The sequence below is a fragment of the Hyphomonas oceanitis genome (assembly GCF_036964545.1).
Taxonomy (GTDB): Bacteria; Pseudomonadota; Alphaproteobacteria; order Caulobacterales; family Hyphomonadaceae; genus Hyphomonas; species Hyphomonas oceanitis.
The window spans coordinates 1-54851 of sequence record NZ_JBALTL010000007.1 but is presented as its reverse complement, the minus strand read 5'-3'; the positions used below and the strand labels follow the sequence as shown (position 1 = coordinate 54851).

Here is a 54851-nt window from a genome sequence, read left to right as displayed (position 1 = left end):
GCAGTCTCTTTGCTGGCAGTCGCGGGCAGGGATTGCGTAGGCACTCTGCAATTTCACTCAGAAGACGAAGCCCCGGTGTGGCCGGTTATGTAGCGGGTGGACCGCTGACAGAAGCGGAGATTGCCGAGATAATCCACAAGCTCAAGGTCAACCCGCTCGGGCTGGATCCGGACGACAATGACTTCCGCATCTCCATCGCTGGTGCTCAGGACAAGACGGCGCTCTTGAATATGGATGAGGGCGGAAGGCCCGATTGCCACAACACATATGCTGAAGCCGCCCATTGGTATTCTCCAGAACGAGATCGACATGACCGATGGCGTTGCGAACGAATACGTATGCCTTGAGCTCTGCCAGGCCTTTGGATTGGACGTGGCCGGGGCAGAGATAGAATCATTTGAAGATCAGACTGTGTTGAGTGTTCGTCGCGTCGACCGACTATGGGACCGGGACCGATAGCTGCGCCTGCCGCAGGAAGAATTTGTCGCTGCCCATGTGCGACGACTGGAGGCTTTGCGCCGCGCCGGCCAGCAGGTGCTCACGCAATCGTCAGGACATGTGACGTCTGACTGGCTATTTCTCTGCTATGGATCCCGTGATGTTCAAGCAAGATTGGCGGAGTCCCGCGTGAAACTGACATATCTTTTTGCCGCTGTTGGTTTATCCCTGTTTGGTCTTTGCGCCTGTACGCAGAAATATGAGAGTCAGCTGACCGCCCGGCACGACGTGCTGGAGGGCGATCGCGTCGCGGCAGTCCTGATCTTCGCGGAATGGTGCCCGAGCTGCAAGGTGCTCGATCCCAAGGTTGAATCGGTGCGAGCCTCCGAAGACTGGACTGGCGTCAGCTTTGTCTTGCTCGACTTCACAGACAAGAATGAAGGCGCCCTGCTCAAAGCAGCTGATGAGGCGGGGATTGGTCCTGCAATCCGAAGGGCCACATTGGACGGCATCCGGACAGGCCAGCTGATCCTGATGGATATTGCGGCACAGGAGGAGATGTCCCGGATAGGGAAGGGCACATCGGTAAAGGACATGGCAGAACGGATACGTTTGGCCCGGGACGAAGTCTCTTGAGCCTGTGGAACCGGTTCTCGCGTGGGTCAGTCTGACTTGGGGCCGACAGCCATGGCGCTGAAGACCGACACGCAGAAAGGTACAATATAGCTGAGGCCCATTTTCCACCAGTTCAGGGGTTCAACCGCCACGACCCGTTCGAACTGGTTGATCAGGGTCAGGAGCGAACCGACCAGTATCGCGACAATGAGACCTCTGGTCAGGATGGGGCGCATGATGTCGTCAAACTCTCTTCAAGCGGTGGCAGGCGGTCAATTCGCCCATGTCAGACTGCTGCCTTGCGGAAGGTAGTAAAAGGCGCGCCGTTGATCCATGCCGCTGCTGGCGTTGCTGCGCCCCAGAAATAACCCTGACCATACCGCGCTCCGAGTTCAAGCAGCCTTTTCCGGTCTGCATCTGTTTCAATGCCCTCGGCAATCGTGACGAGCCCAAGTGAGCCGGCAAGGAGCAGGATTCCCTTGATAAAGGCGTCCTCGTCACTCTGGACAAAGGCCCGGTCGATCTTGAGATAGTCGAACTCGAATTGCTGAAGGTGGGCCAGCGACGACATGCCGGTGCCGAAATCGTCCAGTGACAATTCAACCCCGGCGTCTCGCAACTGTGACAGGACCGACCGGGCGCGGACAGGATCCTCGGCCACACCACTCTCGGTGAGCTCCAGTTTCAGCCGGGCAAAGCGCGTACGCGCCTTGTGGACGGCTCCCACAAGTGTAGAGGGCTCGTTGAGCTGAAACGGGGACACGTTGACGCTCATGAAGAGGTCTTTCCGGCCGAGCGCGAGCGACATGCGGCGCGCGTCTTCAGCCGCAACGATCAGGATGCGGCGGCCGACCTGGTTGATCAGGCCAGATTCTTCAAGCAGCGGAATGAAATCGACCGGCGGCACCGGACCCAGCAAAGGGTGCGTCCAGCGCAGCAGCGCCTCCCAACCTGCGAGCAGATTGGTCGACAAGCAAACGATCGGCTGGTAGGCGACCCACAACTGGCGGCTCCGGATGGCTGTGTGCAAGTGGGATTCCAACTGAGCAAGGCGCTCGGCGCGCTGGCGTTGCCCCTTGTCAAAGTCAACCGACCTCTGGCGCCCGAGGCGCTTGGCCTCGTTCAGGGCGAGGCTGGCATTGTGCATCAGCATCGGGATATCCCGAGACTCCCTCGCCCATGCGGCACCGGAATTGGCCCCCCCTGAGAACGTGAAGCTGCCAGCGTCAATCGACCGGCCGAAACTCCCAAGGCTCGGAATATCCTCGCCTTCCAATTCATCCGGGTGCACGGACGCAAGAATCGCGAATTCGTCTGCGGCGATCCGCGCGATGAATGTCGAAGGCCGGGACGCGCCACGCAGGTCCTGAGCCGCGCGCACAAGCAGCGCATCCCCGGCAACCCGGCCCATTGTGTCGTTGAAACGCCTGAAGCTGCAGAGATCAACGAGAACAAGCCGGAGCGGGCGAAAGGGGCGCTGCCTTGCCCGCTGATCGAGTTCATCATTCAGTGCCTGCCGGCTGGGCAGCCCTGTCAGGGCATCTGTGTACAAGGCATCATGCAGCTGACGCGCTGTCTGCTGTCGTTCTTCAGATTCCTGCCTGAGCTTTGCGAGAAGGCGCTTTTCCTTTTTCAGCAGGCGCACGAGCTGGCTGGCATAATCAGTCACACGCCCCATGAAGCGCTGTCCTCGCCGCATCGCAATCGCGAGGCTGAACGAGAACAGGAGAATGGCGAGGACTTTCTCGACTTCGGCGCCGACAAGAATGGACGGTCCGGACATATAGGCCACAAAGTCGTGCGTTATTGCACTCGGCGGACTTTGCCAGACAGCCCACAGGGTCAGGCCGGTCCATCCGGTGGCAGCCATTGCGCCGGCTGCGAGAACCTCCAGGGGATCTAATCTCAGGGCTCGCAGGCCAATCAGAACGAAGAGCCAGATGACCGTCGGTGATTTCAGCACAAAAGCAGGAGGCTGATCATACTTGGCTTCAAAACAGACGATCAGAGTGAACAGGACGGCAAATTCGCCAGCCATTGTTATGTATGAAAGCCAGGACGGAAGCGGTCGCCGACGTGACATGTAGATGCGGAAAAGCGATAGGATTGCGAGCGCAGACATGGCCGGCCAGACAGGATCCAAGCTTTTCGAACTTGCATCACCGGGCGCCGGGGTCATCACGTATACCAGCGCCATCAGGATCAGGAGTATGGCTGTTACAAGCGCGATCGAGCGATCGCCTATCCGGATTTCATTCTCGAGTTGTGTGTCAGGTGCGGCTGGTCTGGTTTGCATATGCACGTTCCCTTCGAGAGCGCGATGAGTGAGGACGCCAGGCACGTCGCGGCTCAATGGCTTGACCCTCCTGAGGCGCGACTTTCAGATGGATGGCTGCTGTAAGTCCGGGCAGGCAGAGCGGATCTGGATCGTCCCGACTCAGCCTGGCCTGGCCTGTAGGTCTGGTCGATCTGCCAGAAATTCAGGTCAATATGTACAAGCCCACGCTCGCGGTCGCCAGGACGGGCGCCGGTACGGAGTGTGACGGCGATGTCTGCGAGGACGCCTGGATGTAGCCGAAAATAATTGTGCCTATCAAACTGATTGGCGTCCTGGACCATGATGAAGTGAACGGATTTGACGCCCTGAAAAACAGCCCGCGATTCAGGCGACAATTGATCGGGCCGGGCTGCGCCAAATCGCGGCGACCCAAATATCCAGCCAGCAAGACCAAGCGCGTTGTCGCCTGGGTTGAGATAGACATCGATCTGGCCAAATCCGATGCCGAAGGCTTCGGCGACAAGACGTTGCTCCATCACGCCAAGATCGATGTCTGGCGCAGCCATGATCAAAGTGTCGATCCGATAAGTGTCGCGCATCGATACTCCAGCACCTCGGGATTCGATCAACAGTTCCCGCAGGGCTGACGTCACAATTGATGCGCCGTGACTGTGCGTAACAACAACTAACTCATCGACCGCTCCTGTTGCAGAGATGAGTCGCAGCGTTTCTTTCAGATGGTAGACTGAAAAGTCACCGCTTTGCGTGTCACTGAAGTAGCCCAATGCCTTGTGCCCGCCCGTCGGCCAGCTGAACAGTATCGGGACGCCGGCCCTGCCGGCAGCTGACCAGAGTTCGAACAGGTTGAACGCACCATCATCGAACGTATTGTTGAAGCCGTGAACATAGAGAATGACTTTGCCGGTGTCGTTGTCTTCCAGCTCCTGCGTGAGTGCGGCTTGAAATTGTGCGCCTGCGCCCTTGTAGGCGGCCATTGCGCTTCTATCACGGATGAGCACGCCCTTCTCGATCGCAAAAGGCAGGGGCGTTCCCGGAAACCGAACGATTTCATCAGTCAGCGTCGCGGCATAACGCGGTCGCTTGTCGCTGATCGCGTGTCCCGACATGTAGGCGTCGAAGTCTCGCTGCCCCATATTGGTGGTGTCAATCCTGACATGGCCAAAAGCCATCGCGGTCGACCGGTCGGTACCAAAGCCTTGTTCGGTCTCGAGCATGTTGCGATCCGTGACATAAAGCATCTGCGAGGTGTTTTGTGGCACGCCGTCTCCCGGCCGCGACGCCGCTGCACCTGAAGTCTCCCAGGGCGTCGGCGAAACGGCTGCAGGGTAGACGCTGACGCAACCGCCCAGCAGAGCACACAGGGCTAGCAAGCAAAGGCGTTTCATCTTCTTGACCTTTCGAAGTATCGGGCTTTGCGGTGACGCAGAATTCCGGTCACCCAGACGGCTCCGATGAGCACAGATAGCAGCAGGGAGAGGAAACACTGTGGCAGAAAGCCAAATGCACGTGGACAGAAGGGCCCGTTGGCGATCTCGAGAACCGTCGCGAGAAACGCAAGAAAAGCGACAGGCAACCATCCGGCCAGGAACGCCAAATGTCTCTTCCATCCCCATGCCATCGCGGAATAGAAAATGAGACCATATCCAGCGAAGACAAGAAGGCAGGCAGGTAGCGGTCCGATCAGAGGACAAGCGGTACCCGTCGAGAAATGTTCTCCCGTCAACAAAGCTGCCGGAATCAGTCCAAACATGGCGACAATGGCCAGAAACAACCGCGATGTCATTGTCCTTCAATCCGGCTCGTCGTGAGGAGGGACAATGTGAAAAGTATGGCGTGTGACGTGTTCATGGCCGTCGGCAATACCAGCCATCCGATCACGGGCGCCGCGGCATATAGGCCAAAAATCAGAGCGAGCAAAAGTGCCGGACTGAACAATGCCATCCAGCGCGGGTAGCGTGTCTTTCCCGAAAGGATGCGCCGTATCCAGATAATCGAAAAGGCCGCCATGACGAAGCGAAGTGCATTCACCAAGGGCTCGTGAAGCAACCTCTGGTGAACCAGAAGATCCAGGCTGGCTCCGTCCGAACTGAGATCTTGCACGGTTTCAGCAATCAACGCGCGTTGACCGATCCAGACCGTTGCGAGAATGAACGCCCAGGCGCAACATACGAAAATTCCAAAACGCCATTTGGGCGCTTGCGGCAGGAGATGACCTGTGAGGTGCCAATAACCGGCAAGATAGAGAGGGGCAGCCGAGACGCTGAGGAAGTGCCCAAACGTCAATCTTGCCCGACTGACATCCAGAAAAAATCCATAGTCCGGGTCTGTGTAATTGCCCCCCGGGACAAGTTGCAAGACCCCTTCGCCGATCCCGGTCAGCAGGGCGCCGACAAGGCCGGCAATTCCGAACCAGACAAGGTTTTGACGAGGATTGGTGTCGACACAAGTCATGGCGCATCGACCCGCCAGTCCAGGACGGTGTTGGCCGCGACTTGCTCTGCTGAGCGTACCTCGCCATCCGGAAACCGGAGGGTAATTCTCCCGGCGGTCGCGGCATCGCCCAGTCCGATGAAAATATCCGCCGTGCTATCGGAACACAGTCCCTGAGCCGGTACCGCCTGGCGGACAAGTGTTCGACCATCGACAAGAACCTCAATACGGGCCGAATAGGCTGAAACCGAGTCGTCGAGCCGAATGCGTATACCATGCCGGTCGGGCGTTGCATTGAGGAAAGCCCTGGCCGGCCCCTTGAGATTGGCCCAGATTAGATCGGGCAGGCCGTCGCCGTTAAAGTCACCGACCAGTGGGGAAATAGCAAATAGCCGATTGGCCACGCCTGCGCGCTTCTCTACCGGGTTGAATTTGCGCCCCCGGGTATTTTGCAGAATCTTTCCGGCATAGCGGTGGATCAGTGCCGGTTGTCCGAACTTGGCGTAATTCTGGGCGACGGCGATGTCTTCCCAGCCATCGAGATTGAAATCAGCCGCAACCACACCCCAGCCGAAACCCAACCGTGCGGCGTTCATTTCAGCGGCATGGTCGCTGAAGCCTCCCTGGTCGTTGCCGACAAACAGCATGTAGTTGGAATTGAATGGCGCTGATTTCGGCAAGTCACCGCGCAGAAGCGAGGACGGCAGAGTGTTCCCGACATTCGAGAAATAGAAATCGAGGGCGCCGTCACCGGTAAAATCGCCTGCTGCGATCCCCATTGGATAGGAATTCACGGATGGGCTTTCGAGCCGCTCGAAAGGCGGCGCGTCGTTGTTTCTCCAGATTTCGACATGTCCTGTGTCCTGGGCAACGACCAGGTCTGGGTCACCATCATCATCGATATCGGCCAGGACGGCCGTGAACGTGTTGTGCTGGCGGCGTAGGCCCCACAATTCCGTTGCGTCGGTGAAGTCGCCTGCCGCATCCCCCAGCAACAGATAACTGTAGCCTCCGTAAGGGCGCGTGAAGATGGTCTGACCCTCGACGCGATCATTGCTGATATAGCCGGAAACGTAGAGATCGACATGCCCATCGGCATTGACGTCTCCAGGTGTCACCGAAAGAGCGGTGGTGCCGGCTTCCGGCTTGAAAATGGTTCTTCCATCACCGAGTCTGCCACTGGAGTTGAGATACAACCAGACGCCGCTCTCGCGGGCAAGAATCAAATCGGTCCATCCATCCCGGTCGACGTCGACGGAGACGCCGCCCATTGTTGCATCGCTTGAAGGTTTTGAGAGATCATGATCTGCGCTCTGATTTACAAACCTCCCGAGCAAGGCGCTGTAGCTGAAAAGTGCATCCGGTTGATCACGGCCTCCTCCCAGGAACACCTCGTCGTAGATATCACGATCAGTATCGATGACCACGCCCGCCATGAAGGGCAGGGATCCCGACTTTGCCTGGATGTCTGACTGGTTCTCGAACGCCAGATCAACGGATACAAATCTGAGGTCTGTGCTGCCTTGCGTTTTCCACTCAAGTTGCACGAGGCGAAAACCGAGCCAGCCTGAGCTGAGGAGGACGACCAGGACTGTACCGATCCCCAGTGCGCCACAGCCAAGCCAGAACCATTTTGGGGTGGATCGAAACATGCTGGCCCCCAAGGCTCTCACGTTCTCGAGGATTCGAGCTTGAATAGTCGGTCAAGAGAGAATCGGCCGGGACCACGGGCGACGATCACAAACAGGATGGCCGCCCACCAGACGTGACTACCCCACCAGCTATCGGCATCCGGGAAGACAAGGCGTTCGATCACCAGGGTCATCGTGAGCAGTCCGGCGGCCGCCAGTCTTGACGTCAGTCCGAGGACAAGAAGGATCGGCAGAAGGATTTCCATGATACCGGCCATGTTGGCGAAGCGCTCGACAATCCATTGTGTTGTCGGTGCGTATGTGCCCGCCGCCTGGTCTGTGCACAGCACGAGGGCGCCAGCGCGCTTATCTTCCGGGCAGAAGAATTCGAACAGGAAGAGGTCGTATTTGTCAGGGTTGAATGACAGGAAGCCATTCCATTTTGTAAGCCCTGACATGAAAAATACCCGGGCCACGGCCAGGCGCGCGATAAGTAGCGCAAACGGTTCCAGCATGTTGGCCTTGCTGGTAAGCCAGCTATAACCAGCCTGCAGCCTCTGAATGAGTATCATGATTAGCTCCCCCTTGTTGAGCGATGGTGATGAACAATCCCGACGAGACGGCGCCGGCAATGAGATGCGAAAGATCAATAGACGGCTCGGCAGCCAGGGCGGCTTCACATGCATCCCCAAGTGGCGATTGGGACATGGCCGAACTGAGAAACGCGTGTTCTCCGGGATGAAGAACGCGCATCCTGACCTCTCCTTCGGGACGCCAGAAAAGAACGTGTTCAGATCGGCACGCCAGGTGCATCTGGCGGTTCGGAAGCTCGCCTGATTTCAGGTCTGTCCAAAGGGATGCCACCGCCCATTCGATGTCGATAATATTAAGGCTCGGATGCATGGTCAGGGTGGATACCATCAGGGTCGAGCCATCGATCTCGGCAAGCGCGCCCGGTGCCAGCGGGTCTGCATCTGGTGCGAGGTGGGCATTGAGCCAACCCCGGTCCAGCCGGGCGATATCTGCGAGCCAGGGCAGTCCATGTTCAGATTCAGCTGCGGCGATAAAATGAGCGAGCGACACACCGTATCCGACCAGACTCCGGGTCGAGGGCGGTTCCGCATCGGCATAGGCCCGTGCCAGGGCACTGAAAAACGCGTCGCCCATGACGGCTGCCAGTCGTAGATTGTTGGACCTGAGGGCCTCAACGCAGGCGAGGATGCCAGAATTGCGATAGACTTGCGCGCGCTGGCCCGGGTGCGCTCTGGAGTCCATCAAAGGGGTAAGCGCAGCGGCGCCGGCGCGGCCAGCAGCGAAGGACGACATGGCTTCGATATGCTGCTCAAGCCGCATCGTGTGCCGCCTCTTGTGAAGCTGTCAGTATCCGCGTGGCGTGGTGAAATTCGGCAAGCAAGTCGTCAAACGGTGGGATATTGCCATCACGTTCAACGAGGACCGGCCTGGCCCCCCATGCGTGAAGCGCAACGGCCAAAAGGTGCCACACGCCCTCACTGACGGGCGCGTCATGACTGTCGATCAGAAATTTGGCGCCAAGCCCAGGGTCTTGCGAGTGCCCTGCAACGTGAATCTCGCCGACGAGCTCGCCAGGGATTGCGCGAACATAAGCATAAGGGTCCACGCCGACATTATTTGCACTCACCCAGATATTATTGATGTCCATCAGGAGACCGCATCCGGATCGGCGGGCGACTTCCACAAGAAATTCAGGTTCGTCGAGCTCGCAGGCGAACGGCAGGTAGTTGGTGGGGTTTTCGATCAGAATTCGCCGACCGATCAAGGCCTGGAAAGCATCGACCCGGTCTGCAAGATGTATCAGCGCTTCCTGTGTACGGGGAAGCGGCAGCAGATCTGCATGGTAGCGCGTCTTGTGCGCGGAGAACGTTGCGTGCTCGGACACCTGAAACGGATCGAACCGCTCGATCAATAAACGTAGATCATGGGTGTGCTGCCTGTCGAATGGATCCAGTCCGCCGAGAGACGCGCCGACGCCGTGAAAGCTGAGCTGGCGCTTTTCGCGGATAGCAGTCAGCCAGGCCAGGCGTGGGCCGCCTTGGACCATATAGTTTTCAGGGTGAACCTCGAACCACAATCCTTCAACTTCGGTCTCGAGCGCCGGAGCAAAGTGCTCCGGTTTTAGCCCGAGACCCGCAGTGGACGGGGGGGACGGTGGAAGTTGCATGACTGTGATCCGAGGAACTCTGTTGCCGGGCTGGGATCAGGCCGGTGTATTACGATCCAGTTCGTTCAACGCAGCAGGACCTTCGGGCGAGACGATGAAGTCGCAGGAGCCTTTGGGCGCGAACGTCCAGGCATTTCCCTGGAAGTCGACGGTGGATGTGCCTTCGCAGCTTGTTCCTTTGCCGGCCTTGCAATCGTTCTCGCCAGCAAGGGCAATACCGTAACATTTGTCCTTGCGGCCTTCGATTCGCTCACCAGCCTGCCATGCCGTGAAGGCGGACTGAACGTCCGCGGGCGCATTGTCGGCCAGGGTAAGTTGAGCGTTTGGCTTCGCGTTTGCGGCGCCAGCGGCTGCGGCGAGTGCAAGGCCAGCGATCAGGGATTTTGCAATGAACGTTGTGTGCGACATATGTCTAGTCTCCAGGTTGAAATCAGCTCCGCAAGTTTGGCGGCGCAGGGTCTGAATACGTGAAGCCCTATTGAACTGAAACTCACGAAAGCGTGCGGAAGGATCAACGATCCGGCATTCCGGACTGTTCAGTCCACTATTTCTTATGCGGGGACTGACAATCCTCGCTTATATGCAATGCTGTACCACTCGCCGTGAAAGGAAATCCGACATGAGCTATTATCCGAGCCTTCCGGACCGCGCGCATCTGAGCGACCTGTTCAAACGATTCCCAAGGGGCGTCGAGCCACTGCTCGCGTTCCACGACGCTGTCCTGCGAAGCGATAGCGAGCTGTCAATTGGCGAACGGGAGCTGATAGCAGCCTGGGTCTCAGGCCTTAATCAGTGCAAGTTCTGCTATGGCGCACACAAGCTCATGGCGCACGCGTTCGATGTTGATCCGGCACTGGTCGACATGTTGTTTGAGCGATTTGACGAGGCCCCGCTTCCAGCCCGATTCCTGAAATTGCTCCGGTTCCTCGAAAAGCTCGCCCTGACTCCGTCACTTGTGCGCCGTAGCGATGTCGCGGGACTGCTGAAGGCCGGCTGGTCAGAAGAGGCGATACACGATGCCGCGCTCGTTTGCGGGCTGTATGCGTTCATGAACCGGGTGGTCGATGCCGCGGGTATTCTTCCGGGAGAAGAATATGCCGACCCGTCGCCTGAAGCCATCGAACGACGCAGGAGCGGGTCGTACCTGTCCTGGGGACGGGATGCAGGTATCACCTGAGCGCCAGTTCGGAATAATTCAGTTATCCTGTTCTTGATCGGTCAGTACAGAATACCCAGCTAGAAGGGCCTCAAGGAGAAAGACCCATGGCATTATTTGATTTGCATACCATCGACACGGCGCCTGAAGCCGCAAGGCCACTTCTGAAAGAATCCGCCAAGGCCTTCGGGAGAATCCCCAACCTGCATGCCGTCATGGCCGAAAGCCCTGAGCACCTTGAAGCCTACAAGAACCTGCATGAATTGTTCGAGCGGTCAGACCTGAGCAAGGTTGAGCGGAATGTGGTCTGGCTTACGATTAATGTTGAAAACGCCTGCCACTATTGTGTGCCAGCCCATACCGCAATCGCCATGATGCAAGGGGTCGACGAAGCGACGATCAATGCTTTGCGTGCCGGTGATGCGCTGGATGACCCCAAACTGGAGGCCTTGCGTCAATTCACGCTGGCGATTGTTCGCCAGCGGGGCGTGTTGGATACGCAGCAGGTGAGCACGTTCCTTGAGGCAGGTTATGCGAGGCGGCATGTGCTGGATGTGCTACTCGGGGTCGCCCAGAAGACCCTGTCAAATTATGTGAATCACATAGCCGATACGCCTGTTGACCCGGCTTTTGCCCGTTTTTCCTGGGTCGACCCTGTCGCGGACTAGGGGCGCAGAGGCCGCCAGAATCCGGAAATTGTGAGAAACGTCTGCAGCGGTCCCTTGCCGAAGGCTGCTGCAGACGACATTTAGGGCGCATGGCAGGAAGACCTCGCAGCTTTGACAGAGATCTGGCGCTGGACGCGCTCGTCGACGTGTTCTGGACCCACGGCTATAATGGCGCCGACGTCGACAAATTGCAGCAATCTGCCGGCATCCAGCGTGGCAGCTTCTATGCCGCCTTCAGGGACAAGCCGACCGCCTTCCTCGACGCCCTCCGCCGCTATATGGAATTCACGCTCCTTCCCCGGCTGGACATGCTTGAGGGCGAGGCTGGCCAGCGACGCGAGCTTGTGGAATTTCTCGAAGCTGTTGGCGCATTTGTCGCAAAGCAGGGAAATCGGGGGTGTATGCTGTCCGAGGCGCTCGTCCAGTCGCCCCAGTTCGACCCGGCCTTGCGCCGGCAGGTCCGGCGCATCCGTTCTGATTTGTTGCGCAAACTGAAAAGGTTGAGTGGTGGTGACGAGGCGCTGGCGTCTTTCGCTCTGGCATCCGCGCTCGGATTTCACGCACTCGCCAGATCTGGCGCGTCAAAAAAGCAGATCCTTGCTGCCTCGACCTTGGCCGCTAAGGCGATTGGGCAGCGTCGCTGAGATTTTGTCACGTCCTCATTGACGATGATATTTTAACATCGCTACCAGGTCACAGACATTGTCTTGAAACAGTCCATTTTCAGACGAATGTTTAGACCCATAGAGTGATGGATTCGCTTTATGCCGTGAAGTGTCAAGGTCGCTGTCGGGGAACAATCGCTGCAGGATGCTGGACGTGAGGGTGATCTTCACTTCGTTTACTCGCCTATCGCGCACGCGCGGCACTTTCACCGGCACTGGATCAGTGCCGGTCATTACTTCGCTTTTCGGTAAGTGACCATGACGGACCAGACGTGCCCGCCCATTCACGCAGGGTGGCCTGTCGGGGCGCAATACATCTCTTCGAACCGGGCCAGGTCTTCGGTTTTGTACGCTGGCGCTGTGATAGCTTTGGCGCCCAATCCGGCGCATTCTGGTTGCCGAGGCAGGTCAACCCGTAGAGCAACTGACCCGGACTCCTGGTATCATAACCGGCGCACATTTACTGCTCCACGCCTTTGGCATGATCCGCTCCAGGCGTGCCCTGCGTGCGATTGACGTTCTCTCAGACGCTCACATTCTGCACGAGACACATCCTGCTTATTGGCGTCATGCTCATGCGCAGTTCACCGGGCTGGGTCAGCCAGAGCGTCGTCAATTCCTCGTTTGACAGGAACTGGTTGCCCGGTTTGCCCTTGGACCTCGTGGGAAGCTGTTCGGCGATATCGTAGGTATTGCTGTAGTCCCGCGCGCTACCACGATAGTCATAACGATTCTTCACCGCCCATTTCCAAGCCGTGACGATGCTGGAGCGAATCTGACTTCCTTGACGCTGACACGGCCGCTTTACAGTGGCTTTGCGACGTTCCGTCACGAATGTCGGGCGCTCACCTAGTCTACAGCTTTAGCCTGACACCTGGACCGCCATCTTTATTTTCTTCCGGGGCTAGGAAAACAACTCCACCCGCTTCCAGCGCCCGGCACACTGCGTCCACATTGGCCGGAGTACTCGCTGAAGGCCCGCGAGCACTCTCCATCCGGCGGACGGTCGGCACAGACAGTTTCGCCATCTCAGCCAGTTTCGGCTGCGTCCAATCCAGCAGGGCGCGCGCTGCGCGAATCTGAGCGGAGGTGAGATCAGTCATTTTCTTTTTACGATCATATTTACTTAAAACGATCACGCTGTTATGGTGCGTGACACTAAACGACTCACATGTACCATAAAGGTAAACCAATGTCGCGACGCCCTCTTGGTGCGGCGGATGCTGATTCACGCGCTATTCTTGAACTCTCGCGCCGGCAAATTATCGCGGGATCAGTTGCCGTCGCAGCCGTACGAGATATCCCCGCACGGACGGATCCATCTGTCGACGCTTGCAGGGCCTGGCTTGCGCTTGAGGAAACACACCAGGATCTGGTCAGGCGTTGGCAGGCGCTCGACACCTACCTCATTCGGGAGCGCTATTGGAGCGACCTTTCCCGGCAACGATGCGCCGCCATGCCTGAAGCTGTGGAACTAGATGCAATGGACCACCGTCTGGAGGCTCTATATGAGACGCGGCAAGAACTTCTCACTGCCCTGCCAGAAGTACCGGCAAGTACCCCTCAAGGTCTCGCTCTGAAGCTTGCCATCCTCGCGATCATCGTGATGCCGGACGAGAACGAACAAGCCTACAACCTGATCACGAGCGCGCTGAAGGATCTGCACACTTTAGCATTGTGATATGCACGCCTCAGCGCGCAAGGCCTTACCTGGCTTGATCGTCATCTGGCTGGCGAGACCAGCCAACAGGTGGGCTATTCCGGGTTTGGCGGCGAGGCGCGCGAGCTTATCCGACAGCGCCGGGCCGTGCTCGTCGCGCGCGGTATCGCGCAAGCGGGCCATAGCGGGGCACTGGAACCGCAGGCGATGGAGATGCTCCATATCCGGTCGATGCATGACTATGGCCGCGCCTATGCCGGAGAAAGTGGTATGGCCTACGTTCCGTACCAGCCCGGCAGGGAGGTCTCCGGCAGGGTGATGCCCGTCAACGATGGGCAAGCTTGAGCGGCTCGAGACATAGGTGACAGATTGTACCGGACACATGGGTAACACTTTCCGCTTTGGCGGGAGGTTGCGATGCCATGGAAGGACCCATCGAAAATGGACGAGAGACTGCGTTTTGTTGCCCGGCGGCTTGAGGGCGAATCGATGACGGATCTTTGCCGGGAGAAATCGGGATCGTCTCCCTGGAACGTCGGTGGGAACCTCGCCTCGACAAGGATATTCATGAGATAAAGCGCGGCGATGAGCACATCATGGGGGTGCTTTTCCAGTGGTCGAAATTGCGCCGGGCAGGTAGGACAAGATGGAGGAGAGTCCGGAAGATCGACAAGTATCGCCTTGTATAAGTTTTCGTGAATTTAGGGACGAAGTCCTCTATCGTCAGAGATATATCCGGTCACAGACCTGCGACGCTTTCCTGAGCTGGATCAGACGAAGTCTGCGTGACCGGATAGAGGTACTCCCGGTAGGGGAGGCATTTTGGCGCGCGCAGATTGGCCGCGACTGGGAATCCGGTGATGAAGAGGCACAGCGTCGGCGCGTGCCGCTTCAGAATGAACGGACGAAGCCTTGGATCGACAAGGCATTTGAGGGCCGGGTAAATCCCAAGGGTATTTCCTGTCTTTATCTTGCGACCTCAGAATATGTGGCCATGTCCGAGTTACGGCCCTGGATCGGCGCGACGCTGTCTCTGGCCCGCTTTCGGACTGTCCGGGCGCTTAGGATCGTCGACTGTTCCCTTTTCCACACGCTCACCGAGACCGCTCCGGACAGTCGTTCAGCCAATTCGGACGAACAGGTATGGCGGGACATCGACCGGGCATTCGCGCACCTGTCCTGCGCAGTGACAACACAGCCTTCTACGCGCCAACCCAGCTGATCGCCGAGTTCTTCCGGCTGGAGGGCTTCGACGGGATTATCTATGGCAGCGCGTTTGCCGAAACAGGCCGGAATACGGCCCTGTTCGATCTCAACGGCGCCGAGCAGGTCGACGCGCACTCGTTTGAAGTGATTGGCTGACAGAGTATTACCGGAAAAGCAGCAGCGGGATCGCGCACGACCGGATGAGCGCGGTCGTTGTTGAGCCAATAATCAGGCTGCGAATGCGCGAATGGCCATAAGCGCCCATTATCAGCAGGTCTGCATCGTCGCGTTCGGTTTCCTCGGCAATGATCTTTTCTGCATGGCCGGGCCGTTCTTTTGCAACGGCCTCATAACCCGCCTTGATGAGGCGGGCTGCTGCCGCGATCCCGCCGCGGGCGATATCTGAGCCCGCTTCGGCAACGCTGAAGACGGTGATACGCGGGCGATCGGCCAAGGGAGACTGGACCAGGCTGTCGAGTGCCTTACGCGCGCTGACTCCGTCATCGAACGCGAACACGGCATGCTGGATCGGCTTGAACGTCCGGCTGGCGATCAGAACCGGCCGGTGGACGGCTCGCACGACGCGCTCAAGATTTGAGCCAAGATGGAGCTTCTCAAAGTCTGCGCCTTCGCCGCGCTTGCCCATGACGATGAGGTCGCCGGCCCGCTTGACGAGGGAGTCGGCAATCTCCCCGGTGCGCAAGGCGAGGCTGACGTTCCCGATGCCCTGGCTTTCGAGGCGCTGCTGGGCAGCGTCGAGAATGGCACGGCCCCGCTCCTTGTCGAGCTGCGCGGTGCGGGCATCATGCTCAACAAGATCATCCAGGAGCGATGAACGGGCGCCGAGGCCGATGGCGCCTGACAGGTCCGTTGGCAAGGCGCCGGATTTTTGGGTGCTCAGAACATGGAGAAGCTCAATGTCCCCGCCATACTGGCGGGCTGCCCAAGCGGCATGGTCGCAGACGCTGTGGGTATAAACCGAGCCATCGATGAGTGCGAGAATATGGGTCATTGTCGTTCCTCCCTAGTGCGACATCAGCTTGTCGATCGCACCAGGCTTGTCGTGGATGGCGAGCTTGTCGACGATGGTTTCGCTGGCTTCGTTGAGGCCGATGATTTCAACTTTAGCACCTTCGCGCCTGAATTTCAGCACGATCATATCGAGCGCGGCCACGCTGGAAATGTCCCAGATATGGGCCTGGCTTACATCAATGATCACCTCATCGAGCGCTTCCTTCAGATCGAAGGCGGCATTGAAGGCCTCCACCGACGCGAAGAACACCTGGCCTTCCACCCTGTAGCGGCGCGTGCGGCCGCCTGCGGACAGTTCCGATGAGACCCGGAAAATCTGAGAAATCTTTCCGGCGAAAAACACGCCGGACAGTAGCACGCCGATCAGTACCCCGATGGCGAGGTTATGGCTGAAGATAACGCCGGCAACAGTCGCTAGCATGACGATCGACGAGCTGCGCGGATGGACCCGCAGGTTTTTGAGCGACGACCAGCTGAACGTGCCGATGGAGACCATGATCATGATGGCGACAAGGGCAGCCATCGGGATACGGCTCACCCAGTCTCCGATCAGGAGGATCATGGCCAGCAGGAAAATGCCCGCAGATAGCGTCGAAAGTCGTCCGCGGCCGCCTGATTTTATGTTGATGATTGACTGGCCGATCATGGCGCAGCCCGCCATGCCGCCGAAGAAACCGGTGATCGTATTGGCAACGCCCTGGCCAACACATTCGCGGTTCCGGTCGCTCGGCGTGTCGGTGAGTTCATCGACTATCGTGGCCGTCATCAGGGACTCAAGCAGGCCGACGACGGCGACGGCGAGCGCATAAGGGAAGATGATTTGCAGGGTTTCCAAGGTCAGCGGGATGTCCGGGATCAGGAACATTGGCAGGGTGGCGGGCAACTCGCCCATATCGCCGACGGTGCGGACATCCAGGCCGAAAGCAATGGCGATGGCCGAGAGCGCAATGATGCAGATAAGGGGCGAGGGCACCGCACGCGTGAGCAGGGGGAAGAGATAGATGATGGCCAGGCCAAGAGCGACCATTGGATAGGTCAGCATCGGGACACCCACGAGTTCGGGAATCTGGGCGAGGAAGATCAGGATGGCCAGGGCATTGACGAAGCCTGTAATGACCGAACGTGAGACGAACCGCATCAGCTGGCCAAGTCTGAGGAGGCCAGCTAGAATTTGAAGAAGACCTGCCAGGACGGTCGCCGCGAGCAGATATTCAAGACCATGATCCTTCACCAAGGTGACCATGAGCACGGCAGTTGCGGCGGTCGCCGCTGAGATCATACCGGGGCGCCCACCCGCGATGGCGGTGACGACCGCGATACAGAATGAGGCGTAAAGTCCAACCTTTGGATCGACGCCCGCGATAATTGAGAAAGCAATAGCTTCGGGAATGAGGGCGAGAGCCACGACAAGGCCGGCGAGCAGGTCACCGCGAATATTGAAAAACCAAATGTCCTTTAAAGAGGTGAGGGCTGGCAGCGGCATTGGGGTTATTTCCCTCTTGCAGATCGGGTGCGCTTGCACCTCTCAAGGCGGCAAACGCGAGCGTGTGACTTCGATTTCGGATAATTAGACTGAACGCATCCAGCAGCATGCAGCGGCGCAGCACATGCACCGGATAGAGCGTGCGGACACGTTTTGCAAGATCCTGCGCCATGAGCGGCTAGCAAAAGCTGCATTGGCCTGTCAGCAGGTAGGTTGGCGAGGGGCAGGCCTTGTTGTGCCAAGGCTAGATTGATGGCGCTAATTTGGTACAGCCGCAGATCCCAAGCTTAAGCCACGCCATTTTGTAATCACAGGGGCGGGAGTTCGAGTCTCCCAACCGGCACCACTGGAAACAAGGGCTTGGCGCCTTTTGAAATTGGTGGCCGCGATGCGAGGAAGCACACAGGGAGGCCCCGCATCACCCCTTAACGTGTGAAAGCGGCCAGAAGATGGGAATGATGACAACGGCGACGATGAGCATAAGATTGGAGGGGGGGGTGAAGAGAATTGAACCCTCGTATTTAGATTGGAACGGTTAAAACTCGGTCCCGAATCCTGCGGCAACGATCAATCTCGTTCATTACGGTTGCACCATACCCGGCTTTTTTGTGGGGCGGGTTGTGGGGCGAAATTGTTTAAAAATAGAAATAACACAATAAAAACAATTAGTTGCGTGAGGTTGTTGGCTCCGCGAGTAGGACTCGAACCTACGACCGGGCGATTAACAGTCGCCTGCTCTACCAACTGAGCTATCGCGGATCAGCCGAGAGCGGGTGAATAGCAGACCGATGGTCCGGTTCAAGCCCCAACATGCTGCTCCTGTCCAAAAACTTGTGTTCGGACAAAAAAATGGCGGAAGCTGAAAGCTCCCGCCGAGGCGTTGGGTGATGGTGGGTGTCTCCAAGAGAAGACATGCCCAAGATCGCCCGAATTGGTTAACGCGCCGTAAATGATTAACCAGCAAACGCGCAAAATTAGCGCAAGAATGCGTTAAGAATGATCCAAATCTGTGGATTGCGTCTGGAGGCTCCACCCGGAATCGAACCGGGGTGCGCGGATTTGCAATCCGCTGCGTCACCACTCCGCCATAGAGCCTGACCAGAGGCGCGTCACTAGCAAGCAAAAGGCAGGCTTTCAATCAGCGTTTTCACCACCCGTGCGTTTATCGCGCATTGCGTGGGGCGCGGCCCATGCTAAAGGGCGGTTATACGTCCGTTTTTACCAGAGGAAGGCGCGCGCCCATGAGCTTTGACGCAGCCCGCGAGATCATGGTGGATAGCCAGATCCGCCCGAATGATGTCTCCGATGCACCGATCGTTTCGGCTTTCCTGCGCACGCCGCGCGAGGCCTTTGTGCCGAACTCCCGCAAATCGGTGGCCTATTCCGAACTGGAAATCGCGACATCGCCCGGCCGTTCGCTCTGGATTCCGCGCGATACCGGCAAGCTGATCAAGTTGGCTGCGATTCGGCCGACCGATATTGTGCTCGTCATCGGGGCAGGGGCTGGCTATGAGGCTGCCCTTATCAGCCACCTGTCGGAAACCGTCATTGCGCTTGAGGAAACGACCGAGCTGGTAGACGCCATGTCGGAGCGCTTTGCGACGCTTCGCCTTGATCGTGCGGTGGCCGTTGAAGGCAATATCGCTGCAGGCCTGCCGGACCAGGCGCCGTTTGACGTTATTTATGTGTGCGGCATGGTCGAAACCGTTCCGGACGCGTGGACCGCTCAACTGGCTGATGGCGGACGCCTCGCGACGGTTGTCATGGAGCGCGAAGGCCTTGGGCGCGGCAAAGTGTTCACGAAGGCGGGCGACACGGTTGCGGCGCGTGACGGCTTTGACGCCTTCCCGCCCAAGTTCGAGCAGTTCAATCGCAAGCAGGCCTTCGTTTTTTAAAGTCAGACTGCGCTGATTGCCCGCATCATAAGAATTATTCTCAGCGTTTAAGACTCCCGAAAAGTGAACAGTGTTCACTATATCTTCGGGCGTCGCTATATGATGCTGCTGAAACCGGGTTATCAAGGAGCTCAGGATGCGTGTGAAGTATCGTTGCCTTATGGGTGCGGCGGTCGTTGCGATGATTGCCGGAAGCTCTGCTACGGCGGAAACGCTGGATCAGGCAATCGCCTCGGCCTTTGCGACAAACCCCCAGCTCGACATCCAGCGATATGAGACCGACGTGGCGCGTGAGAGCCTTGCGCAAGCCCGTTCAGGCGGCCGCGCGACGCTGAATGTCGTCGGCAGTGCCGGTTACGAATATGTCGATACGACGTCGCCGTTTGCCTTCGGACTTGGTGACCGTCCGATTGCCAACGCGCAGGTCCAGGCCGTGCAGCCGCTCTATACGGGCGGGCGTGTCAGCGCCGGCATTCGGCAGGCAAAGGCCGGCATCAGCGCCGCGAAGTCGCAATATGATGCTGCCCAGCAGGACATGATTCTCCAGGTCGTGACGGCCTATGTCGACGTGCGCCGCGACCGTGAGGCGGTTACGATTCGCAAGAACAATGTCGATGTTACAGGCGAGCAGGTCCGCGCCGCCGATGACCGATTCGAAGTCGGGGTTGTCACGCGGACGGACGTTTCGCTCTCTAATGCGCGCCTTGAAGGTGCACGTGCCGCGCTGGCTGGCGCCGAAGCGCAGCTTGAGGCCAGCGAAGCCAATTACCAGTTCCTCACCAGCCTGAAGCCGGGCGACCTGCCGCCACCACCGCCACTGCCGCCTCTGCCGCGCTCGATTGATGAGGCGGTGAAGATTGCGCTTGATGGCAATCCGGATATCCAAGCCGCGCGTCATTCCGAGCGCGCTGCAAGCGAAGCGATCTCGGTCGCAAAATCGCAGTACCGGCCACAGATCAGCATCGTTGGCACTGCTGGCGTCGATTCGACCTATGGTGATCCGGAGCAGCGCAATACAAGCGTTTCTGCCGTTGCTCAGGGCCGAATCCCGATTCTTTCTGGTGGCCTGATCAAGAGCCAGGTCAGTGAAGCGCGTCTGCGCCGCGACCAGGCGCGCCAGCAGATCGACCTGCTTGAACGCCAAGTCCGCGCACAGATCGCACAGGCCTGGTATGGCTACGATGCGTCGCTGCGCTCGATCGAGGCGTCTCGCCGTCAGGTGGATGCCGCCGAGATCGCCTATGACGGTGCGAAGGAAGAACTCGCCGTCGGCGTGCGCACGACTCTCGACGTTCTGGACCAGGAACAGCAACTGTTTGAGGCGCGACTCGCGCTGGTACAGTCCGAGCGTGATGCCTATGTCGCAGCGTTTCGACTTCTGCGTGCGGCTGGCGAGCTGGACAAGCCTGTTCCCACTGGCGCCGCGCCGGAAATCGAATAAGGTTAACATCGTCAAGCGGTTGTTAACTGATACATCTTATCCATTAACCTGTACTGATTCTGATGGGTAAAGAGTAAGGGGCTGACATGGCCAACGAAGCGCACAAGGAACCGACGATGGAGGAAATCCTCGCGTCGATCCGCAAGATAATCTCAGAGGACGATGCCACGACGGCCCGCCGTCCCGGTGCGCCGACTCCTGTTCGCGAGGAAGCGGTCGAGGAAGAGGATGATGGCGGTTTTTCCGACATGGCGTTCGATCCGGTTGAGGAAGATGTCGATGAGGGCATCTTCGAGGCCGAGGAAGACGACACGTTCGTGCTGGAAGAGCCGGAGCAAGTCGCAGAGGAAAGCGAGCCGGAGCCTGCTGATTCGTTTGAGGATCTGCTTATGGCCGCTCGCTCTGTCGAAGAGCCTGAGCCAGCTCCGACCTTCCGTCATGAACCCGAACCGGAGCCGGAACCCATCCCGGAACCTGCCCCCCGTCAAAAAGCCTATGCTCCTGTGGAGAATGAAATGCCCGCCAGCGCCCGCTACCAGCAGACCGTCCTGACCGACGACTCAACGTCCGATGCCGCCGCCGGCGCACTCGGCAAGCTGATCTCCAAAATGGATTTCGGCGGCGACAACACGATTGAGGGTCTCGTCCGCGAACTGCTCAAGCCGATGATCAAGGACTGGCTCGACGCCAACCTGCCCGGCATTGTCGAGGAAAAGGTCGAAGCGGAAGTACAGCGCATCGCCCGCATGGCGCGCTAGCCTCTCCCGCCAAAATGTTTATAGGGAAGGGCGCGCTGCCACTGGCGCGCCCTTTTCTTTTGTCCTGGAATACGCCTGACCCATGCTCGACCAACGATTTGACCCCGCCGAAGCCGAAACACGCCTCTACAAGGCCTGGGAGGCACGCGGATGCTTCAAGCCTTCGGGCGATACCAGCGCGCAAGCCTATTCCATCGTCATCCCGCCACCGAACGTCACCGGCGTGCTGCACATGGGCCATGCGCTGAACAATACGCTGCAGGACGTGCTGGTCCGCTTCGAGCGGATGCGTGGCAAGAACGTGCTCTGGCAGGCAGGCACCGACCATGCTGGCATTGCCACGCAGATGGTTGTCGAGCGCCAGCTGGCCGAAGCAGGCAATGAAAGCCGTCGCGAGATGGGGCGTGATGCCTTCGTGGACCGCGTCTGGGCGTGGAAAGAGGAATCCGGCGGCGCCATTGTTGGCCAGCTGAAGCGCCTTGGCGCCTCGTGCGACTGGTCTCGCCTCGCCTTCACGATGGGCGACCGGGCCGAGCCCGACAACAACATGATGCGCGCCGTCACCAAAGTGTTCGTCGAGCTTTACAAGAAGGGCCTGATCTATCGCGACAAGCGCCTCGTGAACTGGGACCCGCATTTCCAGACCGCGATCTCGGACCTCGAAGTCGACCAGCGCGAAGTCAACGGCCATTACTGGCACCTGCGCTATCCGCTGGCGGACGGGGTGACCTACCTGCACCCGGTCAAGGACGAGGAGGGCAACGTCACCGGATCTGAGATGCGTGACTATATCGTGGTCGCCACCTCGCGCCCTGAAACCATGCTCGGCGATACGGGCGTGGCCGTTCACCCGGAAGACGCGCGCTATGCGGGCCTTGTGGGCAAGTACGTGGAGCTGCCGATTGTCGGCCGCCGCGTGCCGATCATCGCGGACGAGTATGCGAACCCTGAAAAAGGCTCCGGCGCCGTGAAGATCACGCCGGCGCATGATTTCAACGACTTTGAAGTCGGCAAGCGCGCGGGGCATACGCCGCTGAACATCCTTAACGCCACGGCGCATATCGTCGATGGCGCTGACGCGGAGGCGGCGGGCATCCCGGCTGACTATCGTGGGCTCGACCGGTTCGATGCGCGCAAGAAAGTGGTTGAGGCGTTCGAGGCGCTGGAACTGCTGCAGGAAATCGAGAACCTCAAGATCGAGCAGCCCTTTGGCGACCGGTCGAACGTGGTGATCGAGCCGTGGATGACCGACCAGTGGTATGTCGATGCCAAGACCATAGCCCAGCCAGCAATCGCCGCCGTGAAAGAGGGCAAGACCCGCTTCGTGCCGGAGAACTGGGAAAAGACCTATTACAACTGGATGGACAACATCCAGCCCTGGTGCATCAGCCGCCAGCTCTGGTGGGGACACCGGATTCCCGTTTGGTATGGTCCGGCTCCTGAGACCTTAGATCAAATGATCCAACTCTTCGAGTGGTCGGAAACTCACTCTGTGCCTCAAGGCACCACGCAAAAAATACCTTCAGAGCTTAGCTTCAGTCCAATTGAAACTGAGGTTTGCGCACAAACAGAAGCTGACGCGATAAAATTGTTCCAAGCGAAGTGGGGAGATAAGGTTCGGGCCGTTTCTGGAGGTGACTGGTCTCCTGGGAGAGCTGCAGCCAACGTTCTGCGTATGAAGCGTGCGGACGACGGAAAACTGGAGCTTGCAATAAGCCAAGACGTTGACGTCCTCGACACATGGTTCTCGTCCGCGCTTTGGCCATTCTCGACCATGGGCTGGCCGGACAAGACGCCTGAGCTGGACGCATTTTATCCCACCGCCACGCTCGTCACCGCCTTTGACATCATCTTCTTCTGGGTTGCCCGGATGATGATGATGGGCATCGAGTTCATGGGCGAAGTTCCGTTCAAGGATGTCTACATTCACGCCCTCGTCCTCGACGAGAAGGGCCAGAAGATGTCCAAGTCCAAGGGCAATGTCATGGACCCGCTGGAACTGGTGAACGAATACGGCGCCGATGCGCTGCGTTTCACCATGGGCCGGATGGCCGGGCAGGGGCGCAACATTCGCCTCTCGAAACAGGCCGTCGAAAGCAACCGCAACTTCGCGACCAAGCTTTGGAACGCGGCGCGCTTTGCCGAGATGAACGAGTGCGGCGCACCGGGCGAGATCGATTTCGCCAAGGTGACGAGCCCCGTGAACCGCTGGGTTCTGGGCGAGCTTGCCGCGTGCGAAGCCGAGGCCACGAAAGCTATTGAAGAATACCGCTTCAATGATGCGGCGGGCGCGCTCTACAAGTTCATCTGGAACGTGCTCTGCGACTGGTATCTCGAACTCATCAAGCCGCTGCTGATGGGCATGGACGACACGGCCAAGCAGGAGACGCGCGACGTGTGCGGCTATGTGCTCGACGAGACGCTGAAGCTGCTGCACCCGTTCATGCCGTTCGTGACGGAAGAATTGTGGGAGCGCCGCGCCGCGGGCCGCGTGGACGAGCAGGGTTTCCTCATGCTCCAGTCCTGGCCGGAATATGACATCGCGCGCGATGCCGAAGCCGACGACGAGATCCAGTGGGTGATCGACCTGATCACTGAAGTCCGCTCACTGCGCAATGATCTCGGCGTGCCGGCTGGCTCGAAGATTCCGCTGTCGCTGGTCAATGCTGGCCCGGTCATTGAGGATCGCGCTTACCGTCACGAAGATATCCTCAAACGCATCGCGCGCCTTGAAGACATTGTTGTCAGTGAGTCGGTTCCGGATGGCGCCGTGTCGACGGTTGTGGGCGAAACGGTTGTGGCGCTCGGTATTGCCGATCAGATCGACGTGGCTGAGGCGCGCAAGCGGCTCGACAAGGAGATCGGCCAGCTCGACAAGGACATCATGTCGACCGAGAAGAAGCTCGGCAACGAGGCCTTTGTCTCCAAGGCGCCGCCCGAGATCGTGGAAGAGAACCGCGAGCGTATCATCGACTGGACGGGCCGCCGCGAAAAGCTCAAGGCCGCCCGTAAAAGCCTTGAAGACCTGTAGGTAATCAGTCCATCCTGCCTTCAGAAAACTGGAGGCGGCGATGACACTGAAATCCCTGACGATCCTGGCGGGCGCTGGCCTGTTCCTGGCAGCGTGTGCAACTCCGGTTGAACCTGAGCCTGTTGCGGCCCCGGAATGGCATCTTGCGATCCATGGCGGCGCAGGCGTGATCCTGCGCGAGAACATGACTGCTGAAGAAGAAGCTGCCTATACTGCGGGTCTCAACGCGGCCCTCGAAGCCGGGGCAGCCGTGCTGCGCGAGGGCGGTAGCGCGGTGGACGCGGTGCAGGCCGCTGTCATTCCGATGGAAGACAATCCGCTGTTCAATGCGGGTTATGGCGCTGTGTTTGCGGCCAATGGCACGCATGAGCTGGACGCCTCTATCATGGACGGGCGTGACCGCGATGCGGGCGCCGTTGCGGGCGTGATGCGCGTGAAGAACCCGATCCTTGCGGCGCGCGCCGTGATGGACGAGTCCGAGCATGTCATGTTCGCCGGGCCGGCGGCGGACCAGTTTGCGGATGTGCAGGGGCTCGAAATGGTCCTGAACTCCTATTTCGACACAGACCGCAGGCGTGAAGCGCTGGACCGACTTCTGGAATCACGCGCGGGCAAACCGCTTGCGGAATTGCGCACGGCAGAAGAGCGCTTCGGGACGGTGGGCGCTGTCGCCATAGACAGCGCCGGAAATCTCGCCGCCGCCACAACGACAGGCGGCATGACGGCCAAGGCGCCGGGCCGGGTGGGCGATGCCCCGCTGATCGGTGCGGCGACCTATGCCGAGAACGGCGTCTGCGCCGTATCGGCCACGGGGCATGGCGAGTATTTCATCCGTGTTGGCGTCGCCAAGACGATCTGCGACCGGGTGAAGTTCCGGGATGAAAGTGTCGGCACGGCTGCGGGTGTGGCGCTTGGCGAAGTCGCAGCGCTAGGCGGCGACGGCGGCGTGATCGTCATCGACGGCGCCGGGAATGTGGATTTCGTTTTCAACTCGGCCGGCATGTATCGCGGCGAGATCAGCCCGTCGGGATCATCGACAGCCATATTCCGTGAGCCGGTTGAGGTGGACGAATAGATGCAGACGCGAAACGACGACCTATGACGGACCAGACACCTGACCTTCCCGGCGGCGAGCCGCCCCGGGTGGACCCCGAAATCACGGTGGCCCTTGCCGACCTGCCAGCTGCCTTCCAGCACTTCGGACAGGTCTTTCAGGATGAGATTCGCCCTGCGTTGCAGGCGCGTGAGGGCGATAGATTGGCGGCCGTCGGCAAGGCGCGACAGGCGCGTTATGTTGGCGGGGCGATCGGTGTCATCGGCGTTCTGGTTGCCCTCTTCGTGGCGAAGATGCCCTTTGTGGCCTTTATCGCGGCCATTGTCGGCTTCGGCTATGTCTGGTGGGGCTCGCGGGACATCACCAAGCTTGCCAAGGAGGCCAAGACGCTGCTGGTCACGCCGGTCGCGCGTCAGTTCGAACTCAGCTTCAATGCCGATCCGGGGCAGGTGGACGCGATCCATAAGCATCGGGAAATAGGTCTCGTGCCGAGCTGGGACAGGGCCAGCTATGAGGATCTCGTCACCGGCGCGCGCAAGGGCGTGGAGTTCGAACTGTTCGAGGCGCACCTGGAAGAACGCCGCCAGACCACCGATTCCAAGGGCCGTTCCCAGACGCGCTGGGTCACCGTCTTCAAAGGCCAGTGCCTGCGCTTTGAATTCGACAAGGTTTTCTACGGCCGCACGCTGGTGACGCGCGATGCCGGCTTCTTCAACCGCTTTGGTGGCGGCAAGGGCATGCAGCGGGCGAGCCTTGAGGACCCTGTCTTCGAGAAGATCTTTGAGGTCTACACGACCGATCAGGTCGAGAGCCGTTACCTTCTGACACCGGACCTGATGCAGAAGCTGGTCGACATGGAAGAGGCGTTCCATGGCGGCAAGCTGAAATGCTGCTTCGATGGTGGCGACATGTTCATCACGCTGCAGGGCGGCAACCTGTTCGAACCTGGCACCATGTTCAAGCGGCTGGATGATCCGGACCGGGTGCGCGAGCTGCTTAGCGACTTCGCGGCCGTGTTCAACATTATCGACTCGGTCGTCGCCAACCGCCGCGCACAGGATCCGCGCGCGGGCGGCTGACGGTTGACCGGTCAGGCCAGATGAGTTGCAGCCGTGCTCGCCACGCCATCGGAGTCCATAGGCAGGGCAGGGACAGTGAAGGCTGCCAGCATCGCGATGGGCAGGATCAATGTCCATTTCGGGGCCCAGCGGGCGCGGCTGAGATCAGCCGGTATTTCGAGCGGGGCGACCAGTTGATCAAGCGTAACGGCAACGTCCAGTGCCGGGCGTTGTGTGGTGGTTTGTGGGTTCAAGGCGGTCATTGGTCTGTCTCCTGAATAGCTCGCTATGTGAGCGAACAATCACAAAATCGTCTCTGAATACGGCAAAAATGTGGCCAAGTGAGCAATTGATCATTTTTTAATCTTTGGGCGTTCGGCGGGCTTTGGAATGGGGCGGACGCTGCCCCAATTGAGGCCAGTCTGTGACGGCTTTATTCAGGTTTGCTTCAGCCGCTATCGGGCATTAGGCAGGATATTGAAGAAGGGCCCCGCCATGATCCGTTTGCTCCTTGCCTCGCTCGCTGTGGCCGTCGCAATGCCGGCGGCTGCAGATACGCTCTCGCCGAAACAGGTTGAGCGCTGCAAGGCCATGCAGGTGACGTTGGCACCGAAGAAGACTGAGCTGGAAGCCGCGACGGCCAACCGGGACGCGCTGGCGGCCAAGGCTGAGGCGCTTGGCGACAGCTATGAGGATGCACAGATTGTGCGCCTGGCTTCGGCGTCCAACGCCAAGGCCGCCGATTCCGCCAAGGCCGAATTCGATGCTGCCAAGCGGGCTTTCGCGCAGGCGGAGTTCGCGTTGCAGGCCAATGCGCGGCAGTACAATCAGGACGTGGCTGACTACAACCAGTCTTGCACGCCTAAAAAATAGGCATCAGTCCTGAAAAGTGCCGATCACGGGCACATGGTCTGAAGGTTTTTCCAGCTCGCGCGCCTTGCGGTAAATCTCGACGCCGCTCAGCCGGTCTGCCGCCTGTGGCGAGCAGAGAAGATGGTCAATGCGGATGCCGTGATCCTTGGGGAAGGCGCCGCCCTGATAGTCCCAGAACGTGTACTGGTGCGCGCGGCCGTCGCACATGTCGAACACATCGGTCAGGCCGAGATTGCGCAGGCGCCGGAAGGCTTGCCTCGTTTCAGGCAGGGCAAGGGCATCATCCGCCCAGACCGTCTCGTCCCAGCTGTCATCAATGCCCGGGATGACGTTGTAGTCGCCGCAGAGGACAAAGGCCTCTTCCTGCTTCAGCAGCTGACGCGCATGGCCCTCAAGCGCCTCCATCCATTCAAGTTTATAGTCATATTTCACGCCGGGCGCAGGGTTGCCATTGGGCAGGTAGATCGCGCCGACGCGGATTGGCGTCTCCGCCATGACCAGCGCCTCGATATAGCGCGACTGGTCGTCCTCAAGGGTCGAAAGGCCCTTCTGGACATCATCCAGCGGGTATTTCGAGAGGATAGCCACGCCATTGTAGGATTTCTGCCCGTGAACGGCGCAGGTCCAGCCCAGTTCCTCAAGCTCCATATAGGGAAAGCCGTCAGTCTCACACTTGAGTTCCTGAAGGCAGACGACGTCACATTCGATTGCGCCCAGCACTTCCAGAACAGTGGAAAGGCGGGCCTTGATCGAGTTGACATTCCAGGTCGCGATACGCATGCCACTTCCTTTAACAGCTTCGCCCCATTGTTCCAGCAGGAACGGAGCGCTATGCTGCAATGCGAAACACCTAATCAGGAGGCCCCAATGGGCTCAGTCGGACCTCTCCAGATCGTTCTCGTCATCGTGGTGGCATTGCTGCTGTTCGGCGGCCGTGGGCGGATTTCTTCCATCATGGGCGATATGGCCAAGGGTGTGAAATCTTTCCGCAAGGGTCTTTCGGATGATGATGAGCCCAAGGCTGTCGACAAGGACGACCTTGTTGATGTGACCCCGAAGAAGAAAGACGAGTCGAAAGTCTCGTCATAGTGTTCCTGGTGGAGGGCGCATAATGCTGCCCGGCGTCGGATTTTCCGAACTCCTTGTCCTGGCCCTTGCGGCGCTCATTATCGTGGGCCCGAAGGATTTGCCTTTGATGATGCGCAAGGTCGGCCAGATGGTCGGCAAGGGCCGCGCCATGGCACGTGAATTCCAGGCCGCCTTTGAAGACATTGCCCGCCAGAGCGAGCTGGAAGAGCTGCGCAAGGAAATCGAAGACCTCAAGCGCACCAACATGATGACCGAAGCGCAGGCCGACCTCGCCAATATGGAAGGCGAGATCAATTCCGCCGTTATGAAGAAGACCATGGCCGAGGAAAAGGCTGCCGCTGAGGCAGCCGCAAAGCCTGCTGCACCCGCCCCCGAAACGGCCGAGGCAACAGCAGACACCGCATCGCCTGAAGCGCCTGCGCCCAAGTCCAAGGACGATGCTGCGTGAACACCACCCCGCCCAAGGACGAACAGCCTGAAATCCTGGATGATGAAGTTGAGGCGAGCCGCGCCCCGCTGCTCGAGCACCTGACCGAGCTGCGCACACGCCTGATCATTTCGCTGAGCGTACTGGGTATTGCCTCGCTCGGCTGTTTCTTCGTCGCCCAGCCAATCTATGACTTCCTGCTCGCGCCCTTCGCCGCCAAGGCCGAAGCGCTGCGCGGCGCACCGCTGGAGCTGATCTTCACGGCGCCGATGGAATTCTTCTTCGCCAAGGTGAAGCTCGCCTTGTTTGCAGGCATCTTCCTGTCATTCCCGGTTATCGCCTGGCAGATATACGCCTTCGTCGCGCCTGGCCTCTACAAGAACGAGCGCGGGGCCTTCTGGCCCTTCCTCGTCTTTGCGCCGCTGCTTTTTACCGCCGGCGCGGCCTTCGTCTACGTGCTGATGCTGCCCATGCTGGCGCGCTTCTCGATCTCGCAGGAGCAGATCAACAGCGGCGTCGCGACGATCAAGCTCCTGCCCAAAGTGTCAGAATACCTGTCGCTGGTGATGGCGCTGATGTTGGCCTTCGGCATCTCGTTCCAGCTGCCGGTGATCCTCACGCTGCTGGCCAAGATCGGCATCATCACGGCGCAGACGCTGATCAGTGGTCGCAAGTATGCCATCGTGATCATTCTCCTCTTCTCGGCCGTGTTCACGCCGCCGGACATCATCTCCCAGCTCCTGCTAACGGGACCTGTCTATCTCCTGTATGAGATCTCGATTTTCTGCGTGAAACTGATTGAGAAGAAGCAGGCTGAACTGGACGCCGACTCACCCGCTGAATAGTTAATTTTGGTGCGGTGCACGGTTGCTTTCCGGCGTCGGATGTAGAACATCTGTCACTCGCTCAGTCCGCGAATCAGGGAGAAACCCTTTTGTCACGCGTTAACAGCGTCCTGCTTGTCGACTTCGACAATATCCACGCTGCGACGGGCGAGGCCTTCACTGAAAAAGTCGCTAACTGGGTTCTCTGGCTGGAGGATGGCGCGCTGTCGCACCGCCAGAAACGCCGCAAGTTCCTGAGCAAACGCGTCTATTGGAACCTGCAGCACGATGTGCACAGGCAGACATTCGAGGCCGCGGGCTTTGAGGCTTTCAACTGCCGTGCCTTTGCGAAGAACAAGATCAGCTCCGGCAAGAGTTCGGCCGATATCGTGCTGACAATGGATGCCGTCCAGATGACTGATCGGCTTAAGAACGTTCAAGAAATCATCGTCCTGACGACCGATTCCGATTTCGTGCCTGTGGTGAATCGCATCCAGTCTCCACGTTTGCGTGTCGTCGCCGGTGGCAAGGAAACCGACCCCACTTACGAACTCTACAGCCAGCATGCCGATGCGGTGATCCATATGTCGGCCCTGAAGGCCGCGTGTGAGTATGAGCGCACCAAACGCAAATGGTATCGCTTCCGCAGTCCGCCTCCTGAAGTGCCCGAACCGCGGCTGGTTCAGGAGCGCCGCTCGCCCCTGATGATGAGGGTGCGCAGTGCCGTGCGTGACGAGATGGATTCGCGCAGCGAAGAGCCCCGACCGGACGACGAGCACCCGCACCTTACGCGCGCTGCCGAACTCGTCATGCAGCTTGGTGCCCGCACGCCGGACCAGCCCATCGCGCGCGAGAAGATCATCAAGGCCCTCGGCGCCATTCCGGATTTCACGCCGACGCCGCAAAAGGGCAAACCGGCCTGGTTCGGCCTGCGCAATTTCGCGGTGATGATGATGCGACTGCGAGCGCTTGAGCCCTGCATTGAGGTGCGCCCGCAAAAGCGTAACGGCACGCAGGTGATCTGCCGGATGCCTGACAAGGCCGTGAAGTCGGCCGTGACACAGGCCGAAGCGCGCGCCTGAGACCATTTCGAACAGTGGACGCCGCGCGCCGCGCGCATTAGAGCGGGTGGCAAAGCCACTTCAGGACTGACCCATGTTCGATATCCGCGCCATCCGAGACAATCCGGACGCTTTCCGCGCCGCCTGGAACCGCCGCAAGCCGGGCCTTGGCGACTCGGTCGACGAAATCCTCCGGCACGACTCGGCGCTGCGCAAAGCGGTGACCGACAAGCAGGATGCCGAAAAGGTCCGCAACGAGAATTCCAAGCTCATCGGCCGCGCCAAGGCCGAGAAGAACGAGGACGAGGCCGCACGCCTGATGGCGCTGGTTGCCGAGGCCAAGTCTACGATTGAGACGGCTGGCGAACAGGAAGCTGCCGCCAAGGCGCTGCTCGACGACCTGCTGATGGGCTTGCCCAACCTGCCGCTGGCAGTCGTCCCGCTCGGCAGCGATGAAGAGGGCAATGAGGAACAGCACCGCTGGGGCGACCCCGCGCGCATCAACAACCCAAAAGACCATGCCGATCTCGGCGAGGCGCTGAAGAGCGACCTTGGCTTCTCGCAGATGGATTTCGACAGCGCCGTGAAAATGAGCGGCGCCCGCTTCGTCGCCCTGCGTGGCAAGCTCGCCCGCATGGAGCGCGCGCTGGCGGCGTTCATGCTCGACCTGCAGACCGACGAACATGGCTATGAGGAAGTGAGCCCGCCGTTATTGGTGCGTGACGAGGCGCTAGTGGGGACGGGGCAGCTGCCAAAGTTTGAAGAAGACCTCTTCAAGACGACTGCTATTACCCAAGCCGGTTTAGAGCAATACGCGAGCGAAAGTGCGAGCGTGGCAGCCGATAGCATCGAAATGGCTATTTACTCGGACGAGGAGCTTGAAGATGCTGATAAGCGCGCAGTACTAGAGGGCTTTCAAGAGGACCGTTCCAAATTTGAGAAGCAGCAGGCCGAAGAACACCTTCAGCGACTGAAGGAGATGTTCGGGCAATCTCACTTCCTCATCCCCACCGCCGAAGTCCCGCTCACAAACCTCGTCCGTGACCAGATCCTCGACGCTTCACGCCTGCCTCTCCGCTTCACCGCGCACACCCCCTGCTTCCGGTCCGAAGCGGGCAGCGCGGGGCGCGATACGAAGGGGATGATCCGGCTGCATCAGTTCAACAAGGTCGAACTCGTCTCCATCGTGGAGAATGAAGAGGCGGGCCTTGCCGAGCTGGAACGTATGACCGGCTGCGCCGAGGAAGTGCTCAAACGCCTGAACCTGCCCTTCCGCCGCATGCTGCTCTGCACCGGCGACATGGGGGCAGGGGCGCGCAAGACCTATGACCTCGAAGTCTGGATCCCCAGCCAGAACACCTATCGCGAGATCAGCTCGTGCTCCTATTGCGGCGACTTCCAGGCCCGCCGCATGGATGCGCGCTTCCGCAAGGAAGCCGGCGCGAAGCCTGAATTCGTCCACACGCTCAACGGTTCCGGCCTCGCCGTCGGTCGCACACTGGTTGCCGTCATCGAGAACTACCAGAACGAAGACGGCTCCATCACCGTGCCGGACGTGCTGCGGCCCTACATGGGCGGGCTGGAAATTATCGCGTCGTCGTAAATTCCCCCTCCGACCCCTTCGGGGCCACCTCCCCCGTTTACGGGGGAGGTGCCCGTAGGGCGGAGGGGGGGGGACGTGCGCGAAGCCGAGAAGCAAACCGTCAAACGTGCCCGCGCGCTGCGCCGGAACATGACGCGCGCCGAGGTCATCCTCTGGCAAAACCTGCGTCGTCAGAATCTTGTTGGCTTCAGGTTCCGCCGGCAGGTGCCTGTCGGTCCCTTTGTTGCTGACTTCGCCTGCGTCGAGCGGCGCCTGATAATTGAAGTTGATGGTGAGACACATTCCACTGATGACGAGATCGCAAGAGACCAAAAGCGCACGGCTTTTCTCGTGGGACAGGGGTGGCGTGTGCACCGCGTCTGGAATACGGACATCTATGAAAATGTTGATGGCGTCGTCGACGGCATTCTCTATCAATTGAGACAGGTGCATGGTGACTGAGTCCGCATTCCCCCCTCCGCCCTTCGGGCACCTCCCCCGCAAGCGGGTGAGGATAAGCCTGCGACTTGAGGTGGCCCTATGAGAATTCTCCTCACAAACGATGACGGGATCAACGCGCCCGGCCTTGCCGTGCTCGAAGACATCGCCAAGGAGCTGAGCGACGATATTTGGATCGCCGCGCCGGAAGAGGAACAGTCCGGCAAGGGCCGCGCCATCTCGCTGACCCAGCCCGTGCGCGTGCGCAAGGTGGGCGCCAAGGCGTGGGCGATTGCCGGCACGCCATCCGACTGCGTGCTGCTGGCGACGCAGGACCTGATGCCTGATGCGCCGCACCTAGTGCTTTCCGGCGTCAATCGCGGCCAGAACATTGCCGAGGATACGAGCTTTTCCGGCACGATTGCGGCCGCCATGTTCGGCATGCAGCTTGGCATCCCTTCCATCGCCCTCAGCCAGGCGCAGAGCTTCCGTGAACGTGGCTCGCTGCCTTGGGATACGGCGCGCGCATGGGGCGCAAAAACGCTGAAGCCGCTACTCGCGCGGCCCTGGCCGAAGGATGTTGTCATCAACATCAACTTCCCCGACCGCGAGCCTGAAGACGTGGCCGGCATCCAGATCACCCGTCAGGGCTTCCGGGATGAAAGCATCATCCATACCGACCGCCGCGAAGACCTGCGCGGCAATGACTATTACTGGATCGGTCACAAGGGGAAGCTGTCCAAACCCGACGCGGGAACCGACCTGCGTGCCATCTATGACGGCTATGTCTCCGTTTCGCCCCTGCACGTAGACCTCACGCACGAGGCCTATCTCCTGAAACTCCGCGAGACATGGCAGAGCTGATCGCCGATCCCTTCCGGGCCGCGCGCCTTGTGTTGCACCTGCGCCAGGAGGGCATCACCGACGACGGCGTGCTGAAGGCGATGGAGACGATCGACCGAGGCGCCTTTGTTGATACGCCGGGCATCGACAAACTCGCCTTTGAAGACTGTATCCTGCCGATTCCCTGCGGACAGGTCATTCCGCGTCCGGCGGTTACCGGCCAATTGCTGCAGGCTTTGCAAATACGCCAGATGCGGGAAGCCCGAATCCTGCTGATCGGCATGGGCAGTGGCTATACGGCGGCTCTGGCGGCCCAGCTCGGGGCGGATGTGTTTGCCATGGACCGTTATCGCCGCCTCTGCGATGCGGCCCGCAGGCGGATGCTGGACCTTGGGCTTGGCAATGTGGCCGTGCGTCATGGCGACGGTCTCGCCGGCTGGCCTGAACGGGGCCCCTATGACCGGATTCTCCTGACAGGCGCGGTGTCCGAGGTGCCGGATGTCCTGTTGCAGCAGCTTGGCAAGGGCGGCGAACTGATTGCGCCCTTGGATACCGGCGATGGTCAGGTCCTGCTGCGGATGGGCAAGGACGGCTCGCAGGAACGCCTTGCTATCGCCCACCCGCTCGCGCCGCTGCTGGAAGGCGCCTCCCGCGCCCTCTAGGACAGATTCGCGCGACCTGCAGGGCTTGTTTGCCAAGCCCAGCGGCCACAGCTATAGGGGCATGACTTTCGCGGGCGCCTGAAGGCGCCATTGCGGACAAGGGTTACAGGGAGTTGGACCATCATGCTGAACAAATTCGCCGCGGCTACCGTTGTTTTCGCGGGCCTGTCCCTGCCGGCTTTGGCGCAGGCTGCACCGCCCGCTGCAGGCCCAGGCGTCCTGACGCAGGTCATGTTCTTCCTGCCGCTGATCCTGATCTTCTACTTCCTCCTGATCCGTCCTCAGCAACAGCGTGCGAAGAAGCACAAGCTGATGATCGAAGCCGTCAAGCGCGGCGACACGGTGATCACGTCCGGCGGTCTGATCGGCAAGGTCATCAAGGTCGGCGATACGGAAGTGTCGCTTGAACTGGCCGAAAACGTCCGCGTCCGCGTGATCAAGGCCATGGTTGTCGATGTGAAGGGCAAGAACGAGCCCGTTGCCGCCAACGACTAGGCCGTCCGCTACCGGCTGTTTTCCCGTCTCAAGGACTAGACCATGCTTCAGTTTCCGCCCTGGAAGATCTGCCTGATCCTCGGCATCATGCTCTGGGGCACGCTGATCGCCCTGCCCAATGTCGTAAACATGTCGGGCGCGCCCACCGGCATACCCAAGCAGGGCGTCAATCTCGGTCTCGACCTTCAGGGCGGCGTCTATCTCATGATGGAGATCAACCCGGACGAAGTCATCGCCAACCGGCTGGAAGTGTTCGCCATCGATGTGCGCAATGGGCTCGGCAACAAGGATGGCAAGCCGCTGATCGGTCACCTTTCCGAAGTTGATGGCCGCACGCTGAACATCAGCCTGACCCGTCCCGATGCCGACGGCAATTACCCGGTTGATGAAGCCCTCACGCGCCTGCGCAAGCTGAATGGCAGCGTCGAAGGCGCCATTGGCGGGGCCAAAACCTATGAAATCGAGGCTGCCGGTCCGGCGCTGATCAAGGTCACCGTGCCGTCAACCTCCGAAGAAGCGCTGATGAAAGACGCCCTGGCCAAGACGATGACCATCGTGCGCCGCCGCGTCGACCCGGAAGGCGTCAGCGAGATTTCCATTACGCCGCAGGGCAACAACCGGATCATTCTGGAAGCGCCGGGCGAGCCGGATGCAACCCGTCTGAAAAACCTGCTCAGCCGCGACGGCAAGATGACGTTCAACCTCGCGGAAAACAGCGCATCCGAGATCGCCCGGGCGCAGGCTGGCCTCCCTCGCACGGGATACCGGCTTCTGGACGGCCCTCAGACCGGCCCTATGCTGGTGCGCAATATTCCGGAAGTCACCGGCGCCGATATCGCCAACGCAGCGGTCGGGCGGGATGACGCCAACAATCCGCAAATCAATTTCCGCCTGAACGGCAATGGCGCGCGCAAGTTCTACGATACGACCCGGCTCAACACCGGCAAGCTGTTCGCGATCGTGCTCGACGACACGATCATGTCGGCGCCTCGCATCAACGAGCCAATTCCGGGTGGCCAGGTTCGGATCACGGGACAGTTCACTGAAGAAGAGGCTTCCGATCTTGCGGCCATCATCGAAGCCGGTGAGATGCCTGCCAAGGTCCAGTTCCTCGATCAGCGTACGGTCAGCGCGACACTGGGGCAGGACTCAATCCGCGCCGGTATCCGCGCATCGCTGATCGGCCTCGCGTTGGTCGCGGTCTTCATGATCCTTGCCTATGGCCTGATGGGCATCTTTGCGGTCGGCTCGCTGGCGGCAAACATCATCCTGATCGTCGGTTCGCTTTCCGGGCTCGGCGCCACGCTCACGCTGCCGGGTATCGCAGGTATCATTCTCACAATCGGTATGGCCGTGGACGCAAACGTGCTGGTTTTCGAACGTATCCGGGAAGAACAACGCGCAGGCCGCTCGCCGCTAACGGCTGTACAGGCAGGTTATGAGCGCGCCCTGTCGACCATCCTTGATGCCAACATTACGACCTTCATCGCCGCTTCGATCCTTTACCTCCTCGGCTCCGGCCCGGTGAAGGGCTTCGCGGTCACGCTGGCCATTGGTATCGTCACCTCAGTGTTTACGGCTTTCGTGCTGACGCGCTGGTTCACGGTGATATATCTCAAGGGCTTCAAGCCCAAGAAATTCGCGCTTTAGGCGGACAGGAGAGAGACAATGTTACTCAGATACTGGCCTGAAAGCACGAACGTTAAGTTCATGAGCCTGCGCATGGGCGGCGCGATCCTGTCGGTTATCATGATCACGGCGTCGATCTATTTCCTGGCAACGCGGGGCCTGAACCTGGGCGTCGACTTTGCTGGGGGCACGGTGATGGAGCTGCAGCAGACCGAAACGGTTACGGTCGAGAGCGTCCGCGCCAACATGCCATTCAATGCGGAAGTGAACACGGCTGTCGGCACCGATGCGCGGCCCATCGTCGTCGTCAAATTCGGTGCCGCCGATCCTGCCCAGCTTGGTGATGAATTTGCCAACCTTGCGCCAGCAGCACAGGCCGAGCGTGCCCAGCAGGTGACAAACGATATCGTCGCCAAAACGCTGAAGGAAAAACTCGGTCTCACTGACTCAGATTTCCTGCGCGATGATTCTGTCGGTCCGAAAGTATCAGGCGAACTCTTCCGCTCCGGCATCATGGCGCTCGTGGTCGCACTGGCCCTGATGCTGGCCTACATCTGGTTCCGGTTCGAGTGGCAGTTCTCAGTGGGCGCTGTTGCGGCACTGGCGCACGATGTGATCATCACGCTCGGCGTGTTTTCGCTGCTCCAGCTTGAGTTCAACCTGACCACTATCGCGGCCCTGCTGACCATCATCGGTTACTCGATGAACGACACGGTTGTTGTGTTCGACCGGGTGCGCGAAGAGCGTCGCAAGTACAAGAAGATGCCCGACCGGCAAGTCATCGACCAGTCGTTGAACTCGACCCTGTCACGCACGCTATTGACCTCGGGCACGACGCTGCTGGCCCTGTTCGCCATCTTTTTCCTTGGCGGCCCGGTTCTGCGCGGCATGAGCTTTGCGCTGATCTGGGGTATCTTTATCGGTACTTATTCGTCGATCTTCATCGCGTCCGCGATCGTGCTGTCGCTCGGTATGGACCTGAACAAGAAGCCGGCCGAAGAAGTCACCGGCTTTCAGGGTGTCCGCTAGGCGTCGATAACCACCACGCGATCATCGAGGGCGGCAATGGCTGTCTGCGGCGAGTCCGAGTGAACGAGCAATGATCGGAAGCTCTCCGGCGTGAAGCCGCCATCGATGATCTTTTCCATCAGGTCGAAGAAGGGTTCCCAGAACCCGTCTTCGTCGAGGAAAGCCATCGGTTTCTGGTGAAGGCCGAGGCGCGCCCATGACAGGATCTCGACGGCTTCTTCCAGCGTGCCGATGCCGCCCGGGAGCACAATAAACGCGTCTGATTCGTCGAACATCATCTGCTTGCGCGTGTGCATGTCTTCGACGATGCGGTGCTCCACGTCTTCGAAGATGCGCTCTTTCTGCAGCAGGAAGCGCGGCATGATGCCGAGCACTTCGCCGGCCGATTCATGCGCTGCACGGGCGCATGCGCCCATTAGGCCAACACCACCGCCGCCATAGACGAGGCGGATGTCGCGCTTGGCGAGTTCACGGCCGAGCTCAACGGCAAGGGCAATATATCCGGGGCTTACGGCATCCGACGCGCCGCAATAGACACAGATCGATTTCAACTTCTTCATGGCAAATCCGGCTCTTTTCTCGACGCGCAGAGATAACGACTGAGGCGCCCCGGCGCCAGTTCCAATGTCTGTGCGCTTTCGTGGAGCGTATTTGGCGTTTTGTCTTCAACCGATTCCGCCCCATATGGCGCCCATGAGCCCACCTACAGACACACAAGCCAATCATGACAAGATCGACAGTGCCGATGGCGGCATTGGCGTATCGATCCTGCGAATCCTGAAACTGCTCGGTCGGTCAGAGCTGGCCAAGTGGCGCCCGATCATGGCCATTGCAGTGATCGTCACGCTAGCCGCCTCCGTGCTTGAGGTCGTCTCGCCCCTCGTCCTTGGTCATGCCATCAACCGCGCAGCGCCTGAGGGAGGCGAGCCACCGGCCTTTGCCGCCGCTGCGATGTGGCTCACCATCGGCATCGGCGTGCGGTTCCTGGCTGCTGCCCTGCCGCAAATGCGCGACTTCCTGTTCGCCCCGGTCAGCCAGGATGCGCAGCGCGTTGCCAGCGTCGATGCCTTTGGCCACGCCCAGCTCTTGTCGCTGAACTTCCACCAGACACGTCGCACGGGTGCTCTCAACCGCGTCATCGAGCGCGGCGCTGGCGCGATCGACTATCTGATCCGCTTCCTCGCCTTCAATATCGGGCCGACCTTCATCCGCCTCGTGCTTGCGTCCATCGCGCTCGGCGTTGCCTATGATTATCGCCTTGCGCTGATCGCGATCGGTACGATCATCATTTATGTGATCTCCACGGTCATCATCACCGAATGGCGCGTGCGCCAGCGTCGGCGCATGAACGAGGCTGACACGCATTTCCGCGCCATGTCTGTCGACATCCTGACCAATTTTGAAACCGTGAAATCCTTCGCCGCCGAACGCCGCGAGACTGGCCGCTTCGACACGGCCATGGGCAATTATAACGACCGCTACGTCGAAACTGTGCGCAGCATGTACATCCTGAACACGGTGCAGGCGCTGGTGATGAATATAGGCCTGCTGGCCGTCATGGTCCTGTCGGCCTGGAACGTCATCGATGGGAAGATGCAGATCGGCGACCTGACGGCCGTGATGCTGATGTTGCTTTCACTCTATGCGCCGCTGAACATCCTCGGCTGGGCCTGGCGCGAGATCAAGCAGGGCGCGGTCGACCTTGAGAAGCTGTTCGGCCTACTCTCGATGACGGCCGATATTTCCGACGCGCCAAATGCCATGCCGCTCACGTCGCCCAAGGGTGAGGTGACGTTCGAACATGTCGGGTTTTCCCACGAAGGCCGGGCTGTCGGCGTCAGCGATGTCAGCTTCCACTTGGCACCCGGTCGCAAGATCGCCTTTGTCGGCACATCTGGCGCTGGCAAGTCTACGCTGCTGAAGCTGCTCTTCCGTTTCTATGAAGTGGATTCCGGGCGCGTGCTGGTCGACGGCAAGGATGTGCGCACTCTGACGCAGGAATCGCTGCGCAAGGCCCTCGGCCTCGTCCCGCAAGACGTTGTCCTCTTCAACGATACGATCCGCTACAATATCGGCTATGCCCGCCCTGATGCGAGCGAAGAAGACCTGCGCGATGCCGCCCGCCGCGCTCAGCTGCTCGATTTCATCGATAGCCTGCCAGACGGCTGGAACACCCGCGTCGGCGAACGGGGACTCAAGCTCTCCGGCGGCGAGAAACAGCGCGTCGGCATCGCCCGCGTCATCCTCGCCGATCCGGCCATCCTCGTTCTCGACGAGGCCACGTCAGCACTGGATAGTGCCACCGAAGAAGCCGTTCAGGACGCCCTCGAAGAGGCCGCCAGCGGCCGCACGACCCTCATGGTCGCCCACCGCCTGTCCACGGTAAAATCCGCTGACGAGATCATCGTGCTTGAGGCAGGACGGATTATCGAGCGTGGCAATCATGCGACCCTGCTGGCCAAAGACGGCAAATATGCTGATATGTGGGAACGTCAGGCCAAGAATGCCGATTTGGCATTGGTAGACGAATAGGAATTGCCCGGGGAAGGGGCCCATTTGAATGTCTGAAGACCTCGATCGCAGAAGCACACCCTGGCTGACCATCGGCCTCGATTGGGAAGGCGTTGCCGCTGCGCTCGGCGCGCTGCTCGTCGCGCTCTTGCTGGGCCTGCTCTGGTCGCCGCTGTTCTGGATTGGCTTTGCCGGCGTGATCCTGGCGCTCATGGCAGCGCGCTGGTCGCACCGGACACCGCCTGATCTGGCCAATGGCATCGTATCGCCCTGCGACGGTGTCGTCCTATCCGTCGAGCGGGTTGAGGCGCCCTCAGAACTGCGCCTCACCGAGTCCGCCACAATTCGCATTCGCGTGTCGTCGGCGCCTTCGGCCACGAACAAGGTCTACACGCCCATCGCGGGCAGTCTCGAATCGCTGATCCTCGAAGCCGGGGAAAATGGCGTGCCACTTGCCACCCGCCCCGAAGATGATGGTCTGGCACGTGCCTATCTCACCTTTGAAAGCCGCAGCCAGCAGGTGGGCGTCCGGCTCGCCTCAGGCGGCTTGGGCCCGCGAATCGAGCTCAGCACCGAAGCAGGCGATATTGTGCGTCTCGGTCGCCCGTTCGGGACGCGGCGTCTTGGTGGCTGGTGCGATATCTACGTGCCGAGCAATACGGGCGTTCTGATCTGGCCCGGTCAGACCCTCATTGGCGGCGAAACCGTCCTCGGACGCCTGAAATCACAAGGCGACACCGACCTGTTCGATGGCATGACAGCTGAAGAGCAGGAAGAAGCGCCCGTGCTTCAGGTCGAAACGGAGGCGGAACCCGAGATCGAGGAAGAGGAAGACGACGATTACCCGTCGCCCGAGGAAGTGTCCGTTCCCGAAGATCCGGCCGAAATCTTTGCTCGCCTGCGCGAAGCCGCGCGCAAGCATGGCGAAGAGGACTAGTCGTCAGTTTCTTTTTGCGGCCCGCTATTCATCCATGCGAACAGTGGTTTCAGCGGGATGATCCATCCAAATCCGGCCACGACATAGAACAGAAGCTGTGCCCAGCGCGGCCATGTGCCAAGCATGCCGGACAGTGTGCCCACGATCACGATCCACGCGATAATGAAGGCGAGAAGGATCAGGCTGGCGATCGGTTTGCGCATGGTCTGGTCGGCTTTCATTGGGCGGCGGCGGGGCTCTGCGACACGGTTGCCTCTTGCCGTGTCGCCTGAATAGGCCATTTAGGCCGCATGTCCCATACAGGCAAATCCCCGCAGGCGACGCGCTGGATGCGCAACTGGCTCGTGCTCGTTGGCCTGCTCGTCTACGCCATGATCCTGATTGGCGGGGCCACGCGCCTGACGGATAGCGGCCTTTCGATCACCGAATGGGACCCGATCAAGGGCTCCCTGCCGCCACTTAGCGATGCGTCCTGGGCCAGCCTGTTCGCCAAATACCAGCAGACGGCCGAGTACAAACTGCAGAATTCCGGCATGACGCTGGCCGATTTCCAGCAGATATTCTGGTGGGAGTGGGGCCATCGCCTGTTCGGTCGCATGATCGGCCTCGTTGCGATGGGCGGCCTCGCCATTTTCGCAATTCGCGGCTGGCTGTCGCGCGGCCTCGCGATGAAATTCGTCATTCTCATCCTGCTCGGTGGCCTTCAGGGCGCCATCGGCTGGTGGATGGTGTCCAGTGGCATCGGCGAGACCACCCGTGTCGACGTTGCGCCTTATCGCCTTGCTACGCACTTCATGCTGGCTTTGCTGATAATTGCCTACACAGGCTGGCTGTGGCTGGACCTTGGCGGCAAGACGCGTCCGCAGGTCTCTACGATGATTCGTACGGTCGCCGTTGCCCTGCTTGGCTTCATCTTCCTGCAAATGGCGGCAGGCGCCCTGGTTGCCGGTCTTGACGCCGGGCGCACCTATAATGACTGGCCGCTGATGGCGGGCGAGTTCGTGCCGCAAGGCTATCTGGGGGAGGGGCTTGGTCTGCGCAGCCTGTTTGAGGGCCGGGCGACGACCCAGTTCAACCACCGCATGCTCGCATACGGAATCTGGATATTGTCCCTCTGGGCCGTGTGGGCTTTCCGCTCAACGCCGCTCAAGGGCGCCTTCGCAGGCCTTGCGGCACTGGTCAGCCTTCAGGCCTGCTGGGGCATTCTCACGCTGATGAACGCCGCCCCAATGAACCTGGCGCTGCTGCACCAGGCCATCGGGGTGATCGTCACGTTGGCGGCTGTCAGATTGGTCTGGCTGACACGCTCGGCGACCTAATTGGTCGAAAGGGTCAGCGGGCTCGGGTCCACGAATACGGCGTGATGTTCTCCGGGCTTGGTTTCGCCCGCGATCACGATCAGTCCGCCCGGGTAGCCACCTGACATCATCGTGCCCATCGCTGCCATGGCATCAGGCGTCGCGGGCGCCACGACCGTAATGCCGTCCTTCACGTCGATTTCGGCGTTCGTCATTCCCATGTCGGTCGAGATGCCGAGTTTGCCGTTCTCAAGCGATAGGAGCGCATCCAGCGGCCCTCTCACCAAGGAGGCCGCATCAGACGCGCGCGGCGAGGCGACCAGCGTGTCGCTTGTGAAAGCGCAGGATTTGACCGGGAAGTCGGTAAAGGTCGATTCGCCAGCGACCCAGCGCAGGTCGCCGTCATCCGCCTTGATGATCCCGTTTTGAAGCACGGTGCTGTTCACATCCGTCCAGAAGGCCAGCCGCATGAGGCCTGTTCCAGGTGCCGGGCCTGAGCAGACGCCCGCGATGTCATGATCACTTGTGACAGGCAGATCGATCTGTGCCGGGGCAATCAGGCCCTCGCCATAGATAAAGCCCTTCAGCTCGCCTTCGCGGGTGATTCCCGGGAAAACGGTGATTGAGCGGTCTTCGATGACCGCAGACTCGCCGCTACCCAGTGCCTTGAGGCGAAAATTGGCTTTTTCGCCAAGTTTTTCAGCCTCCATATCGAAAAATTGCAGGCCGCCTTTCTCGTAGGCGATGGCCAGAATGCCACGCAGGCCGCCTGAGAGGGCGATGGAGGAAACCTGACCTTCCAGAGGACGCGTGGCCCAGACGGCCGGTAGCTGCGTCCCTGCAGCAATGACAGGGGTTTCAGGCTTGGTATCAGCCTGCTTGTCTTGTTTTGAACACGCCGTTGCTGTAAAAAGCAGGGCAAGTCCAAGCCCGGCGTTGACAAGGGGGGACACGGCGCTTAAACGCCAGCGCTTGAATTGCATTCCATGAACTCCGAAGTCGAGAGGCTCTGATTAGAGCGATGAAAACCTATAACGCACCAGCAGATGTGGAGCACAAGTGGGTCGTGATTGATGCGACTGACGTCGTCATCGGACGCCTTGCTTCTTACGTCGCAAAACGTCTTCGCGGCAAGCACCGCGTCGATTTCACGCCGCACATCGATACAGGCGATCATGTCGTCATTATCAACGCGGATAAAGCAAAATTCACAGGCAAGAAGATGACGGACAAGATCTACTACCGTCACACTGGCTACCCGGGCGGCATCAAGTCGACCACGCCTGAGAAAATCCTCAACGGCAAGTTCCCTGAGCGCACCATCCAGATGGCCGTGAAGCGCATGATGCCGAAGGAAAGCACGCTGGCTCGTACCCAGTTCGGCAAGCTGCGCGTCTATGCCGGTGCCGAGCACCCGCACACAGCCCAACAGCCTGAAGTCGTCGATTTCAAATCGATGAACCGCAAGAACATCAAGGCAGCCTAATCCATGACCGATACTGCAAATTCCCTCCAGGACCTCGGCACCATGTCGGGCACGCCAGCCGCTGAAGCGCCAGCCGCGAAGATCGAACCAAAGATCGACGCTCAGGGCCGCGCCTACGGTACAGGCCGCCGCAAGGAAGCCACGGCACGCGTCTGGATCAAGCCGGGTTCCGGCAAGATCACGATCAATGGCCGCGACCAGGAGCAATATTTCGCACGTCCGGTCCTGCGCATGGTTATCGCCCAGCCGCTGATCGAAGCCGGCCGCGACAGCGAATTCGACGTCATCGCGACTGTCAAAGGTTCGGGCCTCATGGGGCAGGCTGGCGCTGTGCGCCACGGCATCTCGCGCGCACTCGTCAACTACGAGCCAAGCCTGCGCGCCGTGCTCAAGCCATTCGGCTTCATGACCCGCGATCCACGCGTCGTCGAGCGTAAGAAGTACGGCAAGGCGAAAGCCCGTCGTAGCTTCCAGTTCTCCAAGCGCTAGGCCGTATTCCGGTTTTCCAATTCCGGCGGGCGCTTCGGGAACGAAGCGCCCGTTTTTTATTGTTCTGTGGTGGGAGGCGGCCATGCTGCCAAAAGTTTTCATTGATGGCGAAGCCGGCACGACCGGCCTTCAGATTGCGGACCGGCTGCGGGCGCGTGACGATATCGAGCTGATCTCGATCGATCCGGCCAAGCGCAAGGATATCGACGCCCGCGCCGGCATGATGAACTCGGCCGATGCCGTGATCCTCTGCCTGCCGGACGATGCCGCCAGGCTCGGCGTATCGCTCGTCACCAACAAGAACACGATCATCATTGATGCCTCCACGGCCCACCGCACGGCGCCGGGCTGGACCTATGGCTTTCCCGAAATGGACAAGGGCCAGCGCGCGGCCATCCGTGCCTCCACACGCATTTCCAATCCCGGCTGCTACCCGACGGGCGTCATCGCGCTCGTGCGCCCCCTTGTCGTGCGGGGCTTCGTGCCGCCCTCCTATCCGCTCACCGTGAATGCTGTTTCCGGCTACACAGGCGGCGGTAATGCCATGATTGCCGAGTTCGAGGACACATCTGCTGCGAACCATACGAGCGATAATTACCGCATCTATGGCCTCACCCAGAAGCACAAGCACCCACCGGAAATGATGCGCCACGGGCGCCTCGCAAACCTGCCAATGTTCATGCCGGCCGTTGGCCGTTTTGCGCAGGGCATGATCGTCGAAGTGCCGCTCACCCTGCGCATGCTACCCAACACGCCGCGCAAGGCTGACCTGCACCGCGCCCTGACGCAGGCCTATGAGGGCGAACGCTTCGTCAAGGTCGTGCCGCTGGCCGAGTCCGACAAGCTGACAGGTCTCGAACCGGAAGCCTGCAACGGCACCAACCGGCTCGAACTCTTTGTCTTCGGCAATGATGAACAGGCGCGTCTCGTCGCCCGCCTCGACAATCTGGGCAAGGGCGCCTCAGGCGCCGCCGTCCAGAACCTGAACATCGCATTGGGTCTGGATGAATGGACGGGCCTCGAAGCCTAAGCTGGTCTATTCCAGCGGCAGCTTGATGTGCTGCAGGCGCACTTTGACATAAGTGCCCGGCGCGGCGCCGAGGCCCATGTCTTTCGGTTCGACGGCTTTCTTCTTTGCGCCGGATTTCGGCTTCAGCCAGTCCCACCAATAGGGCCACCATGAGCCGGGGGCCGCTTCGGCCGTTTCCAGCCATTCGGCGCCCGTCTGGGTGATCTTGCCGCCGGTCCAGTGCTGGTACTTCTTCGCGTCCGGGTGGTTCACCACGCCGGCGATATGGCCGGAACTCGACAGCACGAACTTGGTATCGCCGCCAAAGACAGTCGCCGTGCGGTACACGCTCTCGAACGGGCAGATATGGTCGTCCCGGCTGGCCTGGACCATCACGGGGATGGTGACGTTCTTCAGGTCCACCGTCTCGCCCAGCAACTCGAACTCGCCCTTCGACAGCTTGTTGTCGTAATAGCAGTCCTTGAGGTAGCGCTGGTGCACGGCGCCCGGAATATTGGTCTGGTCGGCGTTCCAGTAGAGCAGGTCGAACGGGCGGGGCGATTTCCCCAGCATGTACTGGTCGATGACATAGCGCCAGACGAGGTCGATCGGGCGCAGCCAATTGAAGGTCTCGTACATCATCGCGCCCGGCATCACGCCGCCGCTCTTCTCGATCAGGCTATCGATATAGCTGCGGCCCGGCCCGTCTGTGAACACTTTCAGGTCGCCCGCCAGCTCAAAGTCCGACTGCGAGGCAAAGAAGGTGGCCGAGTTCACCCGGTCGTCGCCATTGGCCGCCATATGCGCCAGCGTGCCCGACAGCAGTGTGCCGCCGATGCAGTAGCCCACGGCATTGAGCTTCTTGGCGCCGGAGGCCTGTAGCGCGGCTTCAACGGCGGCATAGACGCCATTCTTGCTGTAATCGTCCCAGGTATAGTCCTTGGTGACATCGTCAGCCGAACGCCACGAGACGACGAACACTGTCAGGCCCTTGTCGACCAGCCAGCGGATCATCGAATTCTCTTCGCGCAGATCGAGAATATAGAACTTGTTGATCCATGGCGGGAAGATCAGCAGGGGCCGCGAATGCACGGTTTCCTGCGTCGGTGCATACTGGATCAGTTCGATCAGGTCATTGCGGAACACGACCTTGCCGGGCGCCGTCGCGATATTTTCGCCGATCTCGAACGGTGTCTCGTCGGTCTGGCTGATGTGCAGCTTGCCACCAGCTTTCTTCACGTCGGCGCGGGCGAGGCGGATGCCATTCAGCACGCTCTCGCCGCCGCTTTCCATGAACGCGCGCAGGGCTTGTGGGTTGGTGCCGAGATAATTGGTCGGCGACATGATGTCGGTCAGCTGCTGCGTGAAGAACTTGGTACGCAGGTGCAGGTTTTCCGGCAGGTCGGTGGTGTGATCCGCCAGGCCCATCAGCCACCTGGTATTCACCTCATAGGCTTTGCGGATGAATTTGAAGCCCGGATTGGACTGCCATTCAGGATCGGAGAACCGCTTGTCCGTTTCCGGCGCGGGCTCGGCGCCGAGCGCCTCCTGGGTCATCTCATTCCACAGGCCCATCCATCCGCGCATCAGTTCCATATTGGCGCGCATAAGTGCGGCCGGATTCTGCGCGAGGTTCATGCCGACGGCGCGGAAGGCTTCGCCTGCGCCCATCGGGTCGCCCTGGGCCATCGTGCCGACCGGGCCGGAGCCCATGAGCACATCGCTGATCAAGGCCTGTGATTCCGTATTGGCGAGCGCAAGTGTTGTCATTAACACCTGCATCTGCAGTGGATTTTGCTCAGCCATCAGCGATTGAAGTGAGGGAAGTGCAGCCTTTTCTTTTTTATTGCCGCTCATCTGTCCCAATATCGCCTGTTTGTAGTTGTGTAACTATTCATGAGAATGTTTGTGATTTAATGAGTTTAACCATGAAAAACACGACGATTCCCCTCATAGGCGTTTCATGCTTGCTTCTGGCTGGCTGTACCAGCTCGTATTCAAAGATACGTGACGCCGTAAACCAGGCTCCGGACTGGTATGAGACCCGTCGTGCCGAAATTCGGGGTGAAGGGTATCCAAAGCTTGTTGAGGTGCCCACGATTGCAGAGGATGACCTGCCGGGCAAGACGCTGCCGGCATCTGCAGAACGCGTGAACGAGATCACGGCACAATTCGCGGCCAACGCGCGAGCGGAATTGCCGGCCAATGGGCCGGCCGAAATCGCAGCCGTTGGGGCAGAGATCCGCCAGCAATTTGCCGGTCTGGATGAGTCCTCGAATTTTTTGACTGACGCCGAGATCACAGCCATCAGGGAAAGCTTCAATGTCCCGCGCGTCACCCAAGGTCTGAAAGGCCAGAGATGAATACCGATTTTCACAAGATCCGTCGCCTGCCGCCATACGTGTTCGAGCAGGTGAACCGGGCTAAAGCGGCTTTGCGCGCTGAGGGCGCTGACATTATCGACCTCGGCATGGGCAACCCCGATTTGCCGACACCGACGCACATTGTCGACAAGCTGGTTGAAACGGCCCGTAAGCCTGACGTTAACGGCTATTCCGCTTCGCGCGGCATTCCGGGCCTGCGCCGGGCCGTTACCGACTATTACAAGCGCCGTTTCGGCGTAACGCTCGACAAGAACAAGGAAGTCATCGTTACGCTCGGCTCCAAGGAAGGCTTCGCCAATCTGGCGCAGGCCATTTCCGCGCCCGGTGACGTAATCCTGTCGCCGGATCCGTCCTATCCGCTGCATTCCTTCGGCTTCATCATTGCTGGCGCTTCGATCCGCGCTGTGCCCGCGCCGTCGCCGGAGCAATACCTGCGCAATCTTGAAAAGGCGGTGAAACATTGCGTTCCGCCGCCGACCGCCATGGTGCTCTGCTATCCGTCAAATCCTACGGCGGAAGTCTGCGACCTCGAATTCTACAAGGACGCGGTCAAGTTCGCGAAGAAGCATGATCTCTGGATCCTGTCAGACCTCGCTTACAATGAAATCTACTTCGAAGAGCCCACCCCCTCGATCCTGCAGGTCGACGGTGCGAAGGATATCGCGGTCGAATTCACCACCATGTCCAAGACCTATTCCATGGCTGGCTGGCGCATGGGCTTCGTCGCAGGTAACGAGACGCTGATTGCGGCGCTCGCACGTGTCAAATCCTATCTCGATTACGGCGCCTACACACCGATCCAGGTGGCTGCCGTGGCCGCGCTCGACGGCCCGCAGGACTGCGTCGATGAATTCCGCCAGATCTACAAGCAGCGCCGTGACGTGCTGGTTGAGAGTTTTGGCCGGGCAGGGTGGGACATTCCCAGCCCCAAGGCTTCCATGTTCGCCTGGGCGCCCATTCCGGAGCCATTCAAAGACCTTGGCAGTCTCGAATTCTCGCTGATGCTCATGAATGAGGCCCACGTGGCGGTCGCGCCGGGTGCCGGCTTTGGCGAGCATGGCGACGGCCATGTCCGCATCGCGCTTGTTGAGAATGAACAGCGCATTCGTCAGGCGGCGCGGAATATCCGCAAGTTCATGACCAAGCATGGCGTGAAGGAGCTGTCGGCCGCCGTAAGCTAAGCGGCGCCCGAACCTCAGTTCATCGCTGGAATTCCCCCCTTAGGCCCTTCGCTTTTGCTGCCAACTGGTCTATCCACCGCCCGGTATCAAACGGAGGGCCAATCTTGGGGCCGCTGAAAATAGGCATCGCAGGTCTCGGCCATGTTGGCTGTGGACTAATCGAACTGGTTGAACGCCAGGACAAGCTTCGCTTGCCCGGTGTTGTCGAGATTACAGGCGTGAGCGCGCGTAGTCAGAGCCGCAATCGGCCGGTCGACACCGATAAGTATCGCTGGTTCGATGATGCGGCGACGCTCGCTGAAGATCCTGACGTCGATGTGTTCGTCGAGCTGATCGGCGGGTCTGATGGCCCGGCCAAGTTCGCCGTCGAAAGCGCGCTCAAGGCTGGCAAGCATGTCATTACGGCCAACAAGGCCCTTATGGCCAAACATGGCATGGCGCTCGCGGCCCTCGCCGAGGAAAAAGGCGTCGACCTCCTGTTCGAAGCCGCCGTCGCTGGCGGCATCCCCGTCGTGCGCGTGCTGCGCGACAGTCTCGCCGGCGTCGAGATCAAGCGCGTCGCGGGCATCCTGAACGGCACGTGCAACTATCTCACCACCAGCATGCTTGAAACCGGCCGGTCCTATGACGAGGTGCTCGAAGAGGCGCAGAAGCTCGGCTATGCCGAAGCCGACCCGACGCTGGACGTGTCCGGCATGGATGCTGCCCATAAGGCCGCCATCCTCTCCGCCATCGCCTTTTCCGCCGATCTCGATTTCTCCAAGGTCAAAGTCTCTGGCGTTGACGGCATTGACCTGCTCGACCTTAAACTGGCGGACCGCCTTGGCCTGCGCATCAAGCTTATCGCCGAAGGCCTGCTTACCGAAGACGGCGTCGTTTGCCGCGTCGAGCCGATGGCCCTCTCGGCCAATCATCCGCTGGCCCGCGTCAATGGCTCGCTCAACACGGTCCGCATCGAGGGCGACCCTGTTGGCGCCATTACGCTGACCGGTCCTGGGGCAGGGGCAGGCCCGACGGCCAGCGCTGTCATGGGCGATGTTGCCAAACTCTTCCGTCCGGCCATCCGTCCGGCGTTCGGCCGTGCCGAGCACCATGTGGCGCGTCCCTTCGTGGCTGCAATGGGTGACGAGACGTCGGCCTTCTTCCTGCGGGTTCGCCTGGCTGACCAGCCTGGCACGCTCGCTGCGCTCACTGAAGCGCTGGCGGCCGAGGGGGTTTCGGTCAATCAGTTGCTTCAGGATTCTGCGGATGATTCCGGCGCCAGCCCGGTCGCAATTGTCACCCACAGGTGCCCGCGCTCCCACATGCAGGCCGCCCTGACGCGGCTTGGCAAACTCACAATGCTGATTGACGCGCCGCGCCTGATCCGTATCGAGACTGCAAGCTAAAATGTGAAACACGCCGCGCTGGCGTTAGAGTCAGTGCGTCTGGGGGCAATAAAACGATGAAAAACAACGTTCTTACGCCGGGTCTCGCTGATGCCATGGTTCGTGTGACCGAGCTTGCGGCCATCGCGGCTGCCAGCGAAGTCGGTCGCGGCGACGAGAAAAAGGCCGATGCTGCTGCTGTTGATGCAATGCGCACGGCCTTTAACGCTGTTGAATTCAAAGGTCGCGTCGTGATCGGCGAAGGTGAACGCGACGAAGCGCCCATGCTCTATATCGGCGAGGAAGTCGGCACAGGCTGTGGCCCCGAAATTGATATTGCGTTGGACCCGCTTGAAGGCACGACACTCACGGCAAAGGCCATGTCCAACGCGCTGGCCGTTCTCGCGATCGCGCCGCGCGGCGGCCTGCTGCACGCCCCAGATACGTATATGGACAAGGTCGCGATCGGCCCCGGCTATCCGGAAGGCATTATCAGCCTCGATGCAACGCCTGCCGAGAACATCACGGCCTTGGCCGAGTTCAAGGGCGTTCCCGTGTCCGACATGACTGCCTGTGTTCTCGACCGCCCGCGTCATGAGGCCATCATCGCCGGCCTACGTGAAGTCGGGTGCCGTATCGCCCTCATCACGGACGGCGATGTCGCAGGCGTTATCGCGACGACAGATCCACAAACCGGCATCGACTTCTATGTCGGCTCCGGCGGCGCGCCTGAAGGCGTTCTGGCGGCCGCCGCTCTCAAATGCGTTGGCGGACAGATGTTTGCGCGTCTCGTCTTCCGCAATGATGACGAAAAGAAGCGAGCCACCCGCGTCGGCATCACTGATTTTGCCCGCACCTATTCGCTGAACGAACTCGCGTCCGGCGAGACGGTTTTCTGCGCAACGGGCGTCACCAGTGGCAGCCTGCTGAGCGGCGTGAAGTATGCCGGTGGACGCGTCCACACGCATACTCTGGTGATGACCTCCGTGGATGGCATGGTCCGCCATGTCCGCTCCGACCGCAAGGTCTGACACGGGCGCTGCCAAGCCGGGTCACAGCGCCCGCATTCTGCGCTAGGATAGGCTTCCCGATTCTCTGAATGAGGAAGCCCGTTCCGCATGGCCCAAGCCGCTCACCAGTCCAGTCCCCACCTCTTCGAGGTTGACCAGTCGGCCTCAGGCCGCTTCTGGACGCTGGCTGACGCCGACGAGGCGCTCGTACGCCGCCTCGCGCCAAGTGTCGGCGGCTCTGACTTGCTTGCCCGCCTGTTGGCCTCGCGCGATGTCGATCCGGCGCAGGCGGCGAGCTATCTCGCCCCCACGCTGCGGGACTATTTCCCCGACCCGTCCAGCTTTGCCGACATGGACAAGGCCGCAGGCATCATCCTCGATGCCATCCTCGCCAGGAAGCGCGTCACCGTCTTCGCCGACTATGACGTTGATGGCGGCACGTCCTCGGCCATCCTCGCGCGCTATTTCCGCGCCTGGGGGCAAGACCTCGGCCTCTACGTGCCAGACCGTCTGGAAGAGGGCTATGGACCATCTCCTGCCGCCTTCAGGCACCTGAAGGATACCGGTTCGGACCTCGTCATCACGGTCGACTGCGGCGGCGCGGCCGTTGATGCGCTCAATGAGGCTGAAGCGATCGGCCTGCCGGTCGTCGTCATCGACCACCACCTCATGTCGGCTGTGCTCCCGCCCTCGGCCGCCCTCGTCAATCCAAACCGCCTCGACGACACATCCGGCTGCGGCCACCTCGCAGCGGCAGGCGTCGTCTTCGTCTTCGTCGCAGCCCTCAACCGGCTTGCCCGCGAGCGGGGCCTCGCGCCCGCTGACGGCCTCCCTGACATCATGCCATTCCTCGACCTTTGCGCGCTCGGCACGCTGTGCGACATGGCGCCTCTGCATGGCGTCAACCGCGCCTTCGTGCGTCAGGGCCTCACCATCATGGCGCGTGACCAGAACCCCGGCCTGCGCGCCCTCGCCGATGTCGCCGGCATCGGCAAGACCGAGACAGTCTACCACGCCACGTTCATGCTCGGCCCCCGCCTCAACGCGGGTGGCCGCGTAGGCGACCCGTGGATTGCCGCCAAGCTGCTCGCCACCGACGACCGCCGCGAAGCGGTCGACCTCGCCGAACGCCTCCACGCCCTCAATGAGGAGCGCAAGGAAGTCGAAAGCGCCATTCTCGACCTCGCCATGGCGCAGGCCGAACAGGCGCTGGCGCGCAATCCCGATCGCGGCATCCTCATCGCCAGCGGCGAGGGTTGGCACCCGGGCGTCATCGGCATCGTCGCCGGTCGCCTCAAGGAACGCTATCACCTGCCCAGCATCGTCATCGGTTGGGGGGAAGGGCTTGGCCCCGTCGCCAAGGGCTCCGGCCGCTCGGTGAAGGGCGTCAATATTGGCGATGCCATCGCTATGGCGGCGCGCGAGGGCGTGATCCTGTCAGGCGGCGGCCACGCCATGGCCGGCGGCCTCAGCCTCGAGCCCGATCAGGTCCAGGCTTTCGATGACTGGATGGTCGCCCACATGGCGCAGTTCTCGGCTGAGCGCACCGCTGCGCTCGAACTTGCCATCGATGCTGTGCTCGCCCCCGGCGCTGCCAGCCCGGCGCTTGTTGACCAGATCGCGCAGATCGGGCCGTTCGGCATTGGCTCGCCGGAGCCTGTGTTCGCGCTGAAATCCGTTCATGTCACAGGTGTGCGCCAGGTCGGCGTCAATCATCTGCGCTTCATCGCCGAAGACGCTGGTGGCCGCATCGAATGCATTGCGTGGCGCGCTGCCGACACGCCCATGGGCGATGTGCTCCGCAATGGTGCGCGGGTACACATTGCGGGCAAACTGAAAGCCGATGAGTGGAATAGCCGCCGCAGAGTCCAGCTGGACGTTGCCGACGTGGCGGCCGACTGAATATTCTGCATAATACCCCTCAAAGACGGGTTGCTCTCGTCCGAAACAGCCGCTATATCGCCTCTTCTTCGAACCGGTGCGGTCCCTTCGTCTATCGGTTAGGACGTCAGGTTTTCAACCTGAAAAGAGGGGTTCGACTCCCCTAGGGACTGCCACGGTTTTCTTCCCGTTATAAAACAACGTATTATCGCTTTTAGTGAGTCGGTTTTTCAACACCGATTTCAACAAGCGAAATTACGTTGGTAAGCGTGCGTTCCAAGGGTGGCCTCGTCGTAGAGGACAGGAACCGCAATGCGGAAGAGAAGATACCGAGCGATGGATTATGTCTACAAACGTGTTAACGGTCTTTATGAGATTCGGTATCCGGTTCCCGACGATGTCCGCAGCTATTTTCCAAAGTCCGATGGAAAGAGCTTAAGGGAAAAACTCTACATCTCCCTTGGAACCCGTGACCAAGTCGAAGCAAATCGGACTGCGCTAACCAAATTTGTTGAGATAGAACAGAAGTTCTCGGTGCTACGCGATGGCGTTCGATCAAAGCAATTTGCTTCTTTCTGTCAGTATGTATTCGATCAGGAGATGGAACTCGCCACCCGTCGCCGCTTGGATAGCCAACTGTCCGCGCAACAATTGGATGAGGAGCTCCGGATCCTTCGGAAAAGTCTGGAGGACCGAAGCATTGACGCATTGGAGGCGCACGTTGGTTGGATGGTCGATGTCTATTTCGAGCACGCAGCCGGTGCTAAAGCGGTTGTTCCAAGTGATACCGAACTGCGAAACGCTCTATTGATTGCGGCGGCAGACGTGATGTCGGATGTCCATACGCAGATGGCGGCGAGTTCGCAGGGTTTATCCTACAAACCAAAATTGACGGCTGCTCCGCTGTTGGCAAGGAGCGAGCCGGTGGTGGTGCCTGGCGAAAATATTCCGTTGTCAAAAGAGGGACGTTTGTCGCTTGAGCAGTATTGGGATTTACATGAAAAAACCAAGCAAGGCTCGTCGTCCTCTATCGCCGCACACACGCTTAAACGCAGGAAAGACGCTTGGACTGAGCTGAGTGAGCTTCTCGGTGCCAACACGCCGCTCTTCAAAGTGACGAAAGCAGATATCTGGAAATATCGAGACGCCTTGACCGAAGCACCTGCACGAGCAGGATCCATCATCGCTTTACGCGACTTGTCTTTCACTGAGCGCGTGGAAGCGATGGGAGCCAACCCAGGAAAATACCAGCACCTAAACGCCAACAGTGTCGGCGACCGCCTACGACAGATCAACGCCGTGTTCCGACTTGCTGTCATACGAGGTCACATCTCCGAAAATCCCGCGCAAGATGTTTTCGAATCTAATCCAGATCAAAAGGGATATAGGCATCCTTATACCGTCGAGGAACTGCAACGCATTTTTTCGTCGCCACCGTATTATGACCGTCCAGTCGCCATTGAAAAACAGACCGACGAATTTTGGGTTCCTTTGTTGGAGTTGTTCCAAGGCGCTCGCGCAAGTGAGTTGTATGTTCGCACAGAGGACGTTGTCCTCACTGATGCTATCCCACTGAACCGCCCCGGTAACCCCGGAGGCAATTTGGTTGGGGTCATGCAGCGATAG

Annotated in this window: 62 protein-coding genes and 3 tRNA genes (1 of these 65 running past the window's edge); 42 read left to right on the top strand and 23 right to left on the bottom strand. The window is 59.9% G+C overall.

Going from position 1 to position 54851, the window contains the following annotated elements:
• The 3 genes from V7651_RS18740 to V7651_RS17400 all read left to right on the top strand — a co-directional run.
• Positions 1-93, top strand: partial view of a hypothetical protein gene (locus V7651_RS18740; protein ID WP_418887178.1) — the 3' portion only. 33 nt of this gene lie to the left of the window's left edge; only the last 93 of its 126 coding nucleotides appear in the window; its start codon lies off the left edge, out of view; the stop codon is at positions 91-93.
• A gap of 174 nt (positions 94-267) precedes the next feature.
• Positions 268-459, top strand: coding sequence for a HipA domain-containing protein (locus V7651_RS17405; protein ID WP_051615539.1), 192 nt, complete (start codon positions 268-270; stop codon positions 457-459).
• 54 nt (positions 460-513) lie between these two features.
• Positions 514-1074, top strand: a complete 561-nt coding sequence (locus tag V7651_RS17400; protein WP_045693612.1) for a YbbN family protein — start codon at positions 514-516, stop codon at positions 1072-1074.
• Between the two features lie 26 nt (positions 1075-1100).
• Here the strand turns inward: V7651_RS17400 and nrtS are convergent, their stop codons facing one another.
• The 9 genes from nrtS to V7651_RS17355 form a co-directional block, all read right to left on the bottom strand.
• Positions 1101-1289: a nitrate/nitrite transporter NrtS gene (gene nrtS, locus V7651_RS17395; protein WP_034742410.1), complete on the bottom strand. Its 189-nt coding sequence runs from the start codon at positions 1287-1289 to the stop codon at positions 1101-1103.
• A 50-nt stretch (positions 1290-1339) separates the two neighbouring features.
• Complete coding sequence (locus tag V7651_RS17390; protein WP_034742408.1) at positions 1340-3349, bottom strand: putative bifunctional diguanylate cyclase/phosphodiesterase; 2010 nt, start codon at positions 3347-3349, stop codon at positions 1340-1342.
• A 53-nt stretch (positions 3350-3402) separates the two neighbouring features.
• The gene (locus V7651_RS17385) at positions 3403-4959 is read right to left on the bottom strand and encodes an alpha/beta hydrolase (RefSeq protein WP_299949263.1); all 1557 of its coding nucleotides are present in this window, start codon (positions 4957-4959) and stop codon (positions 3403-3405) included.
• Between the two features lie 172 nt (positions 4960-5131).
• Positions 5132-5803: a DUF6796 family protein gene (locus V7651_RS17380; RefSeq protein WP_034742399.1), complete on the bottom strand. Its 672-nt coding sequence runs from the start codon at positions 5801-5803 to the stop codon at positions 5132-5134.
• Entirely contained in the window at positions 5800-7434 is a 1635-nt protein-coding gene (locus V7651_RS17375) for a CRTAC1 family protein (RefSeq protein WP_051615538.1), read from the bottom strand. Before V7651_RS17375 ends, V7651_RS17380 begins: the two co-directional genes overlap by 4 nt.
• Positions 7435-7451: 17 nt before the next feature.
• Entirely contained in the window at positions 7452-7985 is a 534-nt protein-coding gene (locus V7651_RS17370) for a DoxX family protein (RefSeq protein ID WP_034742394.1), read from the bottom strand.
• Positions 7951-8766 carry an HvfC/BufC family peptide modification chaperone gene (locus V7651_RS17365; RefSeq protein ID WP_034742391.1) on the bottom strand — a complete coding sequence of 272 codons (816 nt, stop codon included), beginning with the start codon at positions 8764-8766 and terminating at the stop codon, positions 7951-7953. Before V7651_RS17365 ends, V7651_RS17370 begins: the two co-directional genes overlap by 35 nt.
• Positions 8756-9613: an MNIO family bufferin maturase gene (gene bufB / locus V7651_RS17360; RefSeq protein ID WP_034742387.1), complete on the bottom strand. Its 858-nt coding sequence runs from the start codon at positions 9611-9613 to the stop codon at positions 8756-8758. Before bufB ends, V7651_RS17365 begins: the two co-directional genes overlap by 11 nt.
• A 36-nt stretch (positions 9614-9649) precedes the next feature.
• Positions 9650-10021 carry a BufA1 family periplasmic bufferin-type metallophore gene (locus V7651_RS17355; RefSeq protein ID WP_045693610.1) on the bottom strand — a complete coding sequence of 124 codons (372 nt, stop codon included), beginning with the start codon at positions 10019-10021 and terminating at the stop codon, positions 9650-9652.
• Between the two features lie 211 nt (positions 10022-10232).
• Here V7651_RS17355 and V7651_RS17350 point away from each other — a divergent pair, with 211 nt between their 5' ends.
• From V7651_RS17350 to V7651_RS17340, 3 genes are all read left to right on the top strand, one after another.
• Complete coding sequence (locus V7651_RS17350; RefSeq protein WP_034742384.1) at positions 10233-10790, top strand: carboxymuconolactone decarboxylase family protein; 558 nt, start codon at positions 10233-10235, stop codon at positions 10788-10790.
• Between the two features lie 86 nt (positions 10791-10876).
• Positions 10877-11437 carry a carboxymuconolactone decarboxylase family protein gene (locus tag V7651_RS17345; protein ID WP_034742382.1) on the top strand — a complete coding sequence of 187 codons (561 nt, stop codon included), beginning with the start codon at positions 10877-10879 and terminating at the stop codon, positions 11435-11437.
• 89 nt (positions 11438-11526) lie between these two features.
• On the top strand, positions 11527-12081 hold the full coding sequence (locus tag V7651_RS17340; protein ID WP_051615537.1) for a TetR/AcrR family transcriptional regulator: 555 nt from the start codon (positions 11527-11529) through the stop codon (positions 12079-12081).
• A gap of 15 nt (positions 12082-12096) precedes the next feature.
• On the opposite strand, the gene V7651_RS17335 is transcribed toward V7651_RS17340, so the two are convergent.
• The gene (locus tag V7651_RS17335; protein WP_241765747.1) at positions 12097-12336 is read right to left on the bottom strand and encodes a hypothetical protein; all 240 of its coding nucleotides are present in this window, start codon (positions 12334-12336) and stop codon (positions 12097-12099) included.
• Between the two features lie 145 nt (positions 12337-12481).
• Between V7651_RS17335 and V7651_RS18735 the strand changes: the two genes are divergently transcribed.
• Complete coding sequence (locus V7651_RS18735; protein ID WP_155839367.1) at positions 12482-12730, top strand: DUF2840 domain-containing protein; 249 nt, start codon at positions 12482-12484, stop codon at positions 12728-12730.
• Here V7651_RS18735 and V7651_RS17330 read toward each other — a convergent pair.
• Both V7651_RS17330 and V7651_RS17325 read right to left on the bottom strand, forming a co-directional pair.
• Complete coding sequence (locus V7651_RS17330) at positions 12626-12841, bottom strand: hypothetical protein (RefSeq protein ID WP_034742379.1); 216 nt, start codon at positions 12839-12841, stop codon at positions 12626-12628. The two genes, V7651_RS18735 and V7651_RS17330, sit on opposite strands and share 105 nt — an antisense overlap.
• A gap of 115 nt (positions 12842-12956) precedes the next feature.
• Positions 12957-13205, bottom strand: a complete 249-nt coding sequence (locus V7651_RS17325; RefSeq protein WP_081812274.1) for a helix-turn-helix transcriptional regulator — start codon at positions 13203-13205, stop codon at positions 12957-12959.
• Positions 13206-13294: 89 nt separating this feature from the next.
• Here V7651_RS17325 and V7651_RS17320 point away from each other — a divergent pair, with 89 nt between their 5' ends.
• From V7651_RS17320 to V7651_RS17310, 4 genes are all read left to right on the top strand, one after another.
• On the top strand, positions 13295-13783 hold the full coding sequence (locus tag V7651_RS17320; protein ID WP_034742376.1) for a hypothetical protein: 489 nt from the start codon (positions 13295-13297) through the stop codon (positions 13781-13783).
• Positions 13784-13852: 69 nt separating this feature from the next.
• The gene (locus V7651_RS18730) at positions 13853-14107 is read left to right on the top strand and encodes a DUF3363 domain-containing protein (RefSeq protein WP_034742373.1); all 255 of its coding nucleotides are present in this window, start codon (positions 13853-13855) and stop codon (positions 14105-14107) included.
• Between the two features lie 301 nt (positions 14108-14408).
• Entirely contained in the window at positions 14409-14984 is a 576-nt protein-coding gene (locus tag V7651_RS18725) for an RES domain-containing protein (protein ID WP_081812272.1), read from the top strand.
• Positions 14906-15124 carry an RES family NAD+ phosphorylase gene (locus tag V7651_RS17310; protein WP_051615536.1) on the top strand — a complete coding sequence of 73 codons (219 nt, stop codon included), beginning with the start codon at positions 14906-14908 and terminating at the stop codon, positions 15122-15124. Before V7651_RS18725 ends, V7651_RS17310 begins: the two co-directional genes overlap by 79 nt.
• 7 nt (positions 15125-15131) lie before the next feature.
• Here the strand turns inward: V7651_RS17310 and V7651_RS17305 are convergent, their stop codons facing one another.
• The 5 genes from V7651_RS17305 to V7651_RS17285 all read right to left on the bottom strand — a co-directional run bounded on the left by V7651_RS17305 (position 15132) and on the right by V7651_RS17285 (position 18578).
• Entirely contained in the window at positions 15132-15980 is an 849-nt protein-coding gene (locus V7651_RS17305; RefSeq protein WP_034742371.1) for a universal stress protein, read from the bottom strand.
• Between the two features lie 12 nt (positions 15981-15992).
• Positions 15993-17483: a SulP family inorganic anion transporter gene (locus V7651_RS17300; RefSeq protein WP_206741482.1), complete on the bottom strand. Its 1491-nt coding sequence runs from the start codon at positions 17481-17483 to the stop codon at positions 15993-15995.
• A complete protein-coding gene (locus tag V7651_RS17295) occupies positions 17425-17655 on the bottom strand; it encodes a hypothetical protein (protein ID WP_155839356.1) in 231 nt (76 codons plus the stop codon). The genes V7651_RS17300 and V7651_RS17295 overlap by 59 nt, the downstream gene beginning before the upstream one ends.
• 511 nt (positions 17656-18166) lie before the next feature.
• Positions 18167-18242 (bottom strand) — tRNA-Asn (locus V7651_RS17290).
• Positions 18243-18504: 262 nt separating this feature from the next.
• Positions 18505-18578: transfer RNA gene (locus V7651_RS17285), tRNA-Cys, on the bottom strand.
• A 146-nt stretch (positions 18579-18724) separates the two neighbouring features.
• On the opposite strand from V7651_RS17285, the gene V7651_RS17280 reads away from it, so the two are divergent.
• The 6 genes from V7651_RS17280 (at position 18725) to V7651_RS17255 (ending at position 26741) form a co-directional block, all read left to right on the top strand.
• Positions 18725-19378 carry a protein-L-isoaspartate O-methyltransferase family protein gene (locus V7651_RS17280; RefSeq protein WP_335613899.1) on the top strand — a complete coding sequence of 218 codons (654 nt, stop codon included), beginning with the start codon at positions 18725-18727 and terminating at the stop codon, positions 19376-19378.
• Between the two features lie 136 nt (positions 19379-19514).
• Positions 19515-20819, top strand: a complete 1305-nt coding sequence (locus V7651_RS17275) for a TolC family outer membrane protein (RefSeq protein ID WP_084146198.1) — start codon at positions 19515-19517, stop codon at positions 20817-20819.
• Positions 20820-20905: 86 nt separating this feature from the next.
• A complete protein-coding gene (locus V7651_RS17270; protein WP_035537184.1) occupies positions 20906-21577 on the top strand; it encodes a DUF2497 domain-containing protein in 672 nt (223 codons plus the stop codon).
• Between the two features lie 82 nt (positions 21578-21659).
• A complete protein-coding gene (locus V7651_RS17265) occupies positions 21660-24608 on the top strand; it encodes a valine--tRNA ligase (RefSeq protein ID WP_335613898.1) in 2949 nt (982 codons plus the stop codon).
• Between the two features lie 40 nt (positions 24609-24648).
• Complete coding sequence (locus V7651_RS17260; protein WP_335613897.1) at positions 24649-25683, top strand: isoaspartyl peptidase/L-asparaginase family protein; 1035 nt, start codon at positions 24649-24651, stop codon at positions 25681-25683.
• Positions 25684-25706: 23 nt separating this feature from the next.
• Positions 25707-26741 carry a DUF3137 domain-containing protein gene (locus tag V7651_RS17255; RefSeq protein WP_335613896.1) on the top strand — a complete coding sequence of 345 codons (1035 nt, stop codon included), beginning with the start codon at positions 25707-25709 and terminating at the stop codon, positions 26739-26741.
• Between the two features lie 11 nt (positions 26742-26752).
• On the opposite strand, the gene V7651_RS17250 is transcribed toward V7651_RS17255, so the two are convergent.
• Entirely contained in the window at positions 26753-26983 is a 231-nt protein-coding gene (locus V7651_RS17250; RefSeq protein ID WP_335591637.1) for a hypothetical protein, read from the bottom strand.
• A gap of 232 nt (positions 26984-27215) precedes the next feature.
• Here V7651_RS17250 and V7651_RS17245 point away from each other — a divergent pair, with 232 nt between their 5' ends.
• Positions 27216-27593: a hypothetical protein gene (locus tag V7651_RS17245; protein WP_335613895.1), complete on the top strand. Its 378-nt coding sequence runs from the start codon at positions 27216-27218 to the stop codon at positions 27591-27593.
• 3 nt (positions 27594-27596) lie between these two features.
• Here V7651_RS17245 and xth read toward each other — a convergent pair whose 3' ends face one another.
• A complete protein-coding gene (gene xth / locus V7651_RS17240; RefSeq protein ID WP_335613894.1) occupies positions 27597-28373 on the bottom strand; it encodes an exodeoxyribonuclease III in 777 nt (258 codons plus the stop codon).
• A gap of 87 nt (positions 28374-28460) precedes the next feature.
• Between xth and V7651_RS17235 the strand changes: the two genes are divergently transcribed.
• The 11 genes from V7651_RS17235 (at position 28461) to secF (ending at position 37672) form a co-directional block, all read left to right on the top strand.
• The gene (locus V7651_RS17235; RefSeq protein ID WP_035537177.1) at positions 28461-28682 is read left to right on the top strand and encodes a twin-arginine translocase TatA/TatE family subunit; all 222 of its coding nucleotides are present in this window, start codon (positions 28461-28463) and stop codon (positions 28680-28682) included.
• 22 nt (positions 28683-28704) lie between these two features.
• On the top strand, positions 28705-29130 hold the full coding sequence (tatB, locus tag V7651_RS17230; protein WP_051624624.1) for a Sec-independent protein translocase protein TatB: 426 nt from the start codon (positions 28705-28707) through the stop codon (positions 29128-29130).
• Positions 29127-29954 carry a twin-arginine translocase subunit TatC gene (gene tatC, locus V7651_RS17225; RefSeq protein ID WP_035537176.1) on the top strand — a complete coding sequence of 276 codons (828 nt, stop codon included), beginning with the start codon at positions 29127-29129 and terminating at the stop codon, positions 29952-29954. The genes tatB and tatC overlap by 4 nt, the downstream gene beginning before the upstream one ends.
• 89 nt (positions 29955-30043) lie before the next feature.
• A complete protein-coding gene (locus tag V7651_RS17220; RefSeq protein ID WP_335591642.1) occupies positions 30044-31015 on the top strand; it encodes an NYN domain-containing protein in 972 nt (323 codons plus the stop codon).
• A gap of 73 nt (positions 31016-31088) precedes the next feature.
• Positions 31089-32597: a serine--tRNA ligase gene (gene serS, locus V7651_RS17215; RefSeq protein ID WP_335613893.1), complete on the top strand. Its 1509-nt coding sequence runs from the start codon at positions 31089-31091 to the stop codon at positions 32595-32597.
• A 75-nt stretch (positions 32598-32672) separates the two neighbouring features.
• Complete coding sequence (locus tag V7651_RS17210; protein ID WP_335613892.1) at positions 32673-33038, top strand: endonuclease domain-containing protein; 366 nt, start codon at positions 32673-32675, stop codon at positions 33036-33038.
• A gap of 78 nt (positions 33039-33116) precedes the next feature.
• A complete protein-coding gene (gene surE, locus V7651_RS17205) occupies positions 33117-33878 on the top strand; it encodes a 5'/3'-nucleotidase SurE (protein ID WP_335613891.1) in 762 nt (253 codons plus the stop codon).
• The gene (locus V7651_RS17200; protein ID WP_035537169.1) at positions 33866-34519 is read left to right on the top strand and encodes a protein-L-isoaspartate O-methyltransferase family protein; all 654 of its coding nucleotides are present in this window, start codon (positions 33866-33868) and stop codon (positions 34517-34519) included. Before surE ends, V7651_RS17200 begins: the two co-directional genes overlap by 13 nt.
• A gap of 123 nt (positions 34520-34642) precedes the next feature.
• A complete protein-coding gene (gene yajC / locus V7651_RS17195) occupies positions 34643-35014 on the top strand; it encodes a preprotein translocase subunit YajC (protein ID WP_035537168.1) in 372 nt (123 codons plus the stop codon).
• A gap of 42 nt (positions 35015-35056) precedes the next feature.
• On the top strand, positions 35057-36664 hold the full coding sequence (gene secD / locus V7651_RS17190; RefSeq protein WP_335613890.1) for a protein translocase subunit SecD: 1608 nt from the start codon (positions 35057-35059) through the stop codon (positions 36662-36664).
• A gap of 18 nt (positions 36665-36682) precedes the next feature.
• Positions 36683-37672, top strand: coding sequence for a protein translocase subunit SecF (gene secF / locus V7651_RS17185; protein WP_035537166.1), 990 nt, complete (start codon positions 36683-36685; stop codon positions 37670-37672).
• Here the strand turns inward: secF and V7651_RS17180 are convergent.
• Positions 37669-38232, bottom strand: a complete 564-nt coding sequence (locus tag V7651_RS17180; protein WP_035537165.1) for an LOG family protein — start codon at positions 38230-38232, stop codon at positions 37669-37671. The genes secF and V7651_RS17180 overlap by 4 nt on opposite strands.
• Before the next feature lie 133 nt (positions 38233-38365).
• Between V7651_RS17180 and V7651_RS17175 the strand changes: the two genes are divergently transcribed.
• Together V7651_RS17175 and V7651_RS17170 are read left to right on the top strand one after the other, a co-directional pair.
• Positions 38366-40204 (top strand): ABCB family ABC transporter ATP-binding protein/permease, encoded by a 1839-nt coding sequence (locus V7651_RS17175; protein WP_335613889.1) that lies wholly within the window; start codon positions 38366-38368, stop codon positions 40202-40204.
• A 28-nt stretch (positions 40205-40232) separates the two neighbouring features.
• A complete protein-coding gene (locus V7651_RS17170) occupies positions 40233-41120 on the top strand; it encodes a phosphatidylserine decarboxylase (RefSeq protein WP_335613888.1) in 888 nt (295 codons plus the stop codon).
• On the opposite strand, the gene V7651_RS17165 is transcribed toward V7651_RS17170, so the two are convergent.
• The gene (locus V7651_RS17165; protein WP_206741548.1) at positions 41117-41401 is read right to left on the bottom strand and encodes a DUF2842 domain-containing protein; all 285 of its coding nucleotides are present in this window, start codon (positions 41399-41401) and stop codon (positions 41117-41119) included. The two genes, V7651_RS17170 and V7651_RS17165, sit on opposite strands and share 4 nt — an antisense overlap.
• A gap of 9 nt (positions 41402-41410) precedes the next feature.
• Here V7651_RS17165 and V7651_RS17160 point away from each other — a divergent pair, with 9 nt between their 5' ends.
• Positions 41411-42439, top strand: coding sequence for a COX15/CtaA family protein (locus tag V7651_RS17160; protein ID WP_335613887.1), 1029 nt, complete (start codon positions 41411-41413; stop codon positions 42437-42439).
• Here V7651_RS17160 and V7651_RS17155 read toward each other — a convergent pair.
• A complete protein-coding gene (locus tag V7651_RS17155) occupies positions 42436-43401 on the bottom strand; it encodes a hypothetical protein (protein WP_335591649.1) in 966 nt (321 codons plus the stop codon). The genes V7651_RS17160 and V7651_RS17155 overlap by 4 nt on opposite strands.
• Positions 43402-43439: 38 nt before the next feature.
• Here V7651_RS17155 and rplM point away from each other — a divergent pair, with 38 nt between their 5' ends.
• From rplM to argC, 3 genes are all read left to right on the top strand, one after another.
• The gene (gene rplM, locus V7651_RS17150) at positions 43440-43904 is read left to right on the top strand and encodes a 50S ribosomal protein L13 (protein WP_034742303.1); all 465 of its coding nucleotides are present in this window, start codon (positions 43440-43442) and stop codon (positions 43902-43904) included.
• A gap of 3 nt (positions 43905-43907) precedes the next feature.
• The gene (gene rpsI / locus V7651_RS17145) at positions 43908-44393 is read left to right on the top strand and encodes a 30S ribosomal protein S9 (RefSeq protein WP_035537156.1); all 486 of its coding nucleotides are present in this window, start codon (positions 43908-43910) and stop codon (positions 44391-44393) included.
• An 82-nt stretch (positions 44394-44475) separates the two neighbouring features.
• Positions 44476-45423 (top strand): N-acetyl-gamma-glutamyl-phosphate reductase, encoded by a 948-nt coding sequence (argC, locus tag V7651_RS17140; RefSeq protein WP_335613886.1) that lies wholly within the window; start codon positions 44476-44478, stop codon positions 45421-45423.
• A gap of 6 nt (positions 45424-45429) precedes the next feature.
• On the opposite strand, the gene V7651_RS17135 is transcribed toward argC, so the two are convergent.
• On the bottom strand, positions 45430-47172 hold the full coding sequence (locus tag V7651_RS17135) for a PHA/PHB synthase family protein (protein WP_335613885.1): 1743 nt from the start codon (positions 47170-47172) through the stop codon (positions 45430-45432).
• Here V7651_RS17135 and V7651_RS17130 point away from each other — a divergent pair.
• From V7651_RS17130 to V7651_RS17100, 7 genes are all read left to right on the top strand, one after another.
• Complete coding sequence (locus tag V7651_RS17130) at positions 47166-47765, top strand: hypothetical protein (protein WP_335613884.1); 600 nt, start codon at positions 47166-47168, stop codon at positions 47763-47765. The genes V7651_RS17135 and V7651_RS17130 overlap by 7 nt on opposite strands.
• Complete coding sequence (locus V7651_RS17125) at positions 47762-48967, top strand: LL-diaminopimelate aminotransferase (protein WP_335613883.1); 1206 nt, start codon at positions 47762-47764, stop codon at positions 48965-48967. The genes V7651_RS17130 and V7651_RS17125 overlap by 4 nt, the downstream gene beginning before the upstream one ends.
• Positions 48968-49071: 104 nt before the next feature.
• Positions 49072-50355 (top strand): homoserine dehydrogenase, encoded by a 1284-nt coding sequence (locus V7651_RS17120; RefSeq protein WP_335613882.1) that lies wholly within the window; start codon positions 49072-49074, stop codon positions 50353-50355.
• A 56-nt stretch (positions 50356-50411) separates the two neighbouring features.
• On the top strand, positions 50412-51365 hold the full coding sequence (gene glpX, locus V7651_RS17115; RefSeq protein WP_335613881.1) for a class II fructose-bisphosphatase: 954 nt from the start codon (positions 50412-50414) through the stop codon (positions 51363-51365).
• Between the two features lie 87 nt (positions 51366-51452).
• Entirely contained in the window at positions 51453-53246 is a 1794-nt protein-coding gene (recJ, locus tag V7651_RS17110) for a single-stranded-DNA-specific exonuclease RecJ (RefSeq protein WP_335613880.1), read from the top strand.
• 80 nt (positions 53247-53326) lie between these two features.
• A tRNA-Glu gene (locus V7651_RS17105) sits at positions 53327-53401 on the top strand.
• 160 nt (positions 53402-53561) lie between these two features.
• Complete coding sequence (locus V7651_RS17100; protein WP_335613879.1) at positions 53562-54851, top strand: DUF6538 domain-containing protein; 1290 nt, start codon at positions 53562-53564, stop codon at positions 54849-54851.

Coding starts and splice junctions, on each gene's coding strand:
- secD (WP_335613890.1), top strand. CDS start 35,057: ATGCTTCAGTTTCCGCCCTGGAAGATCTGCCTGATCCTCGGCATCATG.
- xth (WP_335613894.1), bottom strand. CDS start 28,373: ATGCGTATCGCGACCTGGAATGTCAACTCGATCAAGGCCCGCCTTTCC.
- V7651_RS17305 (WP_034742371.1), bottom strand. CDS start 15,980: ATGACCCATATTCTCGCACTCATCGATGGCTCGGTTTATACCCACAGC.
- bufB (WP_034742387.1), bottom strand. CDS start 9,613: ATGCAACTTCCACCGTCCCCCCCGTCCACTGCGGGTCTCGGGCTAAAA.
- V7651_RS17325 (WP_081812274.1), bottom strand. CDS start 13,205: ATGACTGATCTCACCTCCGCTCAGATTCGCGCAGCGCGCGCCCTGCTG.
- V7651_RS17135 (WP_335613885.1), bottom strand. CDS start 47,172: ATGACAACACTTGCGCTCGCCAATACGGAATCACAGGCCTTGATCAGC.
- V7651_RS17265 (WP_335613898.1), top strand. CDS start 21,660: ATGCTCGACCAACGATTTGACCCCGCCGAAGCCGAAACACGCCTCTAC.
- V7651_RS17170 (WP_335613888.1), top strand. CDS start 40,233: ATGTCTGAAGACCTCGATCGCAGAAGCACACCCTGGCTGACCATCGGC.
- V7651_RS17375 (WP_051615538.1), bottom strand. CDS start 7,434: ATGTTTCGATCCACCCCAAAATGGTTCTGGCTTGGCTGTGGCGCACTG.
- V7651_RS17125 (WP_335613883.1), top strand. CDS start 47,762: ATGAATACCGATTTTCACAAGATCCGTCGCCTGCCGCCATACGTGTTC.
- V7651_RS17390 (WP_034742408.1), bottom strand. CDS start 3,349: ATGCAAACCAGACCAGCCGCACCTGACACACAACTCGAGAATGAAATC.
- V7651_RS17340 (WP_051615537.1), top strand. CDS start 11,527: ATGGCAGGAAGACCTCGCAGCTTTGACAGAGATCTGGCGCTGGACGCG.
- rpsI (WP_035537156.1), top strand. CDS start 43,908: ATGACCGATACTGCAAATTCCCTCCAGGACCTCGGCACCATGTCGGGC.
- V7651_RS17250 (WP_335591637.1), bottom strand. CDS start 26,983: ATGACCGCCTTGAACCCACAAACCACCACACAACGCCCGGCACTGGAC.
- V7651_RS17180 (WP_035537165.1), bottom strand. CDS start 38,232: ATGAAGAAGTTGAAATCGATCTGTGTCTATTGCGGCGCGTCGGATGCC.
- V7651_RS17335 (WP_241765747.1), bottom strand. CDS start 12,336: ATGACCGGCACTGATCCAGTGCCGGTGAAAGTGCCGCGCGTGCGCGAT.
- surE (WP_335613891.1), top strand. CDS start 33,117: ATGAGAATTCTCCTCACAAACGATGACGGGATCAACGCGCCCGGCCTT.
- V7651_RS17405 (WP_051615539.1), top strand. CDS start 268: ATGCTGAAGCCGCCCATTGGTATTCTCCAGAACGAGATCGACATGACC.
- V7651_RS17260 (WP_335613897.1), top strand. CDS start 24,649: ATGACACTGAAATCCCTGACGATCCTGGCGGGCGCTGGCCTGTTCCTG.
- V7651_RS17155 (WP_335591649.1), bottom strand. CDS start 43,401: ATGCAATTCAAGCGCTGGCGTTTAAGCGCCGTGTCCCCCCTTGTCAAC.
- V7651_RS17100 (WP_335613879.1), top strand. CDS start 53,562: ATGGATTATGTCTACAAACGTGTTAACGGTCTTTATGAGATTCGGTAT.
- V7651_RS17270 (WP_035537184.1), top strand. CDS start 20,906: ATGGCCAACGAAGCGCACAAGGAACCGACGATGGAGGAAATCCTCGCG.
- V7651_RS17320 (WP_034742376.1), top strand. CDS start 13,295: ATGTCGCGACGCCCTCTTGGTGCGGCGGATGCTGATTCACGCGCTATT.
- V7651_RS17370 (WP_034742394.1), bottom strand. CDS start 7,985: ATGATACTCATTCAGAGGCTGCAGGCTGGTTATAGCTGGCTTACCAGC.
- rplM (WP_034742303.1), top strand. CDS start 43,440: ATGAAAACCTATAACGCACCAGCAGATGTGGAGCACAAGTGGGTCGTG.
- V7651_RS17245 (WP_335613895.1), top strand. CDS start 27,216: ATGATCCGTTTGCTCCTTGCCTCGCTCGCTGTGGCCGTCGCAATGCCG.
- V7651_RS17255 (WP_335613896.1), top strand. CDS start 25,707: ATGACGGACCAGACACCTGACCTTCCCGGCGGCGAGCCGCCCCGGGTG.
- V7651_RS17365 (WP_034742391.1), bottom strand. CDS start 8,766: ATGCGGCTTGAGCAGCATATCGAAGCCATGTCGTCCTTCGCTGCTGGC.
- V7651_RS17160 (WP_335613887.1), top strand. CDS start 41,411: ATGTCCCATACAGGCAAATCCCCGCAGGCGACGCGCTGGATGCGCAAC.
- V7651_RS18725 (WP_081812272.1), top strand. CDS start 14,409: ATGGAGGAGAGTCCGGAAGATCGACAAGTATCGCCTTGTATAAGTTTT.
- V7651_RS17385 (WP_299949263.1), bottom strand. CDS start 4,959: ATGGAAGAGACATTTGGCGTTCCTGGCCGGATGGTTGCCTGTCGCTTT.
- V7651_RS17295 (WP_155839356.1), bottom strand. CDS start 17,655: ATGGCGCAGGATCTTGCAAAACGTGTCCGCACGCTCTATCCGGTGCAT.
- V7651_RS17165 (WP_206741548.1), bottom strand. CDS start 41,401: ATGGCCTATTCAGGCGACACGGCAAGAGGCAACCGTGTCGCAGAGCCC.
- argC (WP_335613886.1), top strand. CDS start 44,476: ATGCTGCCAAAAGTTTTCATTGATGGCGAAGCCGGCACGACCGGCCTT.
- V7651_RS17200 (WP_035537169.1), top strand. CDS start 33,866: ATGGCAGAGCTGATCGCCGATCCCTTCCGGGCCGCGCGCCTTGTGTTG.
- V7651_RS17280 (WP_335613899.1), top strand. CDS start 18,725: ATGAGCTTTGACGCAGCCCGCGAGATCATGGTGGATAGCCAGATCCGC.
- V7651_RS17235 (WP_035537177.1), top strand. CDS start 28,461: ATGGGCTCAGTCGGACCTCTCCAGATCGTTCTCGTCATCGTGGTGGCA.
- V7651_RS17380 (WP_034742399.1), bottom strand. CDS start 5,803: ATGACTTGTGTCGACACCAATCCTCGTCAAAACCTTGTCTGGTTCGGA.
- serS (WP_335613893.1), top strand. CDS start 31,089: ATGTTCGATATCCGCGCCATCCGAGACAATCCGGACGCTTTCCGCGCC.
- yajC (WP_035537168.1), top strand. CDS start 34,643: ATGCTGAACAAATTCGCCGCGGCTACCGTTGTTTTCGCGGGCCTGTCC.
- recJ (WP_335613880.1), top strand. CDS start 51,453: ATGGCCCAAGCCGCTCACCAGTCCAGTCCCCACCTCTTCGAGGTTGAC.
- glpX (WP_335613881.1), top strand. CDS start 50,412: ATGAAAAACAACGTTCTTACGCCGGGTCTCGCTGATGCCATGGTTCGT.
- secF (WP_035537166.1), top strand. CDS start 36,683: ATGTTACTCAGATACTGGCCTGAAAGCACGAACGTTAAGTTCATGAGC.
- nrtS (WP_034742410.1), bottom strand. CDS start 1,289: ATGCGCCCCATCCTGACCAGAGGTCTCATTGTCGCGATACTGGTCGGT.
- V7651_RS17275 (WP_084146198.1), top strand. CDS start 19,515: ATGCGTGTGAAGTATCGTTGCCTTATGGGTGCGGCGGTCGTTGCGATG.
- V7651_RS17175 (WP_335613889.1), top strand. CDS start 38,366: ATGAGCCCACCTACAGACACACAAGCCAATCATGACAAGATCGACAGT.
- V7651_RS17310 (WP_051615536.1), top strand. CDS start 14,906: ATGGCGGGACATCGACCGGGCATTCGCGCACCTGTCCTGCGCAGTGAC.
- V7651_RS17300 (WP_206741482.1), bottom strand. CDS start 17,483: ATGCCGCTGCCAGCCCTCACCTCTTTAAAGGACATTTGGTTTTTCAAT.
- V7651_RS17345 (WP_034742382.1), top strand. CDS start 10,877: ATGGCATTATTTGATTTGCATACCATCGACACGGCGCCTGAAGCCGCA.
- tatB (WP_051624624.1), top strand. CDS start 28,705: ATGCTGCCCGGCGTCGGATTTTCCGAACTCCTTGTCCTGGCCCTTGCG.
- V7651_RS17350 (WP_034742384.1), top strand. CDS start 10,233: ATGAGCTATTATCCGAGCCTTCCGGACCGCGCGCATCTGAGCGACCTG.
- V7651_RS17355 (WP_045693610.1), bottom strand. CDS start 10,021: ATGTCGCACACAACGTTCATTGCAAAATCCCTGATCGCTGGCCTTGCA.